The sequence below is a fragment of the Jiella avicenniae genome, from assembly GCF_021390325.1.
In the GTDB taxonomy this organism is placed as follows: Bacteria; Pseudomonadota; Alphaproteobacteria; order Rhizobiales; family Rhizobiaceae; genus Jiella; species Jiella avicenniae.
The window spans coordinates 1-56593 of record NZ_JAJUWU010000025.1 but is presented as its reverse complement, the minus strand read 5'-3'; the positions used below and the strand labels follow the sequence as shown (position 1 = coordinate 56593).

Annotated in this window: 52 protein-coding genes, 1 tRNA gene and 1 pseudogene (1 of these 54 cut by a window edge); 25 read left to right on the top strand and 29 right to left on the bottom strand. The window is 66.9% G+C overall.

Going from position 1 to position 56593, the window contains the following annotated elements:
• Positions 1-726: the end of an FAD-dependent oxidoreductase gene (locus tag LZD57_RS21230; protein ID WP_233721586.1), read on the top strand. Its footprint begins 1710 nt before the window's first position; only the last 726 of its 2436 coding nucleotides appear in the window; its start codon lies beyond the left edge, outside the window; its stop codon occupies positions 724-726.
• A gap of 309 nt (positions 727-1035) precedes the next feature.
• Here LZD57_RS21230 and pnp read toward each other — a convergent pair whose 3' ends face one another.
• The 4 genes from pnp to LZD57_RS21210 form a co-directional block, all read right to left on the bottom strand.
• The gene (gene pnp, locus LZD57_RS21225) at positions 1036-3168 is read right to left on the bottom strand and encodes a polyribonucleotide nucleotidyltransferase (RefSeq protein WP_233721585.1); all 2133 of its coding nucleotides are present in this window, start codon (positions 3166-3168) and stop codon (positions 1036-1038) included.
• A 295-nt stretch (positions 3169-3463) separates the two neighbouring features.
• Positions 3464-3733 (bottom strand): 30S ribosomal protein S15, encoded by a 270-nt coding sequence (gene rpsO, locus LZD57_RS21220; protein ID WP_233721584.1) that lies wholly within the window; start codon positions 3731-3733, stop codon positions 3464-3466.
• 336 nt (positions 3734-4069) lie between these two features.
• Entirely contained in the window at positions 4070-4414 is a 345-nt protein-coding gene (locus tag LZD57_RS21215) for a DUF2147 domain-containing protein (RefSeq protein ID WP_233721583.1), read from the bottom strand.
• A 193-nt stretch (positions 4415-4607) separates the two neighbouring features.
• Positions 4608-4946, bottom strand: coding sequence for a DUF2147 domain-containing protein (locus tag LZD57_RS21210; protein ID WP_233721582.1), 339 nt, complete (start codon positions 4944-4946; stop codon positions 4608-4610).
• A gap of 465 nt (positions 4947-5411) precedes the next feature.
• Here LZD57_RS21210 and LZD57_RS21205 point away from each other — a divergent pair, with 465 nt between their 5' ends.
• Positions 5412-5684: a hypothetical protein gene (locus LZD57_RS21205; RefSeq protein WP_420844846.1), complete on the top strand. Its 273-nt coding sequence runs from the start codon at positions 5412-5414 to the stop codon at positions 5682-5684.
• 56 nt (positions 5685-5740) lie between these two features.
• On the opposite strand, the gene LZD57_RS21200 is transcribed toward LZD57_RS21205, so the two are convergent.
• Both LZD57_RS21200 and LZD57_RS21195 read right to left on the bottom strand, forming a co-directional pair.
• Entirely contained in the window at positions 5741-6853 is a 1113-nt protein-coding gene (locus LZD57_RS21200) for a pyridoxal phosphate-dependent aminotransferase (RefSeq protein WP_233721581.1), read from the bottom strand.
• Between the two features lie 248 nt (positions 6854-7101).
• Positions 7102-7629, bottom strand: a complete 528-nt coding sequence (locus LZD57_RS21195) for a gamma carbonic anhydrase family protein (protein WP_233721580.1) — start codon at positions 7627-7629, stop codon at positions 7102-7104.
• Positions 7630-7880: 251 nt separating this feature from the next.
• Here LZD57_RS21195 and LZD57_RS21190 point away from each other — a divergent pair, with 251 nt between their 5' ends.
• The 3 genes from LZD57_RS21190 to LZD57_RS21180 all read left to right on the top strand — a co-directional run bounded on the left by LZD57_RS21190 (position 7881) and on the right by LZD57_RS21180 (position 13339).
• Positions 7881-9017: a metallophosphoesterase family protein gene (locus tag LZD57_RS21190; RefSeq protein WP_233721579.1), complete on the top strand. Its 1137-nt coding sequence runs from the start codon at positions 7881-7883 to the stop codon at positions 9015-9017.
• 4 nt (positions 9018-9021) lie between these two features.
• On the top strand, positions 9022-11691 hold the full coding sequence (locus tag LZD57_RS21185; protein WP_233721578.1) for an AAA family ATPase: 2670 nt from the start codon (positions 9022-9024) through the stop codon (positions 11689-11691).
• A 415-nt stretch (positions 11692-12106) separates the two neighbouring features.
• Positions 12107-13339 carry a porin gene (locus tag LZD57_RS21180; RefSeq protein WP_233721577.1) on the top strand — a complete coding sequence of 411 codons (1233 nt, stop codon included), beginning with the start codon at positions 12107-12109 and terminating at the stop codon, positions 13337-13339.
• Between the two features lie 513 nt (positions 13340-13852).
• Here LZD57_RS21180 and LZD57_RS21175 read toward each other — a convergent pair.
• Together LZD57_RS21175 and mepA are read right to left on the bottom strand one after the other, a co-directional pair.
• Positions 13853-14878 (bottom strand): glucokinase, encoded by a 1026-nt coding sequence (locus LZD57_RS21175; protein WP_233721576.1) that lies wholly within the window; start codon positions 14876-14878, stop codon positions 13853-13855.
• A 164-nt stretch (positions 14879-15042) separates the two neighbouring features.
• Positions 15043-16026: a penicillin-insensitive murein endopeptidase gene (gene mepA, locus LZD57_RS21170; protein WP_233721575.1), complete on the bottom strand. Its 984-nt coding sequence runs from the start codon at positions 16024-16026 to the stop codon at positions 15043-15045.
• 246 nt (positions 16027-16272) lie between these two features.
• Here mepA and LZD57_RS21165 point away from each other — a divergent pair, with 246 nt between their 5' ends.
• Positions 16273-17004, top strand: coding sequence for a glutathione S-transferase (locus LZD57_RS21165; RefSeq protein ID WP_233721574.1), 732 nt, complete (start codon positions 16273-16275; stop codon positions 17002-17004).
• 19 nt (positions 17005-17023) lie between these two features.
• Here the strand turns inward: LZD57_RS21165 and LZD57_RS21160 are convergent, their stop codons facing one another.
• The 10 genes from LZD57_RS21160 to LZD57_RS21115 all read right to left on the bottom strand — a co-directional run bounded on the left by LZD57_RS21160 (position 17024) and on the right by LZD57_RS21115 (position 26167).
• Positions 17024-18271, bottom strand: coding sequence for a BatD family protein (locus LZD57_RS21160; protein WP_233721573.1), 1248 nt, complete (start codon positions 18269-18271; stop codon positions 17024-17026).
• On the bottom strand, positions 18265-18921 hold the full coding sequence (locus tag LZD57_RS21155) for a hypothetical protein (RefSeq protein WP_233721572.1): 657 nt from the start codon (positions 18919-18921) through the stop codon (positions 18265-18267). Before LZD57_RS21155 ends, LZD57_RS21160 begins: the two co-directional genes overlap by 7 nt.
• A 1-nt stretch (position 18922) precedes the next feature.
• The gene (locus tag LZD57_RS21150; RefSeq protein WP_233721571.1) at positions 18923-19849 is read right to left on the bottom strand and encodes a VWA domain-containing protein; all 927 of its coding nucleotides are present in this window, start codon (positions 19847-19849) and stop codon (positions 18923-18925) included.
• Complete coding sequence (locus LZD57_RS21145) at positions 19849-20802, bottom strand: VWA domain-containing protein (protein ID WP_233721570.1); 954 nt, start codon at positions 20800-20802, stop codon at positions 19849-19851. The genes LZD57_RS21150 and LZD57_RS21145 overlap by 1 nt, the downstream gene beginning before the upstream one ends.
• On the bottom strand, positions 20799-21227 hold the full coding sequence (locus LZD57_RS21140; protein WP_233721569.1) for a hypothetical protein: 429 nt from the start codon (positions 21225-21227) through the stop codon (positions 20799-20801). Before LZD57_RS21140 ends, LZD57_RS21145 begins: the two co-directional genes overlap by 4 nt.
• Complete coding sequence (locus tag LZD57_RS21135; RefSeq protein ID WP_233721568.1) at positions 21214-22164, bottom strand: DUF58 domain-containing protein; 951 nt, start codon at positions 22162-22164, stop codon at positions 21214-21216. Before LZD57_RS21135 ends, LZD57_RS21140 begins: the two co-directional genes overlap by 14 nt.
• Complete coding sequence (locus LZD57_RS21130) at positions 22164-23183, bottom strand: AAA family ATPase (RefSeq protein ID WP_420844847.1); 1020 nt, start codon at positions 23181-23183, stop codon at positions 22164-22166. Before LZD57_RS21130 ends, LZD57_RS21135 begins: the two co-directional genes overlap by 1 nt.
• A 304-nt stretch (positions 23184-23487) precedes the next feature.
• Entirely contained in the window at positions 23488-23877 is a 390-nt protein-coding gene (locus LZD57_RS21125; RefSeq protein WP_233721567.1) for a hypothetical protein, read from the bottom strand.
• 148 nt (positions 23878-24025) lie between these two features.
• Entirely contained in the window at positions 24026-25444 is a 1419-nt protein-coding gene (gene tldD / locus LZD57_RS21120; protein WP_233721566.1) for a metalloprotease TldD, read from the bottom strand.
• A 174-nt stretch (positions 25445-25618) separates the two neighbouring features.
• Entirely contained in the window at positions 25619-26167 is a 549-nt protein-coding gene (locus LZD57_RS21115; protein ID WP_233721565.1) for an invasion associated locus B family protein, read from the bottom strand.
• Between the two features lie 21 nt (positions 26168-26188).
• On the opposite strand from LZD57_RS21115, the gene LZD57_RS21110 reads away from it, so the two are divergent.
• The 13 genes from LZD57_RS21110 (at position 26189) to LZD57_RS21050 (ending at position 37655) form a co-directional block, all read left to right on the top strand.
• Entirely contained in the window at positions 26189-26449 is a 261-nt protein-coding gene (locus LZD57_RS21110) for a hypothetical protein (protein ID WP_233721564.1), read from the top strand.
• 113 nt (positions 26450-26562) lie between these two features.
• Positions 26563-27498 (top strand): cytochrome c oxidase subunit II, encoded by a 936-nt coding sequence (gene coxB / locus LZD57_RS21105; protein WP_420844845.1) that lies wholly within the window; start codon positions 26563-26565, stop codon positions 27496-27498.
• 26 nt (positions 27499-27524) lie between these two features.
• Positions 27525-29126: a cytochrome c oxidase subunit I gene (gene ctaD / locus LZD57_RS21100; protein ID WP_233721562.1), complete on the top strand. Its 1602-nt coding sequence runs from the start codon at positions 27525-27527 to the stop codon at positions 29124-29126.
• 249 nt (positions 29127-29375) lie between these two features.
• Positions 29376-30308, top strand: a complete 933-nt coding sequence (locus LZD57_RS21095) for a heme o synthase (RefSeq protein WP_233721561.1) — start codon at positions 29376-29378, stop codon at positions 30306-30308.
• A complete protein-coding gene (locus LZD57_RS21090; protein ID WP_233721560.1) occupies positions 30305-30448 on the top strand; it encodes a hypothetical protein in 144 nt (47 codons plus the stop codon). The genes LZD57_RS21095 and LZD57_RS21090 overlap by 4 nt, the downstream gene beginning before the upstream one ends.
• On the top strand, positions 30445-31083 hold the full coding sequence (locus LZD57_RS21085; RefSeq protein WP_233721559.1) for a cytochrome c oxidase assembly protein: 639 nt from the start codon (positions 30445-30447) through the stop codon (positions 31081-31083). The genes LZD57_RS21090 and LZD57_RS21085 overlap by 4 nt, the downstream gene beginning before the upstream one ends.
• 118 nt (positions 31084-31201) lie before the next feature.
• A complete protein-coding gene (locus LZD57_RS21080) occupies positions 31202-32080 on the top strand; it encodes a cytochrome c oxidase subunit 3 (protein WP_233721558.1) in 879 nt (292 codons plus the stop codon).
• Positions 32081-32182: 102 nt separating this feature from the next.
• A complete protein-coding gene (locus LZD57_RS21075; protein WP_233721557.1) occupies positions 32183-32581 on the top strand; it encodes a DUF983 domain-containing protein in 399 nt (132 codons plus the stop codon).
• Between the two features lies 1 nt (position 32582).
• Positions 32583-33401 (top strand): SURF1 family protein, encoded by an 819-nt coding sequence (locus LZD57_RS21070; protein WP_233721556.1) that lies wholly within the window; start codon positions 32583-32585, stop codon positions 33399-33401.
• A 98-nt stretch (positions 33402-33499) separates the two neighbouring features.
• Complete coding sequence (ispH, locus tag LZD57_RS21065) at positions 33500-34510, top strand: 4-hydroxy-3-methylbut-2-enyl diphosphate reductase (RefSeq protein WP_420844844.1); 1011 nt, start codon at positions 33500-33502, stop codon at positions 34508-34510.
• Between the two features lie 5 nt (positions 34511-34515).
• Complete coding sequence (locus LZD57_RS21060) at positions 34516-35505, top strand: homoserine kinase (RefSeq protein ID WP_233721555.1); 990 nt, start codon at positions 34516-34518, stop codon at positions 35503-35505.
• Positions 35502-35966, top strand: coding sequence for a ribonuclease HI (gene rnhA, locus LZD57_RS21055; RefSeq protein WP_233721554.1), 465 nt, complete (start codon positions 35502-35504; stop codon positions 35964-35966). The genes LZD57_RS21060 and rnhA overlap by 4 nt, the downstream gene beginning before the upstream one ends.
• A 651-nt stretch (positions 35967-36617) precedes the next feature.
• On the top strand, positions 36618-37655 hold the full coding sequence (locus LZD57_RS21050; protein ID WP_233721553.1) for a M42 family metallopeptidase: 1038 nt from the start codon (positions 36618-36620) through the stop codon (positions 37653-37655).
• Positions 37656-37975: 320 nt separating this feature from the next.
• Here LZD57_RS21050 and LZD57_RS21045 read toward each other — a convergent pair whose 3' ends face one another.
• Complete coding sequence (locus LZD57_RS21045) at positions 37976-38461, bottom strand: peroxiredoxin (RefSeq protein WP_233721552.1); 486 nt, start codon at positions 38459-38461, stop codon at positions 37976-37978.
• A gap of 153 nt (positions 38462-38614) precedes the next feature.
• On the bottom strand, positions 38615-39493 hold the full coding sequence (locus tag LZD57_RS21040) for a protein-disulfide reductase DsbD domain-containing protein (protein WP_233721551.1): 879 nt from the start codon (positions 39491-39493) through the stop codon (positions 38615-38617).
• 289 nt (positions 39494-39782) lie between these two features.
• Here LZD57_RS21040 and LZD57_RS21035 point away from each other — a divergent pair, with 289 nt between their 5' ends.
• Entirely contained in the window at positions 39783-40397 is a 615-nt protein-coding gene (locus LZD57_RS21035) for a YqgE/AlgH family protein (protein WP_233721550.1), read from the top strand.
• A 380-nt stretch (positions 40398-40777) separates the two neighbouring features.
• Here the strand turns inward: LZD57_RS21035 and LZD57_RS21030 are convergent, their stop codons facing one another.
• From LZD57_RS21030 to thrC, 4 genes are all read right to left on the bottom strand, one after another.
• Complete coding sequence (locus tag LZD57_RS21030) at positions 40778-43666, bottom strand: EAL domain-containing protein (protein ID WP_420844843.1); 2889 nt, start codon at positions 43664-43666, stop codon at positions 40778-40780.
• Positions 43667-43819: 153 nt separating this feature from the next.
• Positions 43820-44476, bottom strand: coding sequence for a GNAT family N-acetyltransferase (locus LZD57_RS21025; protein ID WP_233721549.1), 657 nt, complete (start codon positions 44474-44476; stop codon positions 43820-43822).
• Positions 44477-44558: 82 nt separating this feature from the next.
• A complete protein-coding gene (locus LZD57_RS21020; RefSeq protein ID WP_233721548.1) occupies positions 44559-45860 on the bottom strand; it encodes a M16 family metallopeptidase in 1302 nt (433 codons plus the stop codon).
• Positions 45857-47272 carry a threonine synthase gene (gene thrC / locus LZD57_RS21015; RefSeq protein WP_233721547.1) on the bottom strand — a complete coding sequence of 472 codons (1416 nt, stop codon included), beginning with the start codon at positions 47270-47272 and terminating at the stop codon, positions 45857-45859. Before thrC ends, LZD57_RS21020 begins: the two co-directional genes overlap by 4 nt.
• Before the next feature lie 138 nt (positions 47273-47410).
• Here thrC and LZD57_RS21010 point away from each other — a divergent pair, with 138 nt between their 5' ends.
• Positions 47411-47998, top strand: a complete 588-nt coding sequence (locus LZD57_RS21010) for a hypothetical protein (RefSeq protein ID WP_233721546.1) — start codon at positions 47411-47413, stop codon at positions 47996-47998.
• Positions 47999-48220: 222 nt separating this feature from the next.
• On the opposite strand, the gene LZD57_RS21005 is transcribed toward LZD57_RS21010, so the two are convergent.
• Positions 48221-50014, bottom strand: coding sequence for a methyl-accepting chemotaxis protein (locus tag LZD57_RS21005; protein WP_233721545.1), 1794 nt, complete (start codon positions 50012-50014; stop codon positions 48221-48223).
• 361 nt (positions 50015-50375) lie between these two features.
• Positions 50376-51056 (bottom strand): HAD family hydrolase, encoded by a 681-nt coding sequence (locus tag LZD57_RS21000; protein ID WP_233721544.1) that lies wholly within the window; start codon positions 51054-51056, stop codon positions 50376-50378.
• Between the two features lie 221 nt (positions 51057-51277).
• Between LZD57_RS21000 and LZD57_RS20995 the strand changes: the two genes are divergently transcribed.
• Positions 51278-52417: a site-specific DNA-methyltransferase gene (locus LZD57_RS20995; RefSeq protein WP_233721543.1), complete on the top strand. Its 1140-nt coding sequence runs from the start codon at positions 51278-51280 to the stop codon at positions 52415-52417.
• Positions 52418-53040: 623 nt separating this feature from the next.
• Here the strand turns inward: LZD57_RS20995 and LZD57_RS20990 are convergent.
• Entirely contained in the window at positions 53041-53253 is a 213-nt protein-coding gene (locus LZD57_RS20990; protein ID WP_233721542.1) for a cold-shock protein, read from the bottom strand.
• Positions 53254-53544: 291 nt separating this feature from the next.
• On the opposite strand from LZD57_RS20990, the gene LZD57_RS20985 reads away from it, so the two are divergent.
• Both LZD57_RS20985 and LZD57_RS20980 read left to right on the top strand, forming a co-directional pair.
• Positions 53545-54183: a pyroglutamyl-peptidase I gene (locus LZD57_RS20985; protein WP_233721541.1), complete on the top strand. Its 639-nt coding sequence runs from the start codon at positions 53545-53547 to the stop codon at positions 54181-54183.
• A 128-nt stretch (positions 54184-54311) separates the two neighbouring features.
• Entirely contained in the window at positions 54312-55142 is an 831-nt protein-coding gene (locus LZD57_RS20980) for a class I SAM-dependent DNA methyltransferase (protein ID WP_233721540.1), read from the top strand.
• Positions 55143-55388: 246 nt separating this feature from the next.
• Here the strand turns inward: LZD57_RS20980 and LZD57_RS20975 are convergent, their stop codons facing one another.
• Entirely contained in the window at positions 55389-55622 is a 234-nt protein-coding gene (locus LZD57_RS20975) for a hypothetical protein (protein WP_233721539.1), read from the bottom strand.
• Positions 55623-56208: 586 nt separating this feature from the next.
• On the opposite strand from LZD57_RS20975, the gene LZD57_RS20970 reads away from it, so the two are divergent.
• Positions 56209-56280, top strand: a tRNA-Ser gene (locus LZD57_RS20970).
• Between the two features lie 198 nt (positions 56281-56478).
• Here the strand turns inward: LZD57_RS20970 and LZD57_RS20965 are convergent.
• Positions 56479-56593 (bottom strand): annotated as a pseudogene (locus tag LZD57_RS20965) (IS5/IS1182 family transposase); the annotation flags it as partial.

The following is a 56593-nucleotide window of genomic DNA, read 5'->3' as shown; positions in this document are numbered from 1 at the left end:
TTCGGTAGTGTTGACGTGCTCGCGTTAGGGCAAACGATCGCGTTGGGCGAAGTCGTCGATGTCTATAGAGACAATAATAGAGGTATAATCCCCCTGTTTGGTCGTATAGCGGGATTTGTTACCGCGCGTGTTCCAAATAACGTGCGGGATGTTTACATCATATTTCCGCGGCATATATGCGGAACGTTTAGCGATACCCGCGTCCGAGCGGTTATTTTAGATGGAACGACAGGTCGCAGCGTTGTTTCCGATCGTGAAATAGCAATTATTGACCGCCACTACGCGGAAAGGATGCGGAGGGAGGCGGCTGGTGACAAATACTCTGTTTTTAATGATTTTCAAGTAGCTAGAGTACTGGAAGACGTAAGTTTTACGAACAGTATATTGGACAAGAGGGTTGTTGATGTTAAATCACCGTTCTACCACGTAAAGTCCGGCAATAAGGCGCTGTTTGTGGATGGCCGTGAAGTTGGGCCGATCGCGTCCATTTTCAATCACAAGCGCCTTGATATATTTGTTTACGGGTCGCTCTTTACGGAAACGTTCAGTATTAGATGCGGTTCGGACGTGAATGTGGCTGAAATCGCTTCGGGTTCGATGGTTCATACCAGCCGATTTAAGGGGGTTGGCTTCGTTATAGGCTCTAAAGTAAGTACAAACGAGCTTTTCTGCGTGGAGTATAAAAAAGTCTTCGATCGACTTGGGTTGGAATTTGTTGATGCATAGAATTATGGGGCCTGCGCGAAAACCCAATTTTCCTTAAGATTTCGCAGAGTATCAAAATCGGGCCCAGCCAGCGGACGCGGGTCGCCACCTTATCGCTCTTCCCGTTTTGCCCACGTTTCCGACGGCCGAGTGCTTCGCCGGCTCTCGCGGGCGAGCCAAAACGCGGTTTCGATCAATTTGCTGAGTTTCATAGCATGGTGAATGCGGTCGTGACCTGGCGTTCAGCCATTTGCAGAAAGCGCGCCCGGGTTTCTCCGAGCGCGCGCATCATGTCCGTTGAGGCTCTCACCCCGCTGAGACGTTGGAGGCTCACGCCTCTTCCGCGTCTTCCTTCTTGACTTCCTCGCCGGTCGTCTGGTCGACGACCTTCATCGACAGCCGCACCTTGCCGCGCTCGTCGAAGCCCATGAGCTTGACCCAGACCTTGTCGCCTTCCTTGACGACGTCGGTCGTCTTGGCGACGCGGCCGGCGCCGAGCTGGGAGATGTGGACGAGGCCGTCGCGCGAGCCGAAGAAGTTGACGAAGGCGCCGAATTCGACCGTCTTCACGACCGTGCCCTCGTAGATCTCGCCGACTTCCGGCTCGGCGACGATCGAGTGGATCCACTTCTTGGCGGCCTCGATCTCCTTGCCCGAGGCGGAGGCGATCTTGATCGTGCCGTCGTCCTCGATGTTGATCTTGGCGCCGGTCTTTTCGACGATCTCGCGGATCACCTTGCCGCCCGAGCCGATCACGTCGCGGATCTTGTCGGTCGGGATCTGCATGACCTCGATGCGCGGGGCGAACTCGCCGAGCTCGGCGCGGCCCTCGGAGATGGCTTTCGCCATTTCGCCGAGGATGTGGTCGCGGCCGCCCTTGGCCTGGCCGAGGGCGATCTTCATGATCTCCTCGGTGATGCCCTGGATCTTGATGTCCATCTGCAGCGAGGTGATCCCCGCCGCCGTGCCGGCGACCTTGAAGTCCATGTCGCCGAGGTGATCCTCGTCGCCGAGAATGTCGGACAGGACGGCGAAGCGCTCGCCTTCCTTGATGAGACCCATGGCGATGCCGGCGACCGGAGACTTCAGCGGAACGCCCGCATCCATCAGCGCCAGCGAGGTGCCGCAGACGGTCGCCATCGAGGACGAGCCGTTCGATTCGGTGATCTCGGAGACGACGCGCAGCGTGTAGGGGAACTGCTCGGGCTCCGGCAGCATCGGGTGGATCGCCCGCCAGGCGAGCTTGCCGTGGCCGATCTCGCGGCGGCCGGGCGAACCCATGCGGCCGGTTTCACCGACGGAGTAGGGCGGGAAGTTGTAGTGGAGCAGGAAGCGCTCCTTGTAGGTCCCGGTCAAAGCGTCGACGAACTGCTCGTCCTCACCGGTGCCCAGCGTCGCGACGACCAGCGCCTGGGTCTCGCCGCGGGTGAACAGCGCCGAGCCGTGGGTGCGCGGCAGGATGCCGACTTCCGAGACGATCGGGCGGACCACGTCGAGCGCCCGGCCGTCGATGCGCGAGGAGGTGTCGAGGATGTTCCAGCGGACGATCTTGGCCTGCAGCTCCTTGAAGACCGCGCCGACCTCTTCCTTGGAGTACTTGGTCTCTTCCGCGCCCTCGGGCAGGAAGTGCGCCGTGACCTTCTTCTTCACCGCGTCGACGGCGGCGTAGCGCGCCTGCTTGTCGGTGTTCCTGTAGGCGTCACGCAGCTCGGTCTCGGCGATCTGCAGCATTTCGCCTTCGAGCGCCGAGTGATCCGGCGTCACGTGCTCGCGCGGCTCCTTGGCGGCCACTTCGGCGAGCTTGATGATCGCGTCGATCACCGGCTGGAAGCCGCGGTGGCCGTGCATCACGGCGCCGAGCATGATCTCCTCGGAGAGCTCGGAGGCTTCCGATTCGACCATCAGCACGGCGGCGTCGGTGCCGGCGACGACGAGGTCGAGCTTGGATTCCGGCATCTCGTCGACATGCGGGTTGAGCTTGTACTCGCCGCCGATGTATCCGACGCGGGCGGCGCCGATCGGGCCCATGAAGGGAACGCCGGAGAGAGTCAGGGCGGCCGAGGCCGCGACCATGGCGACGATGTCCGGATCGTTCTCGAGGTCATGCTGCAGCACGGTGCAGACGACCTGGGTGTCGTTCTTGTAGCCCTCGGCGAAGAGCGGGCGGATCGGACGGTCGATCAGGCGGGAGACGAGGGTCTCCTTTTCGCTCGGCCGGCCCTCGCGCTTGAAGAAGCCGCCGGGGATCTTGCCGGCCGCGAAGGTCTTTTCCTGGTAGTTGACGGTCAGCGGGAAGAAGTCGAAACCGACCTTCGGCTGCTTCTCCGAGACGACCGTGGCGAGGACGGCGGTCTCGCCGTAGGTCGCGAGCACGGCGCCGTCGGCCTGGCGGGCGATCTTGCCGGTCTCGAGGGTGAGCGGGCGGCCCGCCCAGTCGATTTCCACCTTGTGGGTGTTGAACATTCTCTTGCCTTTCGTTCGGCGTCGCAGCCGGGAGATCCCGGTGCGGCGCTGTGGCGTTCTTCTTTATCAAAACGCGCCATGGGCAAGACGGCGAGAGGCTTCGCGCGGCGCTTCGTCGAGGAAGCGATCGGCCGTTTTTCGGCCTGCCTGGAAGCATCCGGCAATCCTGCCCCATGACCGTTCGGTGGTCCGTCGCGGGCAGGGCCCGCTCGGGGGTCAGGCGACGGCCGCGCGTCGCGGCCGGCAAAGGCCGGCGGGCCCGCGAAATCGTGTTCGGGGCCCGCCGGAAGGTGTGTCAGCGGCGCAGGCCGAGGCGCTCGATCAGCGTCTGGTAGCGGCTTTCCTCGCGCGACTTCAGATAGTCGAGAAGGCGCCGGCGCTGCGAGACCATCTTCAGAAGGCCGCGGCGCGAATGGTTGTCCTTCTTGTGCGACTTGAAGTGTTCGGTCAGGTTGTTGATGCGCTCCGTGAGGATCGCCACCTGCACTTCCGGCGAACCGGTGTCGCCGTCCTTGGTCGCGTATTCGGTGAGAAGCGCGGCCTTGCGCTCAGCGGTAATCGACATCGCGATACCCTTTCTTTTCGGTTTTTGCGGGGTCGTGACGCCCTTCGCCGGGATGTCGTCCAGCGTGGGCCGTGAAGCATCAGGCCGCCGGAAGCAAGCCGATGCTGGGGCGCATATAACGGATCGCGCCGCCGATTGCTAGCCGGTGTCCGGGTTCGATACAAAGGAGACGGTGGGCGGGCCTGGCCGTGGGAGCCTGCGCCCGAACGCGCCGGTCGCCGCGGCGTTTGCGGTGATCGGTCCCGCAGCCGGCGCCGCTCGCTCGAGCGACGCCGGCGCGTCCGCAAAGATCGGTCGCCCCCGCCGATCCGCACGGAATGTCGGTCGCGACCCGGCCTATTTGCGGGTCCAGGTCTGCGACCGGCAGAAGATCTTCAGGGCACAGCCCGTCAGCTTCAGCGAATTGCCGTCCACCTTCGCCGTGCCCTCGTAGGTCTTGCCGCTGGACGGATCGGTGATCTGGCCCGAATAGCTCGCGCCCGATCCGCTCATCTGGCCGATCCGCTTGCCCTTGTGCTGGCCGGTCAGGATCGTCGTGCAATAGGCCTTGCCGCAGGCAGCGATCTTCGCCGTCTCGCCGCTCGCCGTCCGCCAGTTGCCGACGATCGGCGCCGCGGCGGAGGCGGCCGAGATGCTGGCGGCGAAGATCGCCACCGCCGCAAGTGCGGTGAATTTCGACATGTCGGTTCCTCCCATGTGATCTCCGGCAGCCGCTCCCACAAGCCGCCGTTTACGTAAACGTAAACGATTTGGCGGCCGGTGAAAAGCCGGTCCGTTCAATGCTGGGATGCGGAGCGACACGGCGGGACGAAACGCCGCATGCGGCGAACGACCGATGAAGGGCGGAAACCGCCGGGCAGGCGCGACCGATCTCTTAGACCCGCGTCCACACCTGGGTCTTGCAGAACACCTTCAGCGCGCAGCCGGTCAGCTTGAGCTGGGTCGTGCTGACGGTCGCCGAGCCGGAATAGGTGCGATCGTCGCGCGGGTCGGTGACCTGGCCCTCGTAGGTTCCGTCGGAGCCGGACATCCGCCCGACCGCCTTGCCCTTGTGCCGGCCGGAGACGACGGTGGCGCAATAGCTTCCGCCGCAGCTGCTGACCTCGACGATGCCGCCGCCCGGCGCGCGCCATTTGCCGAGGATCGGTTCGGCCGAAAGGGAAGGCGTTGCGAATGCGGCGGCAAGCACCGTGGCGAGAACGAAAGACTTCATCCGTGTTTCCTCATCGATGTTCTTTGGCCGGAGCCGAAGGCGACGGCCTGAAAAATCGCCGCTGCCGACGGCTCTCGTGCAGTCCATTCCGCACGAGGTAAAGCTGGCTCGATCGGTCGTAGGATCGGCTGCAGCGGCCTGAACGTTCGCCGTCGACGCCCTCTCATCGAATGTGACGTATGCCCCGGCGGCTCGTTTACGGCCCCCAGGCGACGACCATCGCATGGCGGCGGACTTAACCGTCTTCATATCGCTGGGGAAGAGCACTCCCCCAATCGTGATCAAAGCAAAATATTTCGTGTTAGAGCGGCCGATGCGGGCGCCGATCAAAGAAGACGAGTTCGAATTCATTTACCGTTGCGGCAGCAATCGGCATTTAGATCGAATTAAGCGAAAATCTTAAGCGCCCTTTCAAGCGGAGACGCGAAAATCCCGGTCACAAGAAAACAAGACGGGACAGGGACCATGGCACATATCGACACCACCGCATTCGATCGATTGGCGGATAACGGGGCCGGCTTCGTCGACGGCGCGATCCTCATGCAACTCGGCATGCGCGCCGCGATCGGCGGCGCCGGTGCCCCGGATCGCGTCGCCGCCCACATGTATTTCAATCTCGCGGATCGCAAGGGTATCGACGGCGCGGCGGCTCACCGCCGGGACATCGCGGCGGAGATGTCGAAGGCCGAGATCGCGGCGGCGCTGCGCGCGGCGCGGACGTGGCTGACGCTGCACTGAGCTTGGCCCTCGCCGAGGGATGCGGCTCCCCGTGAGGGCTCGGCCGCGGCCCCCGTTCAGCGCTCGGGACGCCCGACCTCGTCGATCGCGCCGATCAGCGCGTCCTCGAACAGCGCCAGGTCCTCCGGCCGCCCGGCCGAGACCCGGATCATCCGGTCGAGCGGCGCCACGCCCGGCATGCGGATGAAGACGCCGCGCTGCAGGACGGCGGGAAGCAGCGTCCGCGCATAGGTCCCGTCGCCGCCGCAGTCGATGGCGACGAAATTGGTGGCGGAGGGAAGCGGCGTCAGGCCGGCCCGCCGGGCGATCGCCGACAGTTCCTCGCGCGCATGCGCGACCTTTTCTATGACCGCGCCGAGATAGGCCTGATCGGCCAGCGCCGCGAGCGCCCCGGCCTGGGCGATGCGCGACACGCCGAAATGGTTGCGCACCTTGTCGAACTGGGCGATGGACGCCGGCTCGCCCACGACATAGGCGACGCGCACGCCGGCCATGCCGTAGGCCTTCGAGAAGGTGCGGAAGCGCAGGAGGTTCGGCCGCATCGTCGTGATCTTCGGCAGGCTTTTCGGCGGGGCGAAGTCGACATAGGCCTCGTCGAGGACGAGGATCGTCTCCTCCGGAATTGCGTCGATCAGCCGTTCGACCGTCGCGGCGTCGTGCCAGCTGCCGGTCGGATTGTCGGGATTGGCGAAATAGACGAGCTTCGGACGAACGGCCCTGACCCGCTCGATGAGCGCCCCGGGGTCCTCGTGGTCGTCGGACCGGTAGGGCACGAAGTCGAGCCGCGCGCCGTGGCCGGCGACGTGATAGTTGAAGGTCGGATAGGCGCCGTAGGAGGTCACCACCGTATCGCCGGGGTCGGTGGCGAGGTGGACGAGGTGGCCGAGCAGCCCGTCGATCCCCTCGCCGACGGCGATGGTCTCCATGCCGATGCCGTGATGGGCGGCGATCGCCTGCTTCAACTCGTATTGTTCCGGGTCGCCATAGGCCCAGCTGTCGCGCGCCGCCCGGGCCATCGCCTCGACCACCCGGGGCGACGGCCCGAAGACGCTTTCGTTCGCTCCGAGGCGGGCGCGGAATTTCACGCCCATGCGCCGCTCCAGCGCCTCCGGTCCGACGAAGGGAACGGTGGCGGGAAGCGAGCGGGCGAGATCGGTGAAAAGTGGCATCGGGCGGTTCCGGCGAGGGCGTGGCCGGTGCAGGCTGCCGGCCGGGCGGTTCGTTCGACGAGGGCGAGAATCTCGGCACCGGCGTTCGAAGACGTCGGCGCGTCCGGTCGCCGGACACACGCAGAGCTTCGACGCCGGGCAGAAGGTGCGGCGAAATCCGGAAAAACCGAGGGCCGGTTCCGACGCCTCTCGCTCTTACGCAAAGTTTCCCGACGGGAAAAGAGGCCGCGGCAGGCCCGTCGTGGCGCTCACCCGTCGACGCGCTTCAGCCCCGCCGAGAAGCGCTGCCCATTGCGGTGATAGTGCCGGGCCGATTCGCGGAGCTTTTCCGCCGCCGCCTCGTCGAGCGTGCGGACGGCCTTGGCCGGTGCACCGACGATCAGCGAATGGTCGGGAAACTCCTTGCCCTCGGTGACGAGGGCGTTGGCGCCGACGATGGAGTCTCTGCCGATCCTGGCTCCGTTCAGCACCGTCGCGCCCATGCCGATCAACACGTTGTCCGCCACCGTGCAGCCGTGGACGATGGCCGCGTGGCCGATGGTGCAGCCGGCGCCGATCGAAAGCGGCAGGCCGGCATCGCTGTGGAGGACGGCGTTGTCCTGAATGTTGGTCGCTTCGCCGATCTCGATCCACTCGTTGTCGCCGCGGATCACCGCGCCGAACCAGACGCTCGCCCCTTTGCCGAGCCGCACGCGGCCGATCACCTGCGCGTTCGGGGCGATGAAGACGTCCTCGCCGATGTCCGGCCGATCCTCGCCGAGTTGATAGACCGGCATCGCCGTTCCTCCCGTTCGTTCGCTTTCCGGCGAACTTGCGCGATCGGTGCGGGCGGGGTCAAGCTGCCGGCAGGAGTTCGCGAGCCGGGTGGCTCCCGCTTCGTCCGAAGTGCCGGCGCGGCGGCGAAAAGTCGTTGAAAAGCCTGTCACCGGTGAACCGGCGCACTTGCCATCCGGGACGGTGGGGCGCGAGGGTGCGAGCCGATTCTCGCCCCGAAAACCCAGATTGACGACGAGAGTAACCGCGCGGAATGATCCGGCTTCTCCATACGGCGGACTGGCAGATCGGCAAGCCCTTCGGCGGTTTCGACGAGGAGCGGCGGGTGGAGCTGCGCGCTGCGCGCTTTGCGGCCGTCGGTCGGATCGCCGCTTTGGCCGCCGGGCGTCAGGTCGATGCGGTGCTCGTCGCCGGCGATGCCTTCGACGACAACACGGTCGCCGAGCGGGACGTCAATCGCGTGCTCGACCAGATGGCGGCTTTTCCGGGCCCGTGGGTATTCCTGCCGGGCAATCACGACACGGCGGTGACCGGCAGCGTCTGGGGGCGGCTGCGGAGCCTTGCCGCAAGGCGCGGTCTGACGAACGTGATCGTCGCCGACGAGCCGGCGCCGATCGTGCTTCCGGATGGGCGCCTCGCCATTCTGCCGGCGCCGCTGGTGCGCCGCCACGAAGGCGCCGATCTCACCCGCTGGTTCGATCAGGCCGAAACGCCGGAGGGCGCCGTCCGCGTCGGCCTCGCCCACGGCGCGTTGGAAAACCGTCTGCCGGAAGGCGCCGATGCCGGCAATCCCATCGCCGAGACCCGCGCCGAAACGGCCCGCCTCGACTATCTGGCGCTCGGCGACTGGCACGGCTTCCTGGCCGGCATCGCGCCGCGGACCGCCTACGCCGGGACGCCGGAGCCCGACCGCTATCCCGCCAACGAGCCGGGCTTCGTCGCGCTGGTCGAGCTCGACGGACCGGGGGAGGTGCCGCGCATCGAGCGGGTGCCGGTCGCTCATTATCTATGGGAGGCGCGCGCCGAGCGCCTCGAGGGAGACGTCGGAGGGCTCGATCCCTTGTTCGCGTCCTTTGCCGAACCGGGCCGGACGCTTCTGAAGCTGACGCTCGCCGGCAGCCTGCCGCTGCGCGAGCGGCTCCGGCTGGAGGAGACGCTCGGTCACTGGCGCGATCGCTTCTTCTGCCTCGACATTCGCGACGACGATCTGTTCGACGAGCCCGACGAAGACGACCTGGACCGGATCGACCTCTCCGGCTTCGTGCGCACTGCCGTGGAGACGTTGCGGGCCAAGGCCGCGGATCCGGCCGATCCCGAGCGCGAGACGGCGCAGCTGGCGCTGCGCATGGCCTATGTCGAGCATCGGCGGCTGTCCGGACCGGAGCGCTGAGGAAATGTATCTGAAATCGCTCCGCGTCAGCGAGTTCGCCGCGCTCACGGACGCCAATCTCGAAAACTTCGATCCCGGCCTCAACGTCGTCGTCGGAGACAACGAGGCCGGCAAGTCGACGCTGCTGAAAGCCTTGCGGGCGGCTTTTTTCCAGAAATATCGCGGCCGCGGCGAAGCGGTGGAGGCTTTCCTGCCCTATGGCGGCGACGGGCGCCGCCCGACGGTGGCGGTTTCCTTCTCCCATGGAGGCGCCGACTACCGGCTGACCAAGAGCTTTCTGACCCGCCCGGCCGCCGAACTCGAAGGACCCTGGCAGACGCCGGTCTCCGGCGATGCCGTCGAGGAGAAGCTCGCCGAACTTCTCGGCTTCACCCATCCGGGCCGCGGCGATTCGAAACTGTCCGAGCATCAGGGCGCCTTCGGCCTCCTCTGGGTCGAGCAGGGGCGATCGAACACCGGTCTCGACATCGGCGCGGGCCGCGACGCGGTGACGGCCTCGCTCGAGGGGGAGGTCGGCACGATCCTCGGCGGCGAGCGGGGACGCTCGCTGATCCTTGCCGCCAAGGCGCTGAACGACCGGCATTTTACCGCGACGGGGCGGCAGGCCGCGAACGGGCCGCTGAAGGCGATCGACGACGAACTGGCCGCTGCGCGCCAGGAGCTTGGCGAGAAGCGCGCCGCGCAGGCCGATCTCGATCAGAAGCTGAAGCGGCTGGAGGATCGGCGCCGGTCACTGAAAGGCTACGAGGACGAACGAACTGTAGAGAAAGCGGAAGAAGGCTTGCGCGCCGCAGAAGCCAGCCTGCGCCGGGCCGAAGAGCGCGAGCGCGAGTGGCAGGCGGCGGAAAGCGCTTTGCGGCAGGTCGAGGCGGTGCGCGCCGGGGCCGTCGAGGCGCTGCAGCGGCGTGACGATCTCGTCAAGGCCGCAACGGCGGCGCGGCGGGCGTTCGAGACGGCGGCTGCCGAGTTCGCGGAAATCGATGCGGCCGCGCGCGTCGCGGTCGGGGCGGTGGACGATGCCGTCAAGGCGCAGAATGCCGCCCGCGCCGCCCTCAAAATGGCCGAGGATCGCCACGAGGCGCATCGGCGACGCTCCGATCTCGCCCGCGAAAGCGCCGCGCGGGACCGCCTCGACGCCGTCGTCGCCGAGGCTGGAGACCTGACCGAGCGGATCGCCATGCGCGCGGCCGAGCGCGATCTCGCAACGATCGACCAGAAGACCCTGACGGCCATCGACAAGGCCGAGCGCCGGCAGCGGGACTGCGAGGTTCGCCTGCAGGTGACGGCACCGGCCGTCGTCTTCGAGCCCGAGGCGGGGAAATCGGTCCGCTCCGTCGGTGGCGAGGCGGTTGCGCCCGGCGAGCCGCTGCGGGTGCTTTCGCGCAGCCGCTACCTGCTGGAGGGTTTCGGCGCGATGACGATCGAGCCGGGTGGCGGCGCGGCCAATCTCGAAACCGAATTGCGAGAGGCGCAATCGGCGCTCGCCGGGCTGTTGAAGGGCTGCGGCGTGGCGCGCGGCGACGACGCCCGGCGGCTGTTCGCGGCGCGCCAGGAACTCGAAGCCGATCTGAAGCTCCTTTCCGCCCGCCGCGACGCCCTCGTGCCGGAGGGGCTCGACGCGGCGAGGGCGCGGCTGCGGGCCGCCGAGGCCGCCGTCGGCCGGTTGCGCGCCGCCGTCGCGGAAGACGCGGGCGGCGGCGCTTCGCCGATCGCCGGAGAGGACGCCGAGGAGGTTGCCGAATCCCTGGTTGCGGCGCTGAACCAGGCACGGCGCGCAACCACGGCGGCGGACGAGCGCTACAGGGTCGCGTCGCAGGATAGCGAGACGGCGACGCTGCGCCGCGCTGCGGCCGAAAGCGATCTGACGCATCTGAAGGCGCAGGCCGAGCGTTTGCGCAACGAAGCCGAAACTGCGGAAGGCGCGGTGCCGCGCCCGCGGCTGCTGGAGCGGCTGGCCGAGGCCGACGCGGATCTCGAGGCCAAGCGCGGCCGGCTCGCTTTGCAGCGCCGCGAGCGGGAGGAAGAGGGGCGGGAGGCCGCCGAGGCGCGGCTGAAGGCGGCCGAGCGGACGCTTCGCCAGATCACTGCGACGGTGCAGCAACTCCGCGACGAGACCATCGGCCTCGAAGGCGAGGTGCGGGTCGCCGGCGGCAGCGGACTCGGAGAGGCGATCCAGCTTCTCGACGAGCGGATCGGCGATCTCGACCGGCGCAGGGCGCGGATCGCCCGCGAAGCCGATGCCTCGCGGCTGCTCTACAAAACGCTTCTCGACGCACAGCGGGCCGCGCGCGAGCGCTGGCTCGGGCCGATCAAGACCCGCGTCGCACCGTTCCTCCGGCTCATTCATCCCGAGACCGACATCGACCTCGACGAGGAGACGCTGGAACTGAAGGGTCTGACGCGCGCCGGGGTGGAAGAACGCTTCGACCGGCTGTCGGCCGGTGCACGCGAGCAGGTCGCGGTGGTGACCCGGCTCGCCCTCGCCCAGGTCCTAAAGCAGGGCGGGCACCCGGCGACGGTCATCCTCGACGATGCTCTGGTCAACACCGACGAGACCCGCCTGGAGCGCATGCATCAGGTGCTGCGGGAGGCGGCCCGGGAGTTGCAGGTGATCGTGCTGACCTGCCGGGAGCGCGACTTCCGCGACCTCGGAGCGCCGATGTTCCGGGTGTGATTCGCCGCCGAGGCGCCAATCCGGCGACCCGCCGCAATGCTCGGCGGACCTTCCGATTCCGACACCGTCAAGTTACGCGCAAGCTCCCTTGCGAGGCCAATCGGGGACCGAACGCGATCCCACTTCGCGCCGGGCCGTCCGAAGTCACGCAAAACCCCCCGATCGGCGGGGTTTCGGCCGATGGTTACCGGCCGGTGAACGAAAAAGTGGCATCGGCGCAACACGGGTGTGTCCAAAGCGTCTCAAGGGGGGGAGTGTGGCAGATATGCGATTGCATCGATTCCACGTCTCGATATTGTCGGCGTCAGAAAGCGGGGGCAAACGGCTTCGGACTTTCGCACAGGGGATGGGGCAGGGAAGGCTGTCCTTCATACAAGGCCCAACCCTAACCTATTAATTGACTGGAGGTCAGGACATGAACATCAAGAGCCTTCTTCTCGGCTCCGCTGCGGCGCTCGTCGCAGTCTCCGGCGCCCGCGCTGCGGACGTCATCGTACCGGTCGCCCCGGAACCCACCGAATACGTCAAGGTTTGCGACGTCTACGGCACCGGCTTCTACTACATCCCGGGCACCGAGACCTGCCTGTCGATCGGTGGCTACGTCCGCTACCAGATCAATGCTGCCGGCTCGATCACGGACGACAACGGCAGAGAGTATCTCGTCAACGACGAAGGCGACACCTATCAGGTCGGCTCCCAGGTCCGCGTCCGTCTGAACTTCGACGCTCGCGAAGAGACCGAACTCGGCACCCTGCGCGCCGTTGCTCGAATTCAGGCGACCAACACCTTCGGTGCCTACTCGAACGACGCTGCTTACCGCATGGACCAGGGCTACATCCAGCTCGGTGGTCTCACCATGGGTTACCTCGACTCGCTGTGGACCGAGGACGACGGTCTCCTCACGGATACGGATCTTCCGGTCGGTGACTACCAGACCAACCGCATCTCCTACACCTACGCCCAGGACGGCTTCTCGGCCGCCCTCTCGATCGAAGACGACGCTTCGGGCGACTGGATCCCGGACGTTGTCGGTCGCCTGGCCTACTCGGGTGGCTGGGGCCGCGTCTACATCGCCGGTTCCTACGACGAGCGTCAGTCCGGCGGTCTGATCGACGCCTTCATTCCGGTCGTCGGCGGCATCGGCATCACCGATATCGACACCGGTGGTGACGACGGTGCCTTCGCTCTGAAGGGTGGCCTGTCGCTCAAGGATCTGATCGCGAGCGACTCCGAGCTGCGCATCGAAGGTTCCTACGCTTTCGATCCGTCTTCCTACTCGACCATCGGCCTGTTCAGCAACGCCGCCACGCTCGGCACGGACCTCGACAACGTCCTGGCCACGGTCCCGGTCGAATGGCAGGTCGGCGCCGGCTACTCGCAGGCCTTCGGCAAGCTCGGCGTCGCGGTTTCGGGCGTCTACGGTGAGACCTTCGACTTCACCGCGAACCCGCTCGTCGGTCCGTCGGTCGACGTCGGCGGCTTCAGCTACTACAAGCTCGTCGGCAACGTCGGCTACGAGATCACCAAGAACTTCGACATGCTCGCCGAAGTTTCCTATACCAACCTCGACCGCGACGGCGACAACGGCGCCGCCGACAACTCCGCCGACCAGACGGCTGGCTTCCTGCGCTTCGTTCGCTCCTTCTAATCGAAGCAGCATCTGAGCAAGACTTGACGAAGGGCCCGGCGCGCAGCGCCGGGCCCTTCGCTTTTGTGTGTCCCCGCTGAAGGGTCTCATCCCGGGCCCATGCGCAACGCACGGGGTCGAAAGACCGCCAAGCGGGAGAGCCGGCATCGAGACGGGAGGAGTTGGAGGTGCTCAGCAGCAGGCGGTTGCGTTGCCTTGATCCTCGGCCGGACCGCCCCGCGCTTCGCCAGCGAGCGAACTCGGCTGCATGCAGCCTGTCGCCGGCTCGAGCGCCGCTCGCTTTCACCGACCTCGCGTCAAGTCGTTTCCAGGTGCTTGGAAGGTGAAGACCGCGCCTCGGTCGCCTGCGGCGCCGCTTCCGAGGTTCGCCCGTCCGGGGCGCGCGCGCTTGCCGGCGCGAGATGGGGCGCGGGAAAGATGCTCCGGCGATGGCGCTTCACTGCAGCTCGACGTCTCGAAGTCCAGGCAGTTTCTCAGGCTGAGCGGGCGACGCGCTCCGGGGCGACAGACAAGTCAGGCGACCCAGCGGCGGCCGGTCGTCTCCAGCCCGAAGAAGCGGGGCGTGCGGGCGAAGGTGGCGAGACCGGCGAGTGCGGCGAGCGGCTCGGTCACCACGAAAAGCGGGATCTCGCGCATCAGATCGGTATGCGGCGCCTTGTCCTCGAAGGCGGCACGGACGTGATCCTTCTTGATCACCGGGATCAGCCGCTGGAAGATGCCGCCGCCGATGAACACGCCGCCGCGCGCCATGAAGATCAGCGCGATGTCGCCGGCGATCCGCCCGAGATAGGTGGCGAAGAGATCGACCGCCTCGCCGGCTTCGGCGTCCATGCGGTTGATCGCCGCCTCGGTGATCGACTGCGGCGTTTCGAGCGAGGGCTCGACGGACTTCACCGCGCAGATCGCCCGATAAAGATTGATCAGTCCGCGGCCGCAGAGAATCTGCTCGCCGGAAACTCGTCCTTCGATGGTGGCGAGATGCGGCCAGATCGCATAGTCGCGTTCCGTGCGCGGCCCCATGTCGACATGCCCGCCTTCGCCCGCCACCGGGATCCACATGTTGCGGGCGCGTACGAGACCCGCGACGCCGAGCCCGGTGCCCGGTCCGAGCACGGCGCGGCTCGCACCCTCGCGGACGATGCCGCCGCCGATCTGGGTGCGGGCGTCGTCCTTGAGGGCGGAGATGGCCAGCGCCTGGGCCTCGAAATCGTTGAGGACGATGATCTCGGAAATGCCGAGACCCTCGATCATCTGCCTCGGACGGACGACCCATGGGCAGTTGGTCAGGTCGATCTCGTCGCCGTCGATCGGGCCGGCGACGGCCAGCACCGCCGACTTCGGCTGCAGCGAGGTCTTGTCGAGAACGCTCGTCTGGATCGCCTCGTCGACGTTTTCGAAATCGGCCGTCTGCACGACCGGAAACATCTTCGGCTCGGCATAGGCGTCGACGATGATGGCGAAGCGCGCATTGGTGCCGCCGATGTCGCCGACCAGGACCGGAAATTTCAGAGCGTCGCTGCCGTCGCGTGTCGCTGCCATCTCGTGCCCGCCGCTTCAATCGATTCGCAAGGCACCGAGATAGGACATCATCGCCGCGAAGGCAAAGCCGAAGCCTGGCAGCCCGCCTGCGGAAGAAGCGATGCTGAAGGCGCTCCGGACCGGTGGAGCGGGGCCCTTTTGGGGACGCTCGTCCCCGGCCCGCTTCAGCGCAGCGGGCGCGCCGTCGGGATCGGCACGTCCGGCGGCGCGGGCGCAAAGGCGTTGGCATAGGCGCCGCCCGCCGGCGTCGCGGCGACGGCCTCGCCCTTGTCCGGTGCGGCGAGGACCGAACGGCACGCGGCCGGCATTCCGGCAAGGGTCAGCGGCGGCTTTGGCTTCGGCGGCTTTGCGCCGGGCGGCGGCGGCTGGAGCGCGACGTTGAACCACCAGTCGAGTTCGTCGCACCCGTCGCCGCGCCCGATGGCCTGTTGCGGCTTGCAGCCCGGCGAACCGGGCTGGCAGAACAGCCGGACGTGGAAGTGTTCGTCGTGGCCGTAGAAGGGGCGGACCTTGGAGAGCCAGGCTCGGTCGCGGCCCGCCGTCTCGCAGAGCTTCTTCTTGATGCCGGGATTGACGAAGATCCGCTGCACCTCGGGCTGTTCGGAAGCCAGCCGGATCAGGTTGCGGTAATTCTCGTTCCAGACCCCGTCGTCGACGGTGAACGTGCCCTTCTTCAGGACCGAGCGGAACGGATAGGTCTCCCGCTGTTCGCCGGTCAGCCGCGGCGAGGGCATCGGCCGGAACCAGACGTCGAAGTCGAGGCCGACCTGATGGGAGGCGTGACCGGAGGCCATCGGGCCGCCGCGCGGCTGCGAGATGTCGCCGACGAGGAGGCCGGGCCAGATGCCGGCCCGGGCCGCCTGACCGGCGATGCGCTCGATCAGCGCGATGGTCGCCGGTTGGCCGTAGCGCCGGTTGCGGGAAAGCCGCATCACCTGCCAGTCCGGTCCGTCCGGCCGAAGCTCGGCGGCGCCGCTCATGCAGCCGTTGGAGTAGAAGCCGATGCTTCGCGCCGCGCCCGAAGAGGGCTGGCGTTCGGCGGAGAACAGCTGCTTCGCCGGCGTCTCTGCCCGCGCCATCCCCGTGGCGAGTGGGTTCGCGACGAGTGCCGCGCCGCAACAAGCGAGGAGAAGAGTTCGAAATGTCATGACGCTTCCTTCAGCGCGGTGCTTTCGCGCGATCCGCGCGCGTTGCCGCCCGGACGACTCGGTGCGGGCAGGCTCACTCTAGTCCCGCCCGGTGACGCGGGGCTTGCCTGTGCCGAACGCCGGGATGCGCGTGACCGATATGTCCGACGAATGGTCTGAAAATGCGACGGGCCCTGATCTTCTCCCGGTCGTGACCTATCCTCGACGGTCGATACGAGCGCTCGTTGGAAAGCAAGGGGTACGACCATGACCTATGATCTCTACTACTGGCCTTCGATCCCCGGGCGAGGGGAATATGTCCGTCTCGTTCTGGAAGCTGCGGGGGCCGACTACCGCGACATGGCCCGCCTCGACGCTGCGGATGGCGGGGGAACTGCTGCGATGTTCGAATTCATCGAGGGGCAGCGCGGCGCGCTTCTGCCCTTCGCGCCGCCCTTCCTCGTCGCCGGCGAGCTCGTCCTGTCGCAGGCCCCGGTGATCGCCGCTTTTCTCGGCGAGCGTCATGGCCTCGCGCCGGACGGCGAGGCCGACCGCCTGTTCGCCCGGGCGATCGCGGCGACGACGGCCGATTTCGTCGCCGAAGCGCACGACACGCACCATCCCCTGGGGGTGTCGCTGTATTATGAAGACCAGAAGGCGCAGGCCGCACGGCGAGCCGAAGGATTTCGGGCCGAGCGGATGCCGAAGTTCCTCGGCTGGTACGAGGCGCTCGTCGCGGCCAATCCGGCCGGGCACAATTGGCTCGTCGGCAACCGAATGAGCTATGCCGACCTCGGCCTGTTCCAGACGGTCGAGGGTCTGAGATACGCGTTCCCGCGCAGGATGCAGAGCCTGTCGGAGTCGATTCCGCTGGTCGAAGCCCTGTGCAAGCGGGTGGCGTCGAGCAAGCGCATCGCCACTTATCTTTCCAGCGATCGGCGCCTCGCTTTCAACGAGGATGGCATCTTCCGGCATTATCCGGAACTCGACGGCGCGTGACTTCGAGCGGCAAGCGACGTCAGCGGCCCCGTTGCGGCACCGTGTCGCGAGGGCTCAGTTGCCTCTCGCACGTGCCGGCCTCGGCCGGACGGCGAAACAGTCCTCTCAACCGGCGATCGGTTTCCCGCAGATCGACCGCTCGGATCGGCGCGCGGCGAAACAGCGCCGCGTCGATCTCGGCGAGGTGTCGTTCCGGCGCGTGGCCGTGGTGTGCCAGGCGCCGCGCGGCGGCGAGGCGATAGGCTTTCACGTCCCCGCGCATCCGGGCGGAGCGCATCGCCAGGGCATCACGCTCGGGAAGCCACCGGCGAAAGCGCGCCAGGATCTCGCGCGCCGGCATCGGCCGGCGGCCGTTGAGGGCGGCGCCGATCGGCAGCACCAGCCCGACGGCAAGCGGCAGCAGCCAGTTCCAGGCCCGAATGGGCGCGCTGCTTCCCTCCGGCGCGGTGACGGTCGCATAGGCGAAGCGCCGCGATTTCATCACCACGTCGCGCATCTGTCGGCTCTGCGTGTCGAACCAGGGGATGTGAAACGCCTGGAGGCGGCCGGGTTCGGCCTTGGAGAGCCGCATCCGCCATTGCCAGCGCACCGTCCCGGTCGGGCCGTCGCGGGTAATCTCGGTGGTGCGGGTTTCCGGCGCGATGAAGGCGATCAACCAGGGCGCCACCACCTTCGGCGGCGGCGGCAGGGCCGCTGCGGTCTGGCCTTCTGCCGTGATCGTCACCGTGCGCGTCGCCGTCGCGCCGTCGGCAAGTCGCGCGGTGTCCATGTCCCAGTGATCCTCGATGGCGACGTTTCGCGCCGGCAGCCACCAGCCGCCATTGGTCGCCGGCTTCGGCCGCACGGTGAGGGTGACGGCATTCGAGACGACGATGGTCTCGCTGCGCCGGCCGCTGCCGTCGTCGACGGTCAGGCGATGGCGGAACGGACCGATGGTGAACGTGCCCGGTTTTTGCGGATAGATCGCCAGCCTGCGCTCGACGCTGGTATATTCCCGGCCGTTCTTGCGGCCTTTCGACCAGACGTCGCGGCCGAGCTGCAGCCAGGTGAAATTCGGAAGCTCGATCCCCTCGAAGCGCTCCAGCGTGATGAAGGCGTCGTAGTCGCCCCTGAGCGTCAGGAGGATCATCTCGCCGACATAGGGCTCCGGGCTGTCGGCCTCGACGGTCGCTTCAAGAGTCAGCTGTGGCTCGGCCGCGCGCGCGGACATCGTCGCGCCGAGGGCCAGAACTAGGCCGAAAAAAGCGGCGAGCAGCCGACCTACCATGCGGTATCCTCCGGCGGGTTGGCGAGGCCGAGGTCCTGGCGACGCTGATATTCCGCCTTGATCCGGCGTTTCAGATAGAGCGCCGGCTCGTCCTCCAGCGTCGTCAGCCAGCTTTCGGTCGCCGCCGTCATGCTCTTCACCCGGGGATCGAGAATACTGAGCTGGATGGCGACGCTCTTGGCCTGGATCAGATCGCGCTCCGAAGCGCCCGCATCCGACGGGCCGTCGGCCGCGGCATTGGCGGCGACGCCGTCGATCTCGTTCGATTCGCCGACGACGTCCGGCACCAGCCTGGCGACGAGATCGCGATTGAACCGGGCGTCGGCGTCGGACGGATCGACGAAGAGGACGCCGTCGAAATAGGCGACGGCGAGGGCGTAGTCTCTGGTCGCGGCGAGCGACAGGCCGCGGTCGTAGGTGGCGGCGCGACCGGCCGCGGCGAAGGCCTGGTCGGCTTCGGCATGGTTGCCGGTTTCGTAGAGCGCGACGCCCCTCGCATGGGGATCGGTCAACAGCGGCAAAGCAAGGCGGGGCAGGCCTGCGGAGAGCGCTAGTTTGCCGAAGGCTTCCGGCCCCGCGAAGAGGGCTGCGGCGCCGGAGACGACGAGGCAGGCAAGCGAGATGACGTTCCGGCTCGATCGATGGGCCATCTCAGATCGCCTTGCGGAACAGGAGCAGCGCCGGGACGAACGCCAGGGCGAGAAGATATCGGCCGAAATCCGCGAAGAAGAGGGCGGCGGTGTCGCCCTTGGCGAGATCGCTCGCCGCCCGTCCGCCGATCGCGTCGGCAAGGGCCGAAGGTTCGCGCGCCTCGCCGAAGCTGCCTCTCCCCTCTTTCGTCAGACGCTCGAGGTTTGCAGCATCCGGCGGCGGCACGTCGCCGCTCGTTGCAGCGGGGCGGACGAGAAAGGCGTCGACATGGATGCCGCGCCCGGCTAGTTCGGCGGCGGTCGTGAAGGCTTCCGGCGCCAGATTGTCACCGTCGGTGACGAGGACGACGTCGCCTTTCAGGACGTTCGCCTCGGCGAAGATGCGGCTTGCCAGCGCCAGCGCCCGGTCGGTGCGCGAACCCGGATTGGGCACGACCTCGCCGTCGAGCACCGCGATCAGCGGCGAGAGGGCGGCGGCGTCCGAGGTGAAGGCGCTGGCGACATAGGCCTCGCCGGCATAGACGATCATCGCCACCGGCCGACCGGCCGCCCGCTGCAGGACGAGCTGGGCGGCGGCCTGCGCGTCGGCGAGGCCCTCGCCCTCGACGATCGAGCGGGAGAGATCGATGGCGACGACGATGCCGTCGAGATTGCGGAAGGTCTCCGGATCCTCGATGCGCCGGGCCGGACCGGACAGCGCCAGAGCGATCAGCGCGGCGACGGCGATGGGCAGAGCGAGCCGCCGGCCGCGCCCGGGCACCACCCGGCCGAAGCGCTCCATCGCCCGCATCAGCGCCGGGTCGACGGCGCGCTCCCAGGCGCCGAGGCCGCGGGCGCGCCTGAGCGCCAGCGCGGAGAGGAGGACGATCGCGGGAAGGGCGAGCAGCCAGATCGGGCGCAACAGGACGAGGGAGCCGATCGCCGCCATCACAGCGCCCTGCGGCTGACGAGGAGGACGATCGAACAGGCGAAGGCGAGCATCGCCGGATAGATCCAGAAGTCCTGCCGCACCGTCGCCGGCGGCCGGTCGAGGCCGCTCGCCTCCAGCCGGTCGATCGCGGCCGTGACCGCTTCGAGATCGGCAGTGGTCCTGACGCGGAAGCTCCGGCCGCCGCTGGTCTCGGCGATCTCCCGCAATGCCTTCGTGTCCACCGCATCGGGGTCGTTCGGGCGGGTCTCCCGGTCTTCGGGGCCGAGCGCGATGGTATAGACCGTGACGCCCAGCCGTTTCGCCAGCCCTGCCACGTCGGCCGGCAGGACGTGGCCGGAAGTGTCGGCGCCGTCCGACAAAAGCACGACCACCCGCGAGCGGGCCTCGCCCTTTTCGAGCCGTTTCAGCGCCACGCCGAGGCCGCCGGCGATCGCGGTGGATCGCCCGGAAATGCCGATTATCGCCTCGTCGATCGCCCGCGACACGGCGGCGACGTCGAAGGTCAGCGGCGCGGCGACATAGGCCTTTTCGGCAAACAGGACGAGGCCGACCCGGTCGCCCGCGCGGCCGGCGACGAAGCGTTTGCCGACCCTCTTCACCGCGTCGAGACGGGTGACGGTCTCGCCGTCGAGGGAAAAGTCCGTCTGCTCCATCGAGCCGGACAGGTCGATGGCGAGAACGAGATCGCGGCCGGACACCGGCAGCGCCTCGACGGGAGACAGCTGCTCGGGCCCGGCCAGCGCCGTGACGAGCGACAGCCAGAGAAGGATCGGCAGCGCGCGGCGCACCCTGACGGAGACGCCGTCGCGCGCCTCGCCGGGGAGCGACCGGCCGATGCTCTGCGGCAGGACGAGAGCGCCGGTCACCGCTTCGCGTCCCGGCAGGAGGCGCATGGCGATCAGCGGCAGCGGCAGGAGCAGGAAGGCCAGCGGCATCGCAAAGCCGATCATCGCGGCCTCCTCGCACCGAGGACGCTGCGGATGTCGGCATCGAGCCCGTCCGGATCGAGCGCGGGTTTCGGCCGGTAGAGTTCGGCGTCGATGGTGGTGCGAATCACGGCGAGACGCTGGCGCGCCGGTTCGCCGCGCTTGCCCTTCGCCTCGGCGTCGCGATTCAGCGCCGCGACCACCGCCGCCTGCCGCAGCAGGCGTTCGTCCGCAGGAAGGCTTCGCGCGGCGTCGAGCGCATCGTCGGTCTCGGCGGCGATCGTGGGTCGCGGAACGGTGAGCGCCCGCAGCGCCAGCGCCAGAAGAAGGCCGGCGAGGAGCGCCAGCGCGAAGATCGCCACGGTCCCCTGCCAGTCGAAGGCGTCGAATCCCGGCGGCAGGCGCACCGGCCTGAGGCGCGAGACGAGGTCCGGATCAGCGGCGGCCATCGCTGGCCTCCATCGTCGCCGCCATCGCTTCGAACCCGGCATCGGCCGCAAGCGGGCGAATCGCGACGCCTGCCGCTGCGAGCCGCTCGATCCGTTCGTCGAAAGGCGCCGCGCGGGCCTCGTTTCGCTCCCTACCCTTGGCGAAGAAGGCCCAGCCCATCGGCCCGGCGCCACTCGCCACGGCGAGACGATAGGGGTAGGCGCCCGTCGGCGGGTCGGTTTCGAACCGGTCCCGCACGAGGAGGACGGTCATGGCGAAGCGGCGGCAGGCGGCCCCGGCGAGGCGGGCAAAGTCCTCGCCCTCGTCGTCGAGGCCGGTTGCGAGGATGAGCGACGTGCCGGGAAGGGCGCGCCCGACCGCCTCGTCGAGGATCTCGGCCAAACTCGGCTCGCGAAGATGGCGGCCCGACGCCAACGCCTGCCCCGCCGTCTCGTGGGCGCTTTCCAGCGCGCCGGCGATCTCGGCCATCGACCGTTCGCGCGGGCGGGGTGGCAAAAACTGCGTCGTCCCGGCCGACGCCACCAGCAGGCCGACGCGCCCGCCGGCCTCGACGACGCGCCAGCCGGCCAGCGCCAGGGCGCCCGCCGCCGCGACCGAGCGCAGCCGACCCCTTGTGCCGAAGAACATCGGGGCCCGGAAATCGGCGATCAGAAGCGCCGCCCGGTCGCGCTCGTCGCGAAAGGTGCGCACATGGGTCTTGGCGGTGCGCGCCGTCGCGGCCGCATCGACGTGGCGGATGTCGTCGCCTTCGGAAAACAGCCGGACGTCGACGATCTCGAGTCCGTTGCCGCGCCGCCTGCCGGCAAAGCCTCCGGGCCGGCCGACCGGCGCGAGGCGGCGCTCGGGAATGTTGCGGACGATGTGGCGCATGGCGAAGAGCCGCGCCGCGTCGACCCGCGTCGCCTCTTCCGCAGGATCGAAGGAAAGCGCCGGCATCACAGCGGCTCGACGCGCTCGACGAGCTTGGCGACCAGGCTTCGCCCGGTGATCCCCTCGGCGCTGGCCCGCCAGGTCGGAATGACGCGGTGGGAGAGAATGTCGGGGGCGAGTTCGGAAACGTCTTCGGGCACGGCATGGTCCCGGCCGGCGAGGAAGGCCCGGGCCCGCGCCGCGGCGGCGAGCGCGAGCGACCCGCGCGGCGAGACGGCGTGCTCGATCTTCTCTTCGACGTCCGGCATCGCGCCGCTCCTGCGCGTCGCCATCACCAGGCGGACGATATAGTCCTTCAGCGCCGGGGCGAGATGGATCGACGCCGCCTGTCTGCGGGCGGCGAGGATCGCCTCAGTCGGGATCGGTGCCGGCTTGGCGGGCGCCTCGCAGGCGGCTTCGCGTTCGACGAGGCCGAGGATCTCGAGCTCCGCCGCGGCATCCGGCAGTTCGACGAGGACATGCATCAAGAAGCGGTCGAGCTGCGCCTCGGGCAGGGGAAAGGTGCCCTCGTGCTCGATCGAGTTCTGGGTCGCGACGACCATGAAGGGCTGCGGCAGGGCGTAGGTCACGCCGCCGGCGGTGACCTGCGCCTCCGCCATGGCCTCGAGCAGCGCCGACTGGACCTTCGGCGGCGCGCGGTTGATCTCGTCGACGAGGACGAGGGAGTGGAAGATCGGCCCGGAGACGAACTCGAACCGCCCGGTCTGCGGCCGGAAGACCTGCGTGCCTGTGAGGTCGGCGGGCATCAGGTCGGGCGTGCACTGGATGCGCGAGAACGAGGCTTCGAGCCCGCCGGCGAGAAGCTTCACCGCCCGCGTCTTGGCAAGGCCGGGTGGTCCCTCGACGAGCAGATGGCCGCCGGTGAGCAGCGCGATCATCAGCCGCTCGACGAGGGCCGAGCGGCCGATCAGCCCGGCCTCGACGCTATGTCGCAGCCTTTCGAGAACAGCAGCAGCGTTGTTCCGATCTGCCTTCGGCGCCGACGTGGTCGTCCAGCCCTGCGGCCCGCGCTCCGCAGTGATCAACGGATCCACTCAATCCTCCCTTGGCCGCGCGACGGGGGTGCCGGACCGGGCGCGACGCAAGAGGAATAACACGGCGAAGCCATCGAATGAAAATGGCAAATGCCTTTCCGCGTGCGGTTAAGAGGTCCGCGCCCAAGTCTATTCGCCTTCCAAAAGCATTTGCGGAAGGAGCAATTTTTAGAAGGAAATTAGAGAGTGGATAGGCAAGAAAGGCTCCCCAATCACGCCTGCCGATGTAGCGATGAGATGGGGAAGCCAAATTTGCGAACGACTTAATTGATCTCCCACAGGCGTTTTCGCGGCTTTAGCATTTGGATCGACAGTATTTCCGGCCTTCTTCCACTGCGGCTAGACAGGCGACAAGAGCCGGCCCAGAAAAACTTGCGCAAGCGGCTGCTGCTGCCGCCGCCGCCGCGTCGCAGGCGATCTTACAGAACGGATTGGAGAGAGGAACAACCCGGGTTGGTTCTTCAATCGGCGTAGAAAGAACGTTCAGTCCGGCGTCGTTCGGCAGCAGCTTGAACCCGTGCAGAATCTCTAGAATACGGTCGCGGTCAATCTGCTGCAGGTTTTGGAGGGATTGCATTGTGCTTGGTGAACTATCGCTCGCCGAGCCAGACGAAAACATGCTCTGTCCCGCTGCCGGTGAAACGACTAGCGTTATCGCCAGCAACCCTCGCGCAAATGATTTCATTTTGACCTCCCTATGGCGTTAAGCACGCGGGAGAGCCTATCACACAGGTATACGATACGCAACCAAAAGTTGATATATTAGGGTGTCTGGAGTAGACCGTCGGTTGAGCGGGCGAACAAAGAGCCCTCATTTTCTGCCCAACTGTTGCTCACCCCGCCTCGGTGCCGCCCACCGTCACCTGATCCATCCTGAGATGCGGCTGGCCGACGCCCACCGGCACGCCCTGGCCGGCCTTGCCGCACATGCCGATGCCGGTGTCGAGCGCGACGTCGTTGCCGACCATCGAGACCCGGTGCATCGCTTCGGGGCCGTTGCCGATCAGCATGGCGCCCTTCAGCGGCTCGGCGACCTTGCCGTTGCGGATGCGGTAGGCCTCGGTGCAGCCGAAGACGAACTTGCCCGACGTGATGTCGACCTGGCCGCCGCCGAAGGAGACGGCATAGATGCCGTCCTTCACCGAAGCGATGATCTCTTCTTTCGTGTGCGGCCCTTCGAGCATCATCGTGTTCGTCATGCGCGGCATCGGCACGTGGGCGTAGGACTGGCGCCGTCCGTTGCCGGTGGCCGCCATGCCCATCAGCCGGGCGTTCTGCCGGTCCTGCATGTAGCCGACGAGCTTGCCGTCCTCGATCAGCACGGTGCGGTTGGTCGGCGTGCCCTCGTCGTCGATGGTGAGCGAGCCGCGCCTCTCGGCGATCGTTCCGTCGTCGACGACGGTGACGCCCTTGGCCGCGACCTGCTGACCCATCAGCCCGGCGAAGGCCGAGGTCTTCTTGCGGTTGAAGTCGCCTTCGAGGCCGTGTCCGACCGCCTCGTGCAGCATCACGCCCGGCCAGCCGGCGCCGAGCACGATGTCGAAGCTGCCGGCCGGCGCCGGAACGGCTTCGAGGTTGACCCGCGCCTGGCGGAGCGCCTCGTCGGCGATCGTCTGCCACGAGCCGTCGGCGATGAATTCGCCGAAGCCACGCCGACCGCCGGCGCCGAAGGAGCCGGTCTCCTGCCGGTCGCCCTTGCCGCAGACCACCGAGACGTTGACCCGGACGAGGGGCCGGACGTCCTTCACCAGCCGCCCGTCGGCCCGGAGGATCTCGACGGTCTGCCAGGTGGCGCCGAGCGTGGCGGAGACCTGACGGACGTCGTCGCCCTTCGCCCGCAGATAGGCGTCGATCTCGGTGAGGAGCTTCACCTTGGCCTCGAAGCCGGGCGAGGGGATCGGGTTCTCGTCGCCGTAGAGCTTTCGATTGGTGCCGGCCGGGGGCTCCGCGACGGTGCCGCTGTGCCCGGTCTTCACCGCGGCGACGGCGTCGGCGGCGCGTTTCAGGGCGGATGCCGAAAAGTCGCCGGCATGGGCATAGCCGACGGCCTCGCCGGCGACGGCCCTCAGGCCGAAACCCTGGTCGATCGAGAAGTTGCCGGATTTCAGCCGGCCATTGTCGAAGGCGAGCGACTCCGATTCGCGATATTCCAGGAACAGTTCGCCATCGTCGGCGCCGTTCAGCGTGTCGGAAAGGACGGCCTCGACGCCTTCGCGGGACAGATCGAAGCGTTCGAGAAGGGAGAGGGGCATCGGCTTTTCTTTCTCGGCCGCGGCATCGCTGCGCGGCAATTTCGTCGTTCGTCTTTCGGTCAGATAGGGTCCCGGCCGGCGCCGTGCCAATGGCGGCCCGGCCGGCCGGCTCTCCCCGGACCGGTCACGCCTTTCACGCCGATCCCGCCGGCCTGCGACGCGAAGTCCTCCGGTTCACAGGGCGTCGAAACCTTCGCGAAAGCCCTTGAGGTCGACCGAGATGCCGATGCCGCCGTTCGGCTCGGCCGACTGGAAGAAGGTGAAGACCGCTTCCTTGCCGTCCGTCAGGAGTTTCAGGAGCGTGTCGTCGAGGGGGACTTCCGCATAGCAGCCGTCGGAGAAGCAGCGGGTGAACTGGGTGCGGCCGACGCTCTTGCCGTCGATGATCAGGCCGAGGCCATAGTCCGGCAGCGGCAGGAGCACGCCCAGCGGCGCCAGCACCCTGAGGATGCGCGCCTTGCCGTCCGCGGTCTTCAGCGCCACGACGGAGAGGTTGAGTTCCGGCCGCTCGTCGGAGACGACGTTCTGCAGGAGCGCGCACTGCTCGTCGCTCGCCCCGGCGGGATGGTCGCAGACCACCGCCCAGCTGCCGTGTCGGGACTTCACCGTGCCGGTGGCGCCGGCCTGGGCGGCGGCGGGACCCGCAAGAAAGAGGCTCGCCACCAGGGCAAAGGACACTGCCGTCCAGAGGGCGGAAGCGAGCCGTCTCGGCGCTGTGATCATGTCGAAATCCGAATCAGTTGCGTGGATGAGTTCGACCGAAGCACGGCCGTGGTCAAGCCGGCGACGATCGACGAGGACCGCCCGTCGCTCCTGCCCCTGCGAGCTTACGATGCCGGCGTTGCGACCGAAAGCCCCCACCGCCTCGCTCCATGCCGCCGGATGCCTTTGCTCGCGACCGGCTTTGCTCTTGAAATCAGGACGTTTCTGCGCTCCGGCGAGCGCATTCGCCGCAAGCCGCGGCTGCGCATATGGAGTTGCGGTTTGCCGGGTTTCGTGGTTTGAAGCGTTCGGGTCACCGAAGTTTAGGACGATTCAACACGGGAATCCGGTCGCGTGTTGGCATGGTGCGTCGGCACTGCGAGCTTCGGTGCCGGACGTGCGTGCGAGGGGAGAACATGCAAGTGAGACGATCGACCATTGCCGCGGCGGCATTGCTCTCGTCGGCGGGCGCCGCCATGGCTCAGGACGGAGGGCCGATGCTGCCCGGCCAGCCGCACGACTGGCAGATCACGCTGCAGGAGGCGCTTTCTCCGATCGAGGAGCAGATCCACTGGTTCAGCGACTATACGCTCGCCTTCATCATCCCGATCACCATTCTCGTCGCCGCGCTGCTCGTCTGGTGCATCTACAAGTTCAGGGCCGACAGGAATCCGACCCCGTCGCGCACCAGCCACAACACCACCATCGAGGTGATCTGGACGCTGGCGCCGGTCGTCGTCCTTCTGTTGCTCGCGATTCCCTCGTTCCAGCTTCTCACGGCCCAGTACAATCCGCCGAGCGAGCCGGAGCTGACGGTCAAGACCACGGGTTACCAGTGGTACTGGGGCTATGAATACCAGCCGAGCAACACCTCGCCGCAGGCGCAGGCCGAGCCGGTTTCGTTCAGCTCCTATCCGCTGGCGCAGCTGACCGATTCGCTTGCCGACCAGAACGCCGCCGCCGCGGCGAAGGGCGACCTGTCCGTCTATCCTCGGCTTCTGGCCGTCGACAACGAAATGGTGGTGCCGGTCGATACCGTCATCCGCATCCTCTCGACCTCGGGCGACGTCATTCATTCCTTCGCCTTGCCCTCGATGGGCGTGAAGGTCGACGCGGTGCCGGGGCGGATCAACGAATACTGGTTCGAGGCGACGCGCGAAGGCATCTTCTACGGGCAGTGCTCGGAGCTTTGCGGAACGAACCACGCGAACATGCCGATCGCACTGCGGGTCGTCTCCAAGGAGCAGTTCGCCACCTGGTACGAGGCCGCCGGTTCGGATGTCGAAGGGGCCAATCAGGCGCTGACCGCATCGATCGCCGCCAAGACCGGCGCCGAAGTCGCGTCGCGCTGAAACATTCGGGTTAGAGGGACAAGATCATGGCATATGGTGCCGCCCACGAGGCCCATGACGATCACAAGCCGCACGGCTGGACGCGTTGGGTCTATTCGACCAACCACAAGGACATCGGGACGCTCTATCTGATCTTCGCGATCTGCGCCGGCGTCATCGGCGGCGCCCTGTCGGTCGTGATGCGGATGGAGCTGCAGGAGCCGGGGCTCCAGATCTTCGGCAATCCCGAGGTCTACAACGTCTTCACCACCGGCCACGGCCTGATCATGATCTTCTTCATGGTCATGCCGGCGCTGATCGGCGGCTTCGCCAACTGGATGGTGCCGATCATGATCGGCGCGCCGGACATGGCCTTTCCGCGGTTGAACAACATCTCCTTCTGGCTGCTCGCCGCGGCCTTCCCGCTCTTGATCCTGTCGATGTTCGTCGATGGCGGCGCCGGCGCCAACGGTGCCGGCACCGGCTGGACGATGTACCCGCCGCTGTCGACCTCCGGCCATCCGGGCCCGGCGGTGGATCTGGCGATCTTCGCGCTGCACATCGCCGGCGCTTCGTCGATCCTCGGCGCGATCAACTTCATCACCACCATCCTCAACATGCGCGCGCCGGGCATGACGCTGCACAAGATGCCGCTCTTCGCCTGGTCGGTGCTGGTCACCGCGTTCCTGCTCCTGCTGTCGCTGCCGGTGCTCGCCGGTGCGATCACCATGCTGCTGACCGACCGCAATTTCGGCACGACCTTCTTCGATCCGTCCGGTGGCGGCGATCCGATCCTGTTCCAGCACCTGTTCTGGTTCTTCGGTCATCCGGAGGTGTACATCCTGATCCTGCCGGCTTTCGGCATCATCAGCCACATCATCTCGACTTTCTCGAAAAAGCCCGTCTTCGGCTATCTCGGCATGGCCTACGCCATGGTGGCGATCGGCGTCGTCGGCTTCGTCGTGTGGGCCCACCACATGTACACCACCGGCCTGTCGCTCAACACGCAGCGCTACTTCGTCTTCGCGACGATGGTGATCGCGGTGCCGACCGGCATCAAGATCTTCTCCTGGATCGCCACCATGTGGGGAGGCTCGATCTCCTTCCGGGTGCCGATGCTCTGGGCCGTGGGCTTCATCTTCCTGTTCACGGTCGGCGGCGTGACGGGCGTCAAGCTCGCCAATGCCGGCATGGATCGGGTGCTGCACGACACCTACTACGTCGTCGCCCACTTCCACTACGTCCTGTCGCTCGGCGCGGTCTTCGCGATCTTCGCGGCGTGGTACTACTGGTTCCCGAAGATGACGGGCTACATGTACAACGAGCGGATCGGCCAGATTCACTTCTGGATGACCTTCGTCGGCGTCAACATCATCTTCTTCCCGCAGCACTTCCTCGGTGCCGCCGGCATGCCGCGCCGCTACGTCGACTATCCGGACGCCTTCGCCGGCTGGAATTTCGTCTCGTCGATGGGGTCCTACATCTCGGGCTTCGCCGTTCTCGTCTTCCTCTTCGGCGTCTGGGAAGCCTTCTCGAAGAAGCGCGTCGCCGGAGCCAATCCCTGGGGCGAGGGCGCGACCACGCTGGAGTGGCAGCTGCCGTCGCCGCCGCCCTTCCACCAGTGGGAAGAGCTCCCGCGGATCCGCTGATCGGGGAACGAGACATCGAAGCGCGCTTTTAAGGCGCGCTTCGCGGTGACAAGGCGGCTCATCTTCGGGCCGGATCGCCACCGGCTGCGACCGATCGAAGCCGTCGGCGGTCGCAGCGAAACGACGAGCCGGTGCCTCGCTGCGAGGGCTGGCGCGCCCGCCAAAGCCGCAGCGGACACTGGGGGGGCGCCCATTGGCGCCGGGCACGATATCGGGGCCGAGGCCCCGTTACGATGATCGAGGTTTGAATTGACGCTGGTCGACACACAGGCACCCGTCGCGCGCGAGGCGATCAGCCTCTCGGAGCCGAAGGACTTCATTGCCCTGTTGAAGCCGCGGGTGATGTCGCTCGTCGTGCTGACGGCGGTGACCGGCCTCGTCGTGGCGCCGGCCGAGATGGACCCGACGCTGGGGGTCGTCTCGATCCTCGCCATCGCCATCGGAGCGGGTGCCGCGGGTGCGCTCAACATGTGGTACGACGCCGACATCGACGCGCTGATGAGCCGCACGGCCAAGCGCCCGGTGCCGACCGGCCGGGTCAGCGGCGAAGCGGCGCTGAGCTTCGGCCTGGCGCTGTCGCTCTTGTCCGTCTGCCTCCTCGGTCTCGCCTCGAACTGGTTCGCGGCCGGCTTCCTCGCCTTCACGATCTTCTTTTACGCCGTGATCTACACGATGGGGCTGAAGCGCTTCACGCCGCAGAACATCGTCATCGGCGGGGCCGCCGGCGCCTTTCCGCCGATGGTCGGTTATGCCGCCGCGACCGGCACGGTGTCGCTCGAATCGACCATCCTCTTCCTCATCATCTTCCTGTGGACGCCGCCGCATTTCTGGGCGCTCGCTTTGTTCAAGCTCCGGGACTACGGCACGGCGAACGTCCCGATGCTGCCGAACGTCGCGGGCGAGCGGGCGACCCGGATCCAGATCTTCGCCTACTCGCTCGTTCTTGCGCCGATCGGCGCCGCGCCGTTCTTCCTCGGCTATGCCGGTCCGGCCTATGGCGTCGTCTCGATCCTCCTCGGCCTCAACTTCCTGCGTCATGCCTTCGCCGTCCTGACAATGGCCGACGGGGACGAGAAGATGATCCCGGCGAAGAAGCTGTTCGGCTTCTCGATCCTCTATCTCTTCGGCCTCTTCGCCATGCTCCTCGTCGACGCGGCGATCACTCTGGCGATCGGAGGATGATCGTGGAACGGCAGGACCGGATCCGGCTGACGGAGGCCGAGCAGAAGGCGCGGCGCAACCGCTCGATCGCCATCGGCGTCGTGCTCGTCGCGCTGGTGGTCGTCTTCTACCTCGTCACGCTGGCGAAGATGGCGTCATGACCGAGGACGGCACCAACACTCGCAATTCACAGGGCTCCGGCACCCGAAGCGCCGGCCGGCGCGGCGTCGTCATCGCCATCGCCTGCGCGGCCTTTGCCGCCGGCATGGTCGGCGCGGCCTTCGCCTCGGTGCCGCTCTATCAGCTGTTCTGCCAGGTGACCGGCTATGGCGGCACCACCCAGCGGGCGGAAGCCGCACCGACCACGGTCAGCGACAAGCAGGTGACGGTGCGCTTCGACGGCAACGTCGCCGAAGGTCTTCCCTGGACCTTCCGGCCCAACCAGCGGGAAGTGCGCATCCACCTCGGCGAGAAGACGCAGGTCTCCTATCACGTCGAGAACAAGTCCGACCACGCGATCACCGGCCAGGCGCTGTTCAACGTGACGCCCGACGCTGCGGGGCTCTACTTCAACAAGATCGCCTGCTTCTGCTTTTCGAGCCAGACGCTGCAGCCGGGCGAGACCGCCGAAATGCCGATCGTCTTCTATGTTGATCCGGACATGGCGAATTCCGAAGAACTGAAGAGCCTTCTGGCCATCACGTTGTCCTACACCTTCTTCCCCGTCGACGATCCGGCGCCGGTCGCGGCCGCGCCGAGCACCGAGGGCGAGGCGGCAAAGGGCGTCGAGGGCTGAAGAGGGCGCGGGCCTGCCGCGCCGACGAGAATGCTGGAGTATGCCGTGCCGGTGGGTTAGAAACCGGTTGGGCTGGCAAGTGGCCGGTTGGCCGATATGAGGACTGAGCGGGGGAGCCATGGCGGACGCGCACGCGAAGAAACACGATTATCACATCATCGATCCGAGCCCGTGGCCCTTCGTCGGCTCGGTGGGCGCGCTGATCATGATGATCGGCGCCGTCGGCTTCATGCGGTGGCATGGCGGCCTCGAATTCGATCTCCTCGGCCTCAACCTCGCAACGCCGTGGATCTTCTTCCTCGGGCTCGCCGTCGTCCTCTACACCATGTTCGCCTGGTGGTCGGACACGGTGAAGGAAGGCCAGGAGGGCGCCCACACCCCCGTCGTGTCGATGCATCTGCGCTACGGCATGATCATGTTCATCGCCTCGGAGGTGATGTTCTTCGTCGCCTGGTTCTGGGCCTTCTTCGACGCCAGCCTGTTTCCGAACGAGGCGGTCCAGGCCGCCCGAACCCAGGTGCTCGGAGGCCAGTGGCCGCCGGTCGGCATCGAGGTGCTCGATCCGCTGCACCTGCCGCTGTTCAACACGATCACCCTGCTGCTGTCGGGCACGACGGTCACCTGGGCTCACCATGCGCTGCTCCATGACGACCGCAAGAGCCTGAAGCTCGGCCTCGCGCTCACCGTGGTGCTCGGCGTCATCTTTTCCTACGTGCAGTATTTCGAATACGCCCACGCGCCCTTCGCCTTCTCGGGCTCGATCTACGGCTCGACCTTCTTCATGGCGACGGGCTTCCACGGCTTCCACGTCATCATCGGGACGATCTTTCTGATCGTCTGCCTGGTTCGCGCGATGATGGGCCAGTTCACGCCGCAGAAGCACTTCGGCTTCGAGGCCGCCGCCTGGTACTGGCATTTCGTCGACGTCGTCTGGCTGTTCCTGTTCTTCTGCATCTATGTCTGGGGCGGCTGGGGCGCGCCGGTCTTCGAGGCCTGAGGCGCGAGGGATCTGCCGGCGGCTCCGGTCGCCGGCACGACTGACGGTTTGATCACGAAGGCGGCACCGTGCCGCCTTCGGCGTTTTCGAAGGGATGGCCCGATGGCCGAGGATCGGAGATTTTACGCCGAGGCCGATCCGGTGAAGGCGGCGACGCGCGGCCGCTGCCCGCGTTGCGGCGAGGGCAGGCTGTTCGCCGGTTTCCTGACGCTCGCGAAACGCTGTTCGAACTGCGGCCTCGACTACGACTTCGCCGATGCGGGCGACGGACCCGCGGTGTTCGTGATCCTGATCATCGGTTTCGTCGTCTGCGGTCTGGCGCTGTGGATGGAAGTCTCGATCTCGCCGCCGCTCTGGGTGCATTTCCTCCTGTGGATTCCCCTGACCCTGATCCTCTGCCTGCCGCTGCTTCGAATCCTGAAGGGCACGATGATCGGACTGCAATACAAGAACCACGCGGCCGAGGGCCGGCTTTCGGGCGACGGCGACGGGAGCGAATGACGTGGCGAAGGGCGGGACGAAAGCCGGCACCCCATACGATGCCGGTGCCGCGCGCGACGGGACGTTCGAGAATCCCGTCGCCGAAGCGCCGATGACCCGGGGCCGCTTCCTGACGGCCCTCTTCTTCTGCCTCATCGGCATCGCCATTCTGTTCTTGCTCGGCACCTGGCAGGTCGAGCGTCTCTTCTGGAAGCAGGGCCTGATCGCCGAGATCGACTCCCGCATCCATGCCGAGCCTATCGACCTCGCGGCGCTCGAGCAGCGCTTCGCAGCCGGAGACCCCATCCAGTACACGCCCGTCAGGGTGACGGGCCGGTTCCTCAACGATGCGGAGCGGTATTTCCTCTCCACCTTCGAGGGCGAGGCGGGCTGGAACGTCTACACGCCGCTGGTGACGGGGTCCGGGGATCTGCTCTTCGTCAATCGCGGCTTCGTTCCCTACGATATGCGCGATCCGGCCCTGCGCAGCGCCGGGCAGCCTTCCGGCGACGTCACGATCACCGGCCTTGCCCGCGTGCCGCCGGCGGAAAAGCCCGGTTACTTCACGCCGGACAACGAACCGGCCAAGGACACCTTCTTCTGGCAGGACCTGCCGGCCATGGCAGCCAATGTCGATCTGCCCGAAGGCGGGCGGCTCCTGCCGTTTTTCGTCGATGCCGGTCCCGGCCGGGCGGAAGGCGGCTGGCCGGTCGGCGGGACGACGGTCGTTTCGCTGCCCAACGACCACCTGCAATATGCCATCACCTGGTACGGGATCGGCCTCGCCCTCGTGGTGATGACGGCGATGATGGTGGCGCGGCGATATCGCCGCCGCGCCTGACGGCCGGCTTGACACGCCGGGGCCGGATGCCTTCATTCGGGCCGTCGTCCGGTGCATCGACGCCGGCCCGGCATCCGCTCATCGACCCTGGAGATATCGTGTCCCTCATCGCCCCGACCCAGCCGAAGCTGACCCTGCGCCTGTGCGAGCCGCGCGGCTTCTGCGCCGGCGTCGACCGGGCGATCCAGATCGTGGTTTTGGCGCTGAAGAAATACGGCGCGCCGGTCTATGTCCGCCACGAGATCGTCCATAACAAATACGTGGTCGACGGCCTGCGCGAATTGGGGGCGGTGTTCGTCCGGGAGCTCGACGAGATCCCCGACGACGGACAGCCGGTGGTGTTTTCCGCCCACGGCGTGCCGAAGTCGGTGCCTGCGGCGGCTGCGACACGCGAGATGCTCTATCTCGACGCCACCTGTCCGCTGGTCTCCAAGGTCCACAAGCAGGCGATGCTGCACGTCAAGCGCGGCCGCCACGTCGTCCTCATCGGCCATCGCGGCCATCCGGAGGTGGTGGGCACCATGGGCCAGCTGCAGCCCGGCACCGTCAGCCTGATCGAGACCGTCGCGGACGTCGCCGCCTTCGAGCCCGAGGATCCGGCCGCCCTCGGCTTCGTCACCCAGACGACCCTTTCCCTCGACGACACCGCCGACATCGTCGCGGCCCTGCAGGCGAAGTTTCCGCAGATGACGGCGCCCTCGTCGGAATCAATCTGCTATGCGACCACCAACCGCCAGGAAGCGGTGAAGGCATCCGCCCCCGAAACCGACCTCTTCCTCATCGTCGGCGCGCCGAATTCCTCGAACTCCAAGCGGCTCGTCGAAGTCGCCGAGAAGGCGGGTTCGACGAAGGGCGTGCTCGTCCAGGGGCCGCAGGAGATCCCCTTCGAGGCCCTGGGTGGCGACCATCCGGTCGTCGGCATGTCGGCGGGCGCCTCGGCGCCCGAGGTGCTCGTCGATGCGATCATCGCGGCCCTGCGGGAGCGCTTCGACGTGTCGATCGAACTCGTTCAGACGGCCGAGGAGAACGAGAACTTCCCGGTGATGCGGTCGCTGCGCGACACGCCCCTGACGGTGGCCGACATGGCCTTCGTCAACGGCGGGGCCTGACCACCTTGGCCGTCTATACCGACGTCACCGAACCGCAGCTCGCCGAATTCCTCGATCGCTACGATCTCGGCAGCCTGTCGAGCTACAAGGGCATCGCCGAGGGCGTGGAGAATTCCAATTTCCTGCTGCGCACGAGCGGCGGGACCTTCATCCTCACCCTCTACGAAAAGCGGGTGAACCGCGGCGATCTGCCCTTCTTCGTCGGGCTGATGGAGCATCTGGCCGAGCGCGGGCTTTCCTGCCCGCTGCCGGTGCACGATCGCGAGGGCAACGCGCTGGGCGAACTTTCGGGCCGGCCCGCGGCGATCTTCACCTTTCTCGACGGCATGTGGACGCGTCGGCCGAACCTCGATCAGTGCCGCGGCGTCGGCGCCGCGCTCGCCCGCCTGCACGAATGCGCCCGCGACTTCCCGCTGACCCGCCAGAACGGTCTGTCGCCGGCGGACTGGCGACCGCTCTATGAAAGCTGCGGCGGGCGCGCCGACGAGGTCGAACCGGGGCTTTCCGCCGAGATCGAGGCGGAACTCGCCGACTTCGAGGCGAATTGGCCGGGCCATCTGCCGAAAGGCGTCATCCATGCCGATCTCTTCCCCGACAACGTTTTCTTTCTCGCCGGCGAACTGTCGGGCCTGATCGACTTCTACTTCGCCTGCAACGACCTTCTCGCCTACGATCTCGCCATCACGCTTTCGGCCTGGTGCTTCGAACCGGACGGCAGCTACAACGTCACCAAGGGCCGCGCGCTGATTTCCGGCTATGCCGACGTGCGACCGCTCGACGAGGCCGAGTATCGCAGCCTGCCGATGCTCTGCCGCGGCGCCGCGATGCGCTTCATGCTGACGAGGCTCTACGACTGGCTGAACGTGCCGGACGATTCCTTCGTGACCAAGAAGGACCCGCGCGAATATCTGAAGAAGCTGCGCTTCCACCGCGGGGTGCGCGAGGCCTCCGAATACGGGCTGGAGAAGGCGGCGGTCACGAAAGGAACGGCATGAGCGAAGGCGGCGGCGAGCGCGTCGAGATCTTCACCGACGGCGCGTGCTCGGGCAATCCAGGCCCCGGCGGCTGGGGCGCCATCCTGCGCTACAAGGGCCAGGAGAAGGAGCTGAAGGGCGGCGAGGCGGACACCACCAACAACCGCATGGAACTCCTGGCGGCGATTTCCGCGCTGAAGGCTCTGAACCGGGCCTGCGCCGTCGATCTTTATTCCGACTCCAACTATCTGCGCGACGGCATCACCAAGTGGATCTTCGGCTGGAAGAGGAAGGGCTGGAAGACCGCCGACGGCAAGCCGGTGAAGAACGTCGAACTCTGGCAGCAGCTGGAGGCGGAAAAGGGCCGCCACGACGTCACCTTCCACTGGGTCCGCGGCCATGCCGGCCATGCCGAGAACGAGCGCGCCGACGAACTCGCGCGGGCGGGGATGGAGCCGTTCAAGCGGAAGCGCGCCAGCTGAAGGGGCGGCCAGCCGAGGGGGCGGGCGAGACATGACGCTGCCGACGAACGAGGGGCTGGGGGTATCCGAGAAGCGCGGATCTCATGGCGACGCCGACCGTGAAGTCGCCAAGCTGACGGCAACATTCCTGAACGGCCTTGCGATAAGTCTTTCTGCAGTCGGTGCGTTCGCACCAATCTTCAGCTCGCTTTACGCCGCGGGCGCGTCCACGACCCCCATCTGGCGTCTCAGTCTCGTGAGCGTGGTTTGCTTTGCCTTGTCCGTCGCCATACATCTGTATGGGAGATCGTATCTCAAGAGAGAGCTGCGTAAATGAGCGATCCGAATTTTCTGCTGATGTTTCTGGCGCCCTTCGGGATACTCGCCGTTGCGCTGGTGACGGTTTATTTCGCAAGCAGCTCGCGCTGATTGCGACGGCGACGATCGAGACTCTGCCGCGTGACTTCAATGCCGCGCAATCTCTATTGCGATCACAATCGGTGGGTGGGATTTACCTTGCGGACCAGCGGCCGCTGTGGGATTTCCGGTGGTCCGTCATCAGCAAATTGGCGAATCTCTGCCCATGAGCTTTGACGCGGACTCACAGTCTCGAAAACATGCTCCTCCAGGTGATCGCCCGCGCTGCGGCAAACCCAGCCCACAGGACTCCCCATGAATCTCGACCTCCTGAAACGCCTCTGCGAAACCCCCGGCGTGCCCGGCCGCGAGACCCGCGTCCGGGCGCTGATCGAGGCGGAGGCCTCCGGCCTTTTCGACGACATGCGCGTCGACGCCCTCGGCTCGCTCATCTGCCGGCGGAAGGGGAAGGGCGAGAAACCCGAAAAGCTGCTCCTTCTCTGCCACATGGACGAGATCGGCTTTCTCGTCTCCCACGTCACCGACAAGGGCTTCGTGCACGTCGATCCGGTCGGCGGCTTCGATCCGCGCAACCTGTTCTCCCGCCGCGTCCTCGTCTGCACGGACGAAGGCGACATCAAGGGCGTGATGAACGCCGAGGGCAAGCCGATCCACATCCAGTCGCCGGAAGAGCGCAAGAAGATGCCGGAGCCGAACGAGTTCGTCGTCGACACCGGCCTCGGCGTGACGGCAAAGGACAGGATCCGCGTCGGCGACTATGTCGTGATGAACGAGCCCTTCGAGGAAATGGGCGAGAAGATCGTCTCCAAGGCGCTCGACAACCGCATCGCCTGCTGGCTCGGCCTCGAGGCCGTCCGCAAGCTCGTCGAGGACGGCCATTCCCATGACTGCGAACTGACCGTCGCCTTCACCGCCCAGGAGGAGGTCGGCCTGCGCGGCGCCAAGACCGCCTCCTTCGGTGTCGCGCCGGACATCGCCATCGGCGTCGACACCACGCTCGCCTGCGACACGCCCGGCGTTCCCGAGAAGGACCGCACGACCGTCCAGGGCGCCGGTTTCGGGCTGCACATGAAGGACGGCTCCTTCATCGCCGATTACGGCCTCGTCCGGGAGATCGAGACGCTGGCGAAGGAGCGGAACATCGCCTGCCAGCGCACCATTCTTGCCAAGGGCGGCCAGGACGGCGCGGCGGCCCAGCAGGCCGGCATCGGCGCGCGAGCGATCGGCATCGCCGTCGGCACCCGCTACATCCACACCGTCGCCGAAATGATCGACAAGCGCGACCTCCAGGCGGCCCGCGAGATCCTGACGGCCTTCGTCTCGACGCATTGACGGGATTGCGCCGGGACGGACGCGCGAACCGCCGAAGTGGCCGCCTGGGTAACCCATCGGGATGGTGGAATTCCGGCCGGTGCAGCTTGGCGTCGGGCTGCAGTTGCACCGCCACTTTCGCCTCAAATCGACAGATATGAGTGGCCGGAAGCGCTTGAATTTCGTCACCCTCGGGACAATCCCGAGGATGACGTCGCGTCGGGGTGCTTGCCGCACGATGAAATGTCTGAAACACGGACCGCTCTACCGTCTTGGCTCGACGAGCACCGAGACGCGTGAGATTCGCAGCGACGTCGGTGCAGTGTGTCCTCAGAGCATCGTCACATCTGTTCGAGCAGGGCCTCGGCGCTCGACTTGTCGGCCTGGCCGGGGCTTTCCTCGACGTTGAGCTGCTTCACCACGCCGTCCTCGACCAGCATGGAATAGCGCTTCGACCGTACGCCGAGGCCGGCGACCGACAGGTCGATGTCGAGACCGAGCGCTTTCGTCAACTCGCCGTTGCCGTCGGAGAGGAACTGGATCTTGCCGGTGGCCTCGCTCGACTTTTCCCAGGCGCCCATGACGAAGACGTCGTTGACCGCGACGACGGCGATGGTGTCGACGCCCTTTTGGCGGAACTCGTCGTTGTGGGTGATGAAGCCCGGCAGGTGGTTCATCGAACAGGTCGGAGTGAAAGCACCGGGCACGCCGAAAAGCACCACGGTCTTGCCGGAGAAGATCTCGCCGGTCGAAAGGTCGGCCGGGCCGTCCTCGGTGCGGGTCTTGACGGTGGCGTTGGGAATGGTGTCGCCGATGGCGATGGTCATGGTGGGTACTCCCCTCGGGCGGAAGGCCGGATCGGACGGGTCATCCGGCCGCCGGCTTCAGACGAGCGATGTGGCGCGCGGGACCCGTGCTGTCCAGCGCGAAACGGTGGTCTCGCCGGCCTCCGGTTTCCACAAGAGCGCGCGACGCCGGCCTCAGCCGGTCGGTGCGATCGGCACGTAGGTTGCCGTCAGTCCCTGGCCGCCGCGGGTGAAGAGGAGGTCGACGGCCTCCGGCGGGCCTTCGGCTCCGGCGGGGCGCTCGGCGATCGGCACGTCGAAAAGGATGCGCCCGCCCGTGCGGGTGACTTCGGCCGGTTCGTCGAAATACCAACCGTCGCCGGAGGTGACGAAAAGATCCGGCGGCTCGTCCCTGCCGGCACCTTCCGGCGCCGTGACCGCGACGCGCAGGCTCTCGCCGCCGCCGGCGCTCGATACGTCGAAGGTGCCGTCCTCCGCCTCGGCGGGAAGCGCGGCGAAGGCGCTCGCGACCGCCGCGTCGTCGGTCGCGCCCGGACCTTCGGCGACGAGTTCGGCCTGGACGGGAATGCAGATCTCCTTGCACACGCCGAGAAACACCGACGCCGCGACGCCATCGATCGTCTCGCCCGGCTCGATGCCGAGTTCGAACGCGAAAGCGACGTCGCCCTCGTAACCATTGGCCCGCGTCACGCCCTCGCCGAAGCGGTGGGGCGCAGGAAAATACTGGTAGATGGTCTGAAAGCCCTCGGTCTTGGAAAGATCGAACTGTGGCGGGACGCCCGAGGCGCCGGGGTCCATCCAGTAGGTCTTCCAGCCGGGGGCGAGATCGACGATGAGCGCCGCCCGCACGGCGCCGCCCGCCGGCTCCTTCGCCCGCACGAGGCGCAGCGTCACTTCGTCGTTGTGAAAGACGCTCGCGTCCTCGCCCGCCGCCAGAGCCGGGCCGAGGCCGCATGAGAGGAGGACGGCGAGGCCGGCGAGTGCGCCGCGAGTCGTCGCGGCGATGTCGAAAGGATTTGCCGCTGGGGCATGGCCAAGGGCCAGATCACGCATGTGCATAGCCGACGTCTTCTCGTGGTTCCAGTAGGGAGATAACGGCTTTTTGTCGATTTTGGAAAGCTCGTGACAATTCTGCTCTGGCCATAGTTCGAGGCGGATGCCACTTTCGTTTCAGGATGGTGTGCCGAAAGTCCGATCGAAGAAAGGTTGTCGCTTCGACGAATCCTCGGGGATCACTCTCCGGCGGGAAGCCGAACCGGCCGGGCCACTGGCCGGACGGCCCGCCGCCGAGGCGCCGTATCCTCATGAGGTTTCGCCGTCGCAAACTCCGCGGTGAGGAAGAATGAAGCTCGATATCGATTTCGACCCCGACGACGGTGACGTTTCCCATTCGCTCGAGGGGCATTTCCTGATCGCCATGCCGGCGGTCGCCGACGAGCCTTTCGCGCGGACCGTCATCTATGTCTGCGCCCATTCGCCCAACGGAGCGATGGGCTTCATCATCAATAAACCGCAGCCGATGAGCTTTCCGGCCCTGCTCACCCAGCTCGGCATCGTCGAGAGCGAGGACGACATCCGTCTGCCATCCGGCGGCCGCGAAGTGTCGGTCTGCATCGGCGGGCCGGTGGAAAAGGGGCGAGGCTTCGTCCTGCATTCGGACGACTACGATTCCGAATCCACCGTCCAGGTCGCCGACAAGATCGCTCTGACGCCGACGGTCGACATCCTGAGGGCGATCTCGGAGGGCATCGGCCCGAAGACGGCGATCATGGCCCTCGGTTATTCCGGCTGGGCGCCGGGGCAGCTGGAGGACGAGATCGCCGCCAATGGCTGGCTGACCTGCAAGGCCGATCTCGGCATCGTCTTCGACACCGACCTCGACGCCAAATACAAACGGGCGCTGGGCCTCCTCGGCATCGAACCGGCGTTCCTGGCAGGCGAGGCGGGGCACGCCTGAGGGAAGCGACGGGGCGGCGTCGCTTAGTGCACGCCAGGTTTAGGGGCTTGAGGAGCCCGGGGACGATAGCTGGCTGAATGCCAGAACGTCTGAAGGTTAGGGGCGCTTATCCCAACGCGGCGTCATCCTCGGGCGTGTCCCGAGGATCTACTGCGGGTTGATCGCCGGGCTGTCGGTGGGCGGAAGGGCATCCGGTGAGGATTTTGTCGTGGTTGCGGCGGTAGATCCTCGGGACAAGCCCGAGGATGACGCCGCGGGTGATAAATGCCTTTAAAATCAAGCGCTTGAACGCACATCGGTCCATCCGCGTGCGGTCGCCTCTGCACCCCGGCCGGCCGGCCTGCTCTACCGCAGTATGGGCAAACCCGCGCCCCGCCCCCTCAACTCGCCCGCTTCAAGCTCGCCGCCCTGTCGACCAGCAGCCGACGGGCCGTCTCGAAGTTGAGTGGCGGCGAGAAGGCGAAGCTCTGGGCGTATTCGCAGTTCAGCTGGCGGAGCTGGACGATGTCGCTTTCGTTCTCGACGCCCTCGGCGACGACTTTCAGGCCGAGATCGTGGGCCATGGTGACGATCGAATGCAGGATGATCGGGCGCTGCGGCTGGTTGTTGTTGCGCAGGAACGACTGATCGATCTTCAGCGTGTCGAAGGGAAAACGCATCAGATAGGCCAGCGAGGAATGGCCGGTGCCGAAGTCGTCGAGCGACAGGCCGACGCCGAGGTCGCGCAGCCGGGCGAGAAGCTTCGCCGATCGCTCGGGGTTGTCCATCACCATGGATTCGGTGAGTTCGAGCTTCAGGCAGGCGGGTGAGAGCTTGTAGCGTTCGAGCACGCTCTTGACGTCGGCGATCAGATCCTGGCGGATCAGCTGCCGGCTGGAAATGTTGACCGACATGAAGAAGCTGTCGTCGCCGGTCGCCCGGTGGAGATCGCCGAGACGCTTGGCGGCTTCTTCCAGCGCGAACTGGCCGAGCGTGACGATCAGCCCGGTGTTCTCGGCGATCGGGATGAACTCCGAGGGCGAGATCGTGCCGCGGCGCGGATGCTCCCAGCGCAGGAGCGCCTCGAAGCCGGCGACGGTCTCGCCGGCGAGATCGACGATCGGCTGGAAGGCCAGCGACAGTTCCGAGCGTTCGAAGGCGCGCCTGAGATCCGATTCCAGCTGCAGCCGTCCGGCGCCGATGGACTTGTAGGCCGGGCGGAAGGGCTCGATCCGGTCGCCGCCGAAGCGCTTGGCCTGATACATGGCGAGTTCGGCTTCCTTCAGCGTCTCCTCGCTGGTCGCGCCCTCGGCCCAGCCGCTGAGGCCGATCGAGCCGGTCAGGACGATCTCGCGGCCGGCGAGCGAGATCGGCGCCTTGATCGCCTCGCGCAGGACCTCGGCGAAGGCGGCGACGGCTCCGACGTCGCTTTCCGAGACGAGGATCAGGCCGAACTGGTCGCTGCCGAGCCGGGCCAGCGTGTCCTGTGGTTTCAGGATGCGCTTCAGCCGCCGCCCCACCGTGAGCAGGATCGTATCGCCGACGGCGAGGCCGAAGTCGTCGTTCACCTGCTTGAACCGGTCGACGTCGATGACGAAGATCGTCGGGCGGACGTCGTCGCGCGTCGCCGCCAGGATGCCGATCGCCTCCAGCCTGTCGCGGAACAATTCGCGGTTGGGAAGGCCGGTCAACTGGTCGTGCAGCGCGTCGTGCAGCAGCCGTTCCTCGGCCTTCTTCTGCTCGGTCACGTCCTTCAGCGTGCCGACGCAGCGCGTCACTTCGCCGTCCGATCCGAGGACGGGGCGGGCCCGCAGCTGCATCCAGTGATAGTGCCCGTCCTCGTCGGCGACGCGGAACTCCTGGACGATGCGGCCGCGGCGGTGTTCGATCACCGTGTCGAAGGTCAGCTTGAACCGGTCGCGGTCGTCCTGGTGGAGGATCGGAAGCCAGTCCCGCGCCGCGCCGTTCATCGCCGCGATCGGCATGCCGGACAAGGTCTCGCCGTCGGCCCCGACGAAGATCCGGTCGCGCGTGACGTCCCAGTCGAAGACCGCGTCGCCGGCCCCCGCCAGAGCCAGCGATCGGCGCTCCATGTCCGACAGGAGACCCTGGGCGAAGCTGCCGCCGGCAAAGCCGTGCTGCATCACCGTGAAACCGATCAGGAGCACGATCAGGACGAGGCCTCCGCCGAGCGCCGGCTGGATGATGTCGTTGTCGATCCGGCCTGTGACGGTCATCCAGCTCGCCGCGAGCCACAGGATGATCAGACACCAGGTCGGGATCAGCATCACCGCGCGGTCGAAGCCCTGGAAGGCGAGGCCGACGATCAGCGCGAGGCCGATGCCGGCGGTGGCGGCCAGCGACAGCCGGGCGATGCCCGAAGCGACGACGGGCTCGAAGGCGGCGAGGCCGCCGAGACCGGCCAGAAGACAGAGCCAGACGAGGAGCGTGATCGACAGCGCCCGGTGCCAGCGGTTGAGGTTGAGGTAGGCGAAGAGGAACATCGCCAGGGTGAAGGCGAGCGCCACCTCGGTGCCGGCGCGCCAGATCCGTTCCTGGCCGGGCGCGAGCGGCAGCAGCTTCTGCCAGAAGTCGAAGTCGATGCAGATATAGGCGAGCACGGCCCAGGCGAGCGCCGCCGCCGCGGGGAACATCGCCGAACCCTTGACCACGAAGAGGATCGTCAGGAACACCGCCAAAAGCCCGGCGATGCCGAGCACGATGCCGCGATAGAGGGTGAAGGCGTTGATCGTGTCCTTGTAGGCGTTCGGCTCCCAGAGCCTGAGTTCGGGGAGGTTCGAACTCGTCAGTTCGGCGACGAAGGTGACGACCGAGCCGGGATCGAGGGTGACGAGGAACACGTCCGCATCGGTGCTGTTCTGGCGTTCGAGGGCAAAGCCCTGGCTCGGGGTGATCGAGGCGATCCGCTGCGAGCCGAGATCGGGCGACAGGATACCCGATCCGACGAGCCGGAACTGCGAGGCGACCACGAGGCGGTCGAGCTGTTCGTCGGTGTTGTTGGCCAGCGCGAAGACGGCCCAGTTGCCCGAAGCCTCGGGCGACTTCGCCTCCACTTCGATGCGCCGGACGATGCCGTCGGCGCCGGGCACGGTGGTGACCTGAAAATTGCGCCCCTGGCCGAAATAGAAGTCGGTCGCCGGCTTCAGGTCGATGGCGACGTCGTCGCGGGACACCCCGACCGGCTCGAGCGCCATGGCCGGCGCCGTCCCGCCGGCCAGAAGGGCGAGGGCGAAGGTGACCAGCAGCCAACGAACGATGATGAAACGCATGCCCTCCGGCGCTTTCCTTTGGGCCGTTCCGGCCGTCGCGACGCTCACGAGCGGGTGGCAGGGGCCGTCAGACCCCTGTCCCGTCGCATTCGCCGCCACATTCGACTGTCGCAGCTTTCGGCAGCTTGGTGAAGTTGCAATCAGCCGCTCGGTTTACGAAACCGACACCCGATCTACCGGGTGCCGGGAGGGTGAATCCCGTGTCGGTGCCATCTCGAGAGCCCCCGAACGCGACCATTCTTCGGCAAGGAGAGCGTATAGGCAATGGTCTTCCCACTTTCCGGCGATCTTAAGGTAACCGCGCAGATGCCCCTCCCGGGAAAAGCCGCAGCGCTCGAGGAGCCGGATCGACCGCTGATTGTTCGGCAGGCACGCCGCCTCGATCCGGTGCAGCCCCTCGACCTCGAAGGCGAAGAGCTTCACCGCCTCGACGGCGCGGCGCATGTGGCCCTTTCCGGCGAAGCGCTCCCCCATCCAGTAGCCGAGGGTCGCGGACTGGGCAACGCCGCGGCGGACATGGCCGACGCTGATCCCGCCGAGCAGCGTCTCTCCGGCCTGGTCGAAGAGGAAGAAGCTGTAGCCGTTCCCCTCCCGGGCCTCCTGATCGTAGCGGGCCACCCGGCGGCGGAACGCGGCATGGGTCAGCTCGTCGCTGGTCCACACCGGCTCCCAGGGGGTGAGAAATCCCCTTGAATCTTCGCGCAGGGCCCGCCAGGCCGGAAAATCCGACCGGCGCGGCAGGCGAAGGACGATCCCTTCGCCGGAGAGGACGGGCACGTTCGGCCGGCTGAGGTAATCGATCAGGCCCATGGCGCGGTTGCTGATGGTGACGGAGTGCGACGCTGACAGTCGGTTAGCCGAGGAGAGAGGGGCTTCGCAAGACGCTCCGGCCTCAACGCCCGCCGACCGCCTGCAGCGCCGGAGCGACGTTGAGCCGTTCGCCGAGTTCGCCGAGCCGTGGAAGGCGAGACACCGGGCCGATCGCCGCGAGCGTCGGCGTCGAGCCGGTGAAGATCCGGCCGGCGAGATCGGCGAGCCGCTCGGCGGTGATCGCGTCGAGCCTGGCGATGAGATCGGCGTTGGGAATGACCTCGCCGTTGAACATCAGCTGGCGGGCGATCTGGCCGGCGCGCGAAGCCGGGCTCTCCTGGGACATCAGCAGGCTGGCGCGCATCTGCGCCCGGGCCCTGGTCACCTCCGCTTCGGTGATGCCGTTTGCCGCCTCGACGAGTTCGTCGACGATCACCGGGGCGAGTTCGGCAAGCTCCTCCTCGCCGGTCGCCGCGTGGATGCCGAAGACGCCGGAATCGGAAAAGCTCCAGTGGAAGGCGTAGATGGCGTAGCAGAGACCCCGCCGCTCGCGCACTTCCTGGAAGAGCCGCGACGACATGCCGCCGCCGAGGATCAGCGACAGGACCTGGGAGGCGTAGAAGTCCCGCGCATAGTAGGGGCGGCCCTCGAAGCCGAGCACCATCTGGGCGTCGGCGAGTTCGCGCTCCTGGCGGTACTCGCCGCCGACATAGGTGGCCGGGCTGCGCGCCTCCGTCGCCTGCGGCGCCGGCGCGGCGTTCGAGCCGAGCGCGGCCGATACCTGATCGACGACGGCCTGGTGGGACACCGCGCCCGCCGCGGAGACGATCATCCGGTCGGGACCGTAGTGGCGGGCGAGATAGGCCCGCAGGTCGTCGGGGGTGAAGGATTTCACCGTCTGCCGTGTCCCGAGGATCGGCCGGCCGATGATCTGGCTCTTGAAGGCGGTTTCCTGGAAATGGTCGAAGACGATGTCGTCGGGGGTGTCTTCGGCAGCCCCGATCTCCTGCAGGATCACCTGCTGCTCACGTTCGAGTTCGGCCTCGTCGAAGCGCGAATCGACCAGGATGTCGGTCAATATGTCGATCGCCAGCGGTACGTCGTTCTTCAGGACCCGGGCGTAGTAGGACGTCGTCTCGACGCTGGTCGCGGCGTTGAGGTCGCCGCCGACGTCCTCGATCTCTTCGGCGATCTGGCGCGCGTTGCGCCGGCTGGTGCCCTTGAAGGCCATGTGTTCGAGCAGATGGGCGATGCCGTGCTCGTTCTCGCCTTCGTCGCGCGCCCCGGCCTTCACCCAGATGCCCAGCGCCGCGCTTTCGAGCGTCGGCATGGTCTCGGTGGCGATGGTGAGGCCGTTGGCGAGCCGGGTGATCTCGACGCTCATGGCCTTGCTCCCGCCATTGCGGCGCGCGTGCGCGCCCGGATGTAGTCTTCCACCGCCGTCAACTCGGCCGGCAGCCGGTCGAAGCGTTCGGCCCGTTCCATCAGCCCGGCATGGGTCGGCGGCAGGGCCGGCTCGATGCCGCAGGCCGCTTTCACCGCTGCGGGGAATTTCGCCGGGTGGGCCGTGCCGAGGGTGATCGCAGCCGTCCCCGGTGCGATGCCGCGGCTTTCGGCGACGTTGACGCCGACGGCGGTGTGCGGATCGAGGAGATAGGCGTCGGCTTGGAGGACGCGCCGGATCGTCTCGGCGGTCGCCGCCTCGTCGGTCGTCTCTGCGTCGAAATTCTCACGGATGGCGCTCAGCACCTCGGCCGGCAGTTCGAAGCCGCCGGACTGCGACAGCCCCGCCATCAGCCGGCGGACGAGGCCGGCGTCGCGGCCGCTGGCCTCGAAGATCAGCCGCTCGAAATTCGACGAGACCTGGATGTCCATCGACGGCGACATCGTCGCCTCGACCTTGCCGGTCTCGTAGCGGCCGGTGGCCAGCGTCCGGGCGAGGATGTCGTTGGCGTTGGTGGCGATCACCAGCCTTTCCACCGGCAGCCCCATGCGCATCGCAGCATAGCCGGCGAAGATGTCGCCGAAATTGCCGGTCGGGACCGTGAAGGTCAGCTTGCGCCGCGGCGCGCCGAGGCTGGCCGCGCTGGTGAAGTAGTAGACGATCTGGGCCATGATCCGGCCCCAGTTGATCGAATTGACGCCGGACAGTCCGACCCCGTCGCGGAACCGGCGATCGTTGAACATCGCCTTCACCAGCGCCTGGCAGTCGTCGAAATGACCGTCGACGGCGACCGCGTGAACGTTGGCGGCGCCCGAGGTGGTCATCTGCCGCTGCTGGACGGGCGAGACGCGGCCGTGCGGGAAGAGGATGAAGAGATCGGTGCGCTGCGAGCCGGCAAAGGCGGCGATCGCCGCGCCGCCGGTGTCGCCCGAGGTCGCGCCGACGATGGTGGCGCGCTCGCCGCGCTCCTTCAGGACGTGATCCATCAGCCGCGCGATGAGCTGCATGGCGATGTCCTTGAAGGCGAGCGTCGGGCCGTGGAACAGTTCGAGGACGAAATGCGCCGGCCCGATCTGCACCAGCGGGGCGACGGCCGGATGGGCGAAGGTCGCGTAGGCCTCGTCGATCATCGCCCTGAGAACCTCGGGCGCGATGTCGTCGCCGACGAAGGGGCGGAATACCGCCTCGGCGACGTCGGCATAGGGCCGGCCGGCGAAATCCTCGATCACGGCTGGGGAAAACTGCGGCCAGCTTTCGGGCAGATAGAGCCCGCCGTCGTCCGCAAGCCCCTTGAGAAGGGCATCGGCAAATCCGAGACTCTCGGCTTCGCCGCGCGTACTCACATACCTCACGTCTTCAAAACTCCTTGCCGGAGCGGCCGTGGACCGGCCATCGTCCGTCTTGCCCACCGGCGGTCGGGTCGCCTATCCGAGATCCGGCTGATATAGAACCGCCCGCCACAGTAAGGGAAGAACCCAGCGATGCATACCGTGCCGGCCATCCGGAGCCTCCTCGTCGCACTGTTCGCGGCAAGCCTCGCCGCCTGCAACACGATGGACCGAGTCCAGAACACCGATCTCGGCCCACCGGCCGCCGCATCCGAACCCGTAGCGGCCGAGCCGTCCGCGACCCCCGATCAGCCCGACGACGCGTCGGCCGGCATGGCTGCGGCGCAACGGGGCGAGGCGCGCTTCTGTCCGCAGGCGTCGATCCGGGAAGGCACGTCCACCATTCAGGAAAAGGACGGCGACGCGCTCGACTATCAGGCGGTGATCGTCAATGCAAAGCGCGATTGCCGGATCGTCGGCGGCAAGCTGAAGATCACCGTCGGCGTCGAAGGACGGCTGATGCCGGGCCGTGCGGCCAAGTCCCGCACCCTCCAATTGCCGATCCGGGTCGCGGTCGTCGGCCAGGAGGGGGTCATCTATTCGAATCTGGGCAAGATTTCCGTATCGGTCGAAAAGGGCGGTACGGCCCGCTCCTTCCGTTATGTCGAGGACAATATCCTGATTGCGCCGGTCATCGGCGGCGTCATCGTCTACACCGGTTTCGACGAAGGCCCGCCCAAGCAGAATTGAGCTCGGTGGTCCGCTGCGTCGGCGGTCTGCGACTGCCGACGCGATACCGGCAAGCCGCGATGAGGCGCCTCGATCGGTCGCATCGCGACCGACAGGCGTCCGGGCGGGCCCGGACGGCAATCGCCGCGACGACATGCGAAACGACCCGGGGGCGGCAACGCCGGCCCCGGGTCGTCTTGGATCTTCGCCGCTCCGGCCGGCGATCCCGCCTCGCCGTCTCGCTCAGAATTCGGTCCAGCTCTCCTCGCTCGGGGCCGCCTTCAGGGCCGTATTGCCGACAGTGCCAGCCCGGCGCGCCTGATTGTTCGCGGCTCGCGGATGGGCCGCAGCCGGCTTTGCGGGTTGTTTGCGCACTGCCGCCCTGGCATCTCCGGCGGTGTGGAAGCGCCCCATGAGGGTGGCCAGTTGCTCGGTCTCGCCGCTGAGATTGCGGGCGGCGGCCGTCGTCTCTTCGACCATCGCGGCGTTCTGCTGCGTCACCTTGTCCATCTGGTCGGCGGCGGACGAGACTTCCCTCAGCGTGCTCGCCTGCTGCTCGGCATTGCGGGCGATCTCGGCAACCAGCTGGCTGACCTCCTGGACGCGGGCGACGATCTCTTCCAGCGACTTGCCGGACGCCCGGGCGAGTTCCACGCCGCTCTCGACCTGTTCCGAGGAGGTCATGATCAGGCCCTTGATCTCCTTGGCCGCTTCCGCCGAGCGCTGGGCGAGGGCGCGGACTTCCTGAGCCACCACGGCAAAGCCCTTGCCGGCCTCGCCGGCGCGCGCCGCCTCGACGCCGGCATTGAGGGCAAGCAGGTTGGTCTGGAAGGCGATCTCGTCGATCACCCCGATGATCTGGCTGATCTTCTGGGATGACGCCTCGATCGCGCTCATTGCGGTGACCGCCTGGGCGACGACCGTACCGCCGTTTTCTGCATCGCGAAGCGCCGTCGCGGTCGCCTGGTTCGCCTTCATCGCGTCGGAGGCGGTCCCGTTGATGCCGCGAGTGATCTCGGACAGCGCCGCGACGGTCTCTTCGAGGCTCGCAGCCTGCTGCTCGGTCCGCTGCGAAAGATCGGCGGCGGCCGTATTGATCTCGCTCATGCCCTCGCCGATCGTGGCCGTCGCACCCTTGACCTGTGTGATGGCATCCTCGAGACCCACGAGCGCCTGGTTGTAGTCGTTGCGCAACTGGTCGAGTTCGGGCGTCAGCGGGACGTCGATGCGCCGGTCGAGCTTACCCTCCGCGAGGTCGGCGAGCGCCGCGCCGATCTCGGCGACGGCCTTGACGCGCGCGGTCACGTCCGTGGCGTATTTGACGACCTTGACCACCTTGCCGCCGGCGTCGAAGATCGGATTGTAGGAACCCTGAATCCAGATCTCCTTGCCGTTCTTGCCGACGCGGCGGAACTCCGAAGCCTGGAATCTGCCGGCGCGGAGATTTTGCCAGAAGGTCGCGTATTCGGCGCTGTCGCGATAGGCGGGGTCGATGAAGATCGCGTGGTTCTTTCCGACGATCTCCGACAGGTTATAGCCCATCGTGGTGAGGAAGTTCTCGTTGGCGGTCACGATCGTGCCGTCGACGTCGAATTCGATGACGGCCTGGGCGCGATGGACCGCTGCGATCTGGCCGGCGTAGTCCACGTTGAGCAGTCGTTCCTTGGCGTCGGCCCATTCGACGACGAAGCCGACGGTCGTGCTGCCCTCGCGCAGCGGCGAGACGAGCAGGTCGAACATCCACCCGGCGACCTTGATCGTGGCGTTGTGAGGCCGTTGAAGCGCCGCCAGCATCCCCCGCTGATGGCTCGGGTTCTTGTGGAAGATGTCGATGTTGCTGCCGACCAGGCCGTCGACGTTGAAGCGCGGCAGTTCCTGCTTCAGCTCCGGCTCGGCTTCGCGCAAGAGGCGCTCGAGCGCCGGGTTGAGATAGGTGATGTTCAGCTTCGCGTCGGCGAGCATCACGTTGGCACGAAGCGCGTTGAGCGCGGCGATCTTATGGCCGGCCAGGCCACCGTTGCGGAATGGGAAGGACATCGTTTTTCTCGACGGGGTTCAACCGAAAATGGAGGGCTCGATCGGATTGGCCGCGCTTGACGCTCGCCCGCTGAACCGAGGTGTCATTACAGATGGACGGGAAAAAATAAAAATCTTTTAACGGGTGATTTCGGTTCCATCCGCAACTGGAGGTAAGTCAGGCTTGTCAAAAATAGTATAACTTACTGATGGTTCTCGATACAGTCTATATCGAACGGCATATTCAGCATGGTCTTTGTGCGAAAATCGAAAAATAGAGGTACGAAGCGTACCATTATGACTTACGGTAATTTGCACCGTTTCAGCTGAATTGCCGTCGGCGCTAGTATATCTGCGGCGCAGCAAATCCTCGCCGGGATCCTCAGTCGTCCTGCCAGTCGCCGAGCACCTCGACCACCGCGGGAAAGTCCGCGAGCCGGTTGATCACCGTCTCGGCACCCGCCTCGGTGAGCGCGTCGGCATGGCCCGGATAGCTGTGCCCGGCGCCGGTGAAGCCGACGACCCGGCAACCGGCCGCCCGGGCGCCGGTGACGCCATGAACGGAATCCTCGATGACGACGGATTGCGGCCCCGTCACCTCGAACTTCTTCAACGCATGGAGAAATACGTCCGGCGCCGGCTTTGCCCGGCCGACGTCGCCGGCACTGAAGACGTTCGGGCGGAAGAAATCCCACAGGCCGACGTGATCGAGTTCGAGTTCGAGGCGCGCGGCGCTCGAATTCGAGCAGATGCAGCGCGGCAGGTCCAGCCGCTCCAGCATCTCCCGCGCCCCGGCGACCTCCTCGGCCTCTGTGCCGAGCCGGCGGTCGATCTCCGCGTCGACGCGGTTCATGAACGCTTCGGAGAAGCGGTGGCCGGTCTCTTCGCCGAGGCGGTCGAGGATGGTCTTCCAGGTCAGGCCGGCAAAACGCGCAGCCGATTCCCCGGCATCGAGTTCGATGCCTTCCTCGAGCAGCATCTCGGACTGGACCTTCGCTGCGATCACCTCGGAATCGATGAGGACGCCGTCGCAGTCGAAGATGATGAGCTGTGGCTTCGCCATGGCGGCCCTTTCTCGGATCCGGGCGGGATTGTCGTCGTTGGAAGGCGGCAGGACGCCCGCCCGCGCGGCCCTAGCACGGCGGCGCGCCCCCGCAAACCGTTCCTGCGGTGCGCCGGCCTTCGCGGGGCCGGGTCGAACATTCTTCGACGACTTTATCGATTGTTTACGCTGTTCGGTAACCATGGCCGATATCGACTGTTCCCGCGTAAATGGTTTTCGTCATGGCTCCTTCCCGCTCCGCCCTTCGCAAGGCCTTCCTCGATCCGGCGCCCGGCTTTCGGGACCGCATCCTCAAGGGGCACTGCGTTTCGCAGATGGAGACGATGCCGGAGAACTCGGTCGACGTGATCTTCGCCGATCCGCCGTACAACCTCCAGCTTGCCGGAGACCTGCACCGGCCGGATCAGTCCAAGGTCGATGCCGTCGACGACGCCTGGGACCAGTTCGAGAGCTTCCAGGCCTACGACGCCTTCACCCGGGCCTGGCTGCTGGCCGCCCGGCGCGTCCTGAAGCCGACCGGCACGATCTGGGTGATCGGCTCCTATCACAACATCTTCCGCGTCGGCGCCTCGATGCAGGATCTCGGCTACTGGATCCTCAACGACGTCGTCTGGCGCAAATCCAACCCGATGCCCAATTTCCGCGGCCGCAGATTCCAGAACGCCCACGAGACGATGATCTGGGCCTCGCTCGGCAAGGACGCCAAGGGCTACACCTTCAACTACGAAACCCTGAAGGCGGCGAACGACGACCTGCAGATGCGCTCGGACTGGCTGTTTCCGATCTGCACCGGTGGCGAGCGTCTGAAGGGCGAGGACGGGCAGAAGCTGCATCCGACGCAGAAGCCCGAGATGCTGCTCGCGCGGGTCATTCTGGCGTCCACCAAGCCCGGCGACGTCGTGCTCGACCCGTTCTTCGGCACCGGCACGACCGGCGCGGTCGCCAAGCGCCTCGGGCGCCATTACGTCGGCATCGAGCGGGACGAAGACTACGTCGCCGCGGCCGAGAAGCGGATCGCCGCCGTCGAGCCGCTTTCGGAAGAGAGCCTGGCGATGGCCGCCGGCAAGCGGGCCGAGCCGCGCGTGCCCTTCGCCAGCCTGCTCGAGGCCGGGCTGATCGAGCCCGGCACGCAGCTCACCGACGCCGGGCGGCGCCACGTCGCCCATGTGCGGGCGGACGGCACGGTCGCGGTCTCCGGCGAGGCGGCGTCGATCCACCGCGTCGGGGCGAAGGTGCAGGGCCTTGCGGCCTGCAACGGCTGGACCTTCTGGCACGTCGAGACGGAAGGGCAGCTGCGGCCCATCGACGAGCTCCGCCGGCTGGTGCGCGAGCGCATGGCGATCGGTTCGCGCGAAGCGTGACCTCGGGTCGTTCGGGAAACGACGCGTCCGGGGAGACAAGGTGGTTCGGTCGCCGGCTTCGACGGTCGCCTCTCGCTTCGATGCGGCGATTTCGACCGACGCGACGGAGGCCGAGGCGCTCTTCTCGCCGGGCAGCGTCCATCACCGGCCCGCCCCGTCGTCGTTCCGAAAGGCCACCGTCAGGCCGGTCGCGTGGGATCCCGAGGGCCGCGACGGGCGACGAGTACAGCCGATGTCGGCGGCATCGCCGAGGCGCGAGAAAACGGGAAGGGCAGGCGAGGCATCCGGCGGGCCCCGATGCGGCGCAGCCGACGAACGCCGACGCATCCGGCGGAACAGAAGCGCGGCTCGGAACGGTCACCCGGCCTGCAGCCCGTTCGAGCCAAGAGGAAAGGGACCCGACCGTCCCGATCGGGCCCGATGCGATCCAGGGAACTCGGCCCGGCCACGAGCCCCGCTGCGATCTGCGGCGCGGAGGCGGGGTGTGCGGGATCGCGGGAAGCGGTGCGCAGCGTCGGATCTGCCGACGACACGATCGCCCGGCAATCGCGGAAGAACGCCAAAATCACGGCCGCGAAGGTCTTGCCCGGCGCCCGTGATCTCCTCGATGAAAGGGGGTCGGCTCAGGCCGACTGCAGGTTCACGGCCTTCGGGCCCTTGCCGCGCTTGTCCGGCTCGGTGTCGAAGGAAACCTTCTGGTTCTCCTGAAGGCCCGGCAGGCCGGAGGCCTGGACGGCGGAGATGTGCACGAAGATGTCGGCCCCGCCATTGTCGGGCTTGATGAAACCGAAGCCCTTTTCGGTGTTGAAGAATTTGACCGTCCCGGTCTGTGCCATTATCGGAATCCTTATCCCGGCATGTATGGGCGCCCTGAGGGCGGCGGCAGGCAAGTCTTGACGAGGATAGGAACCGATACATCGCAGGCCCGCGAGCCCACCCGGGAGAGGCGCTCCCGATACGCAATTCGTCCATTATCCGTGTTCGCGAATTTGCCCGAACAGCTCGAACAATGCTAGGTTCCCGACGTCTTTGCAAGTGAAAGATTCCTGACATGCGAAGCGTCCCGTAGCGGCACAGCTTCACCGTCAGTACTGTCCCACCCAACAACGTGTGGAATACGTTCGACCATGTCGATTCTCGTCGTCGGTTTCGCGGCCTTCCCGGGGGTCGCCCGGAACCCGTCCCAGGATCTCGTCGAAAGCCTCGATCGTCGTCTCCCGTCGACGGTCTCGACGCTCGTCCTCGACGTTTCCTGGGAGGAGAGCTGGCCGCGACTGGAGGCCGAGATCCGGCGGCGAGGGGCGCGGACGGTTCTGATGTTCGGGGCGCATCTGCGGGCCGAACGCTTTCGGGTCGAGCTCCTCGCCCGCAACCGCCGCGAGCTCGGCCGGGCCGATGCGTTCGGCGGGTTTCCCGCCGGCCCTTCGATCGGCGAGGGGCCGGAGCGGCTGGCCTGCCGGCTCGACTGGACCGAGGTGGCAGGGCGGCTTCGCGAGGCCGGCATCGATTTCGAGTGGTCGACGAATGCGGGCGGCTACCTGTGCAACGACACGCTCTATCGTCTGGCGCTCGCCGCCGGCGGGCTCGGGGTCGAGCGGTTCGGCTTCTTCCACCTGCCGTCGAGCGACGAGGGCCTGGAAGCGCTTCTCGCCCATCCGCCCTTGCCCGACGTCTTTTTGAGCCTACCCATTGACAAGATCGAGGCGGCGGCGATGGCGCTCGTCGAGATGGCGACGGCTTCCTCCGACCCCCGGCCGCTCGCCTGATGCCGAAAGGCGCTGCCAGCGCTTCCGCCCCCCTTTTTGCCGCGCCCGTCGAGCCCTGGCTCGGAAGAGTGGCGTCGTCTCCGACCGCCCGACGCATCGGCGTCCGCGCCATCGCATGAGGATTTGATATGACCGCATTCGACGAGGCGGCGCTCGACGCCGCGTACCGCAAGGCCCTGGCAGCCGAAAAGGCCGGTCGGGCCGAGGCGGCCGCAACGGGCTATCGCGCCTGTCTCGAGATCGATCCCGAAGACCATGTCGGGGCACGGCTGCGGCTCGCGGCGCTCGGGCTCGGCGAAGCCCCGGCTTCGGCGGGCGATGCCTATGTGACGACGCTGTTCGACCAGCAGGCCGATGCGTTCGAGGACATTCTGGTGCGCCAGCTCGGCTACGGCGTGCCGGGTCTCGCCGCCGAAGCCCTGTCGCGGCTTGGCTTCGAGCATTTCGACCGCGGGCTCGATCTCGGCTGCGGCACCGGGCTCGTCGGCGCCGCGCTCGACGGCCGCGTCGACGAAATGCTCGGCGTCGATCTGTCGGAGAACATGGTCGAAATCGCCTTCGACGGCGGTGCCTACGATCATCTCTACATCGGCGAGGCGCTGGAGTTCCTCGAGGAATTCGAGGAGGTCGAACCCTTCGACCTGATCCTTGCAGCCGACGTGCTGCCCTATCTCGGCGATCTCTCGCCGCTGCTCGCCCGCGTCGCCGGGCGGCTTGCCCCGGAGGGTCTGTTCGTCGCCTCGACGGAGACCTTCGGCGAGGGGGCGAGCAACGGGGCGGGGGGCGAGAGCGGCTTTGCCGTCGGCCGCGACCATCGCTTCCATCATGGCGAGGATTACGTGCGGGCGGCGCTCGAAGCGGCGGAGTTCACGATCCTCGCATTCGAGCCGATCACCGTCCGCATGCAGGAAGGCCGGCCCGCGCCCGGCCATCTCTTCGTCGCGCGCCGGGGTGGCTGACCGCCGGGAGACGAATGCCGCGGCCACTGAGCTTCGAGGCAGACGACGACGCCAGGCGGGAGGCGCGGACCCGCGCCTGCCGCCGGGCGTCCGTTCGGAGGGCCCGGCCGGCTCCGGACCCGTCTCGCATGTCTTGCGCTTGCGATGTGTTTGATGGGCGGGCGCATCGGCGTCCTCGCCCGTCGATCCCGAGCCGGACGCAGAGACAGCGTCCCAATCGGGCTGCTGCCGCAACGTCGCCTGCCGTCAGAAATCGGCGTCCGCGAAGGTTTCGCCGGTCATCTCTTCGGCATCGCGAGTCAAAAATCGGGCAAAACCGTGGCTTTCCGCGTCGAGAGCCTGGCGCAAGCTGTCGAGGGCATCGTTCTCGGCGCGCAGACGCTGCAAAAAAGCTTCGTCTTCAACGAGTTCCGGCGCATCGACCCAGAACAGGCCCGTCCCCGTTGCTGGCCGGCTTCCGCTTTTCTCCTGCAATGCCACGGCGATCCCTCCTGCCCGAAATCATCGAATCCGGCACTTCCAAGGCATGAAGGGACCATAGCGGATTTTTTTGCCCGTGCTAAGCGCTTTTCTTGGTGATGTTGCTGGCGCTCAACAAAACTTGACTCGCGGATCCCGTGTCGGCGACGGTTGCGAACCGGGGGCGAAGGCCCGAGGCCGCATCTGCCACCGGACGTCGCGGCTCGTCCGCGAGACTTCGGCGCGGGGGGCGGGCGAGCGATTGCCTTGCAGCGCGCGAAAGCGCTAAGGCAGGAGGACGGCGGCGCGAAGCGGTTCGGTCAATGAACGCGGTAGCGGCAGGCCGGGAGAGAACGGGCGGACGTGGCGAAATCGGTAGACGCAGCAGACTTTTGACGATTGGAGTGCCCGCGGGGAAATCCGCGGCGTAGAACCGCTCAAAGTCGGGGAACGCTAACGGGCGGAAACGCCCCAGGCCAATCCCGAGCCAAGCCCCCGGTCCGAGTTTTCGAGCCGAGGGAAGGTGTAGAGACTGGACGGGCGGCGCCTAACGCCTTCGGGCCATGGCGAAGGGACAGTCCAGACCACGAACGTCGGCAAGGCGGCGGCGAAAGCCGAAGTGGTACGAAAATCTGCTTCTCGACAGAGAGTACGGGTTCGAGTCCCGTCGTCCGCACCATCCCTGGCGCCGTCGGCGCCCGCACGTCGTGGCGCGGGCCCGCGGTCCGCTCCGCATTTTCCCGGAATTGGACGCAGCCGAATGCCGGCCGGCCCACGAAGCATGGGCGAGCCGAGTGGCGGCGCGGCGGTTCGACCGGCTTCGTCGAGACGGTCGAAGGCGACGGCCGTCGATCGGCCGTCCGCCTAGGGCGCGGACTCATTGTGCATTGATCCAGATGCGGATGGCAGCGAGCTTGAGCGCGGCCATGAAGTTGTCGGCCCGTCGGTCATAACGGGTGGCAAGGCCCCGCATCTGTTTGATGCGATTGAAG

Bases quoted from the DNA above. Each gene is read 5' to 3' on its own strand.
- pnp (WP_233721585.1), bottom strand. From the start codon at position 3,168: ATGTTCAACACCCACAAGGTGGAAATCGACTGGGCGGGCCGCCCGCTC.
- rpsO (WP_233721584.1), bottom strand. From the start codon at position 3,733: ATGTCGATTACCGCTGAGCGCAAGGCCGCGCTTCTCACCGAATACGCG.
- LZD57_RS21215 (WP_233721583.1), bottom strand. From the start codon at position 4,414: ATGTCGAAATTCACCGCACTTGCGGCGGTGGCGATCTTCGCCGCCAGC.
- LZD57_RS21210 (WP_233721582.1), bottom strand. From the start codon at position 4,946: ATGAAGTCTTTCGTTCTCGCCACGGTGCTTGCCGCCGCATTCGCAACG.
- LZD57_RS21205 (WP_420844846.1), top strand. From the start codon at position 5,412: ATGGCACATATCGACACCACCGCATTCGATCGATTGGCGGATAACGGG.
- LZD57_RS21200 (WP_233721581.1), bottom strand. From the start codon at position 6,853: ATGCCACTTTTCACCGATCTCGCCCGCTCGCTTCCCGCCACCGTTCCC.
- LZD57_RS21195 (WP_233721580.1), bottom strand. From the start codon at position 7,629: ATGCCGGTCTATCAACTCGGCGAGGATCGGCCGGACATCGGCGAGGAC.
- LZD57_RS21190 (WP_233721579.1), top strand. From the start codon at position 7,881: ATGATCCGGCTTCTCCATACGGCGGACTGGCAGATCGGCAAGCCCTTC.
- LZD57_RS21185 (WP_233721578.1), top strand. From the start codon at position 9,022: ATGTATCTGAAATCGCTCCGCGTCAGCGAGTTCGCCGCGCTCACGGAC.
- LZD57_RS21180 (WP_233721577.1), top strand. From the start codon at position 12,107: ATGAACATCAAGAGCCTTCTTCTCGGCTCCGCTGCGGCGCTCGTCGCA.
- LZD57_RS21175 (WP_233721576.1), bottom strand. From the start codon at position 14,878: ATGGCAGCGACACGCGACGGCAGCGACGCTCTGAAATTTCCGGTCCTG.
- mepA (WP_233721575.1), bottom strand. From the start codon at position 16,026: ATGACATTTCGAACTCTTCTCCTCGCTTGTTGCGGCGCGGCACTCGTC.
- LZD57_RS21165 (WP_233721574.1), top strand. From the start codon at position 16,273: ATGACCTATGATCTCTACTACTGGCCTTCGATCCCCGGGCGAGGGGAA.
- LZD57_RS21160 (WP_233721573.1), bottom strand. From the start codon at position 18,271: ATGGTAGGTCGGCTGCTCGCCGCTTTTTTCGGCCTAGTTCTGGCCCTC.
- LZD57_RS21155 (WP_233721572.1), bottom strand. From the start codon at position 18,921: ATGGCCCATCGATCGAGCCGGAACGTCATCTCGCTTGCCTGCCTCGTC.
- LZD57_RS21150 (WP_233721571.1), bottom strand. From the start codon at position 19,849: ATGGCGGCGATCGGCTCCCTCGTCCTGTTGCGCCCGATCTGGCTGCTC.
- LZD57_RS21145 (WP_233721570.1), bottom strand. From the start codon at position 20,802: ATGATCGGCTTTGCGATGCCGCTGGCCTTCCTGCTCCTGCCGCTGCCG.
- LZD57_RS21140 (WP_233721569.1), bottom strand. From the start codon at position 21,227: ATGGCCGCCGCTGATCCGGACCTCGTCTCGCGCCTCAGGCCGGTGCGC.
- LZD57_RS21135 (WP_233721568.1), bottom strand. From the start codon at position 22,164: ATGCCGGCGCTTTCCTTCGATCCTGCGGAAGAGGCGACGCGGGTCGAC.
- LZD57_RS21125 (WP_233721567.1), bottom strand. From the start codon at position 23,877: ATGAAATCATTTGCGCGAGGGTTGCTGGCGATAACGCTAGTCGTTTCA.
- tldD (WP_233721566.1), bottom strand. From the start codon at position 25,444: ATGCCCCTCTCCCTTCTCGAACGCTTCGATCTGTCCCGCGAAGGCGTC.
- LZD57_RS21115 (WP_233721565.1), bottom strand. From the start codon at position 26,167: ATGATCACAGCGCCGAGACGGCTCGCTTCCGCCCTCTGGACGGCAGTG.
- coxB (WP_420844845.1), top strand. From the start codon at position 26,563: ATGCAAGTGAGACGATCGACCATTGCCGCGGCGGCATTGCTCTCGTCG.
- ctaD (WP_233721562.1), top strand. From the start codon at position 27,525: ATGGCATATGGTGCCGCCCACGAGGCCCATGACGATCACAAGCCGCAC.
- LZD57_RS21090 (WP_233721560.1), top strand. From the start codon at position 30,305: ATGATCGTGGAACGGCAGGACCGGATCCGGCTGACGGAGGCCGAGCAG.
- LZD57_RS21085 (WP_233721559.1), top strand. From the start codon at position 30,445: ATGACCGAGGACGGCACCAACACTCGCAATTCACAGGGCTCCGGCACC.
- LZD57_RS21080 (WP_233721558.1), top strand. From the start codon at position 31,202: ATGGCGGACGCGCACGCGAAGAAACACGATTATCACATCATCGATCCG.
- LZD57_RS21075 (WP_233721557.1), top strand. From the start codon at position 32,183: ATGGCCGAGGATCGGAGATTTTACGCCGAGGCCGATCCGGTGAAGGCG.
- rnhA (WP_233721554.1), top strand. From the start codon at position 35,502: ATGAGCGAAGGCGGCGGCGAGCGCGTCGAGATCTTCACCGACGGCGCG.
- LZD57_RS21050 (WP_233721553.1), top strand. From the start codon at position 36,618: ATGAATCTCGACCTCCTGAAACGCCTCTGCGAAACCCCCGGCGTGCCC.
- LZD57_RS21045 (WP_233721552.1), bottom strand. From the start codon at position 38,461: ATGACCATCGCCATCGGCGACACCATTCCCAACGCCACCGTCAAGACC.
- LZD57_RS21040 (WP_233721551.1), bottom strand. From the start codon at position 39,493: ATGCGTGATCTGGCCCTTGGCCATGCCCCAGCGGCAAATCCTTTCGAC.
- LZD57_RS21035 (WP_233721550.1), top strand. From the start codon at position 39,783: ATGAAGCTCGATATCGATTTCGACCCCGACGACGGTGACGTTTCCCAT.
- LZD57_RS21030 (WP_420844843.1), bottom strand. From the start codon at position 43,666: ATGCGTTTCATCATCGTTCGTTGGCTGCTGGTCACCTTCGCCCTCGCC.
- LZD57_RS21025 (WP_233721549.1), bottom strand. From the start codon at position 44,476: ATGGGCCTGATCGATTACCTCAGCCGGCCGAACGTGCCCGTCCTCTCC.
- LZD57_RS21020 (WP_233721548.1), bottom strand. From the start codon at position 45,860: ATGAGCGTCGAGATCACCCGGCTCGCCAACGGCCTCACCATCGCCACC.
- LZD57_RS21005 (WP_233721545.1), bottom strand. From the start codon at position 50,014: ATGTCCTTCCCATTCCGCAACGGTGGCCTGGCCGGCCATAAGATCGCC.
- LZD57_RS21000 (WP_233721544.1), bottom strand. From the start codon at position 51,056: ATGGCGAAGCCACAGCTCATCATCTTCGACTGCGACGGCGTCCTCATC.
- LZD57_RS20995 (WP_233721543.1), top strand. From the start codon at position 51,278: ATGGCTCCTTCCCGCTCCGCCCTTCGCAAGGCCTTCCTCGATCCGGCG.
- LZD57_RS20990 (WP_233721542.1), bottom strand. From the start codon at position 53,253: ATGGCACAGACCGGGACGGTCAAATTCTTCAACACCGAAAAGGGCTTC.
- LZD57_RS20985 (WP_233721541.1), top strand. From the start codon at position 53,545: ATGTCGATTCTCGTCGTCGGTTTCGCGGCCTTCCCGGGGGTCGCCCGG.
- LZD57_RS20980 (WP_233721540.1), top strand. From the start codon at position 54,312: ATGACCGCATTCGACGAGGCGGCGCTCGACGCCGCGTACCGCAAGGCC.